Genomic DNA, 52,339 nt, shown 5'->3' on the forward strand with positions numbered 1-52,339 from the left:
GACAGGGTCGGCCTGATGGCCCGGCCGCGCACCATCGACGAAGCGCGCGTGCTCCGCGCCGCGCGCGAGGTGTTCGTCGCCCGCGGAGCGGAGGCAACGACGCGCGAGGTCGCCGAAGCGGCCGGGATCAGCCAAGCGGTGCTTTTCCAGCGCTACGGCACGAAGAAGCGGCTCTTCTTCGCCGCCATGCTGCCGAAGCCGCCGGCGCTCGACGAACTGATCGGCGACATGCCGCCCGCCGGGGTGAAGAGCGCGCGAACCTATCTCCTCGGCCTGGTGGAACGCCTGCTGGCCTGGATCGAGCCTGCGATGCCGGGCGCGCTGCGCGCCGCGCTCCACCCGGACTTTCCCGCCGCGGTGGCCGAGGTGCACGCGCCGGGCGGCCCCGACGCCGTCAGAGCGGCGATCGCAGATCGATTATCCCTGCTTCAGGACCGGGGCGACCTCGCCCGCTGCATCGAGGCCGGGCGACTTGCGGCCGTGTTGCTCGAGCTTGTTCACGGCCAAGCGCTCACGGCCTTGCTGGCGGGCACGGCCGAGACACGAGCCGACCGGGCCGAGCGTGCCGGCTCTTTGCTGTGGTCCGGCCTCGATCCGAAGGAGAAGCGAGCGTGATTTATCTGGTCGTAAAGGCGGTGATCTCGGCGGTCATCATCGTCGCGGCGTCGGAGCTTGCGAAGCGCAGCCCGGCGTTCGGCGCCCTGGTGGCGTCCCTGCCTCTGGTCTCGGTGCTGGGCATGATCTGGCTGTGGCGCGACACGGGCGACCGACTACGGCTCGCCGCCCACGCGGAGGCGACCTTCTGGTACGTGCTTCCGAGCCTGCCGATGTTCCTGGCCATACCCGCGATGCTGCGGGCAGGGCTGAGCTTCTGGCTCGCGCTGGTGATCGGCGTGGTTCTCACCGCCGTGCTCTATGTCGTGACCGCGACCGTGCTGGCCCGCTTCGGCGTCGATCTCTGAAACGTCGTTCAGGGCGGCACTTACGCGCCGCCCTTTCGGAAGTCGAACAGTGGGATGCCGAGCTTGCGGGCCTTGTCGGCAAGGTTGTCCTGGATGCCCGTGCCCGGGAACACCACGACGCCGATCGGCAGGACATCCAACATCTGGTCGTTGCGCTTGAACGGTGCGGCCTTGCCGTGCTTGGCCCAGTCGGGCTTGAAGGCGACCTGCGGCACCTTGCGGTGATCGGCCCAGCGGGACGCGATCTTCTCGGCATCCTTCGGGTTGCCGCCGTGCAGGAGCACCATGCCGGGGTGCTTGGCGCGGACCCGGTCGAGTGCCGACCAGATGGCGGTCACATCCTGGAACTCGCCTCCGGTGAAGGCGACCTTCGGACCCGCCGGCAGCATCACCTCGGTTTCGGCGCGCCGACGGGCGGCGATGAAGTCGCGGCTGTCGATCATTGCGGCGGTCAGCGCCTTGCGGTTCACGAGGCTGCCGTGCCGCGGCAGCCAGACCGTGCCGGTGTGGGTGCGATAGAGGTCGGCAGCGGTGTCACGCATTAGCTCGAAGCTGTTGCGGCGCTCGATCAGCGTCAGACCCTCGGCCGTGAGGCGCTCCAGCTCGACCGACCGGACCTCCGAGCCATCCTGCTCGCGTTGCGACCGGCGCTGCGCCTGCTCGTTGTCGTCGAGCTCGCGCTCGATCCGCTCGGCGGCGCGGTGCAAGAGGTTCACCTGGCCCCAGAGCAGGTCTTCGAGATCGGGCTCGAGGCGGGTGTCCTGGAGCGTCGAGGCCAGCGCGTCGAAGATGTCGGCGAGGGCTCCGGTGACGAGGCGACCCTCAGGCAACGGTCGCGGGTCGGGCTCGTCCTGGAAGGGGCGGAAGCCGTAGAGCTGGAGTTCGTGGAGGACTTCGGCGGTAGGGCTCGACTGATGTAGCTCGTCGTGGTCGGTCATGGTCGCCTCCGGTTCGGGGCCGCGCCTCTCGCGGCCTTCGATGGGCGACGAAGAGCGGGGGCGGACCGGGCCTGCACCGACGCGCACTCGCGGCGGCCGAAGCGGAGCGGAGGACGGCGAGCACGGCTTTCTTGTCTCGCGAGGAAGGCCGAAGGCCGGGGAAGAAAGTCGCGCGCAGCCGTTGCCGGCCCGGCCCGGCTCCGGTCCGATCGCCCCTCTCGGAAGGCCGAAGCCGCGGCTCTCCCCGAGGGGGACGGTGACATGGCAACGAGCGATTCCCGTCAGGCGACGTTACGGGACGGTCCATTCACGGCGAGGAAGCGTCCGATGTCCTCCGGGGCGAGCTGCAGCCTGATGCTTGCCGCAAGCATATCGCGGCCGAGCAGCCGGAGATCATCGTTCAAATCGCCCAGGCTGGCGTCCAGCATCAGCGCCTCGATCCCGGCAGCCGTCGCTCTGTCGGACAGTGCGTCCACCGCACCATGTCCGGCAGAGTCGTCGTCCCGCACGAGATAAAGCCGGCGCAGGCCGACCGGCAGTTCTAGGGCCGCGAGGTGGTTGGCGGAGAGCGCGGCGACCATCGGCAGTGCCGGCGTGACCTGTCGGAGCGACAGCATCGTCTCGATGCCCTCACCGGCGGCCATCACATCGTCAGCCACGCCGAAGCGGACGCCATGCCCGAGCAGATGGCCCATGGCGCGGCGCGGGGTCGACACGGGCGCTTTGCCGGAGCCGTCCGGCGCGAGCCAGGTGCGGTGGGCTCCGGTGAGCTTGCCGGAACCGTCGCGAACGGAGGCGATGAGCGCTGGCCAGGCGTCCCGAACGCGGTCGACCGGGTCGTCGGGATCGCCGCGATACCAGCAGCGCGGGTTAAAGCGGAGCGAGCCGCAATTCCGTAGATCCGTGATGCCGCGAATGCGCAAATACGTTTCTGCGACCGTGCCGTGGATCGGCTGCGAAATGGCCCAGAGCCGTCGCGCCGCCTCGGGCGAACCCTGCGGGGCTGGGTTAGGCTTGCTCCATGCCTGCGGCTCGGGCCGTGGCAGGCGCAGGAAGGTGCGGGCCTCGTCGAGTGCGGCGCCGAGCGTGTCGAGCTTGCGGGCGGCCGCGATCAGGTCGAGCAGGTCGCCGTGCTCGCCCGTGGCGGCGTCGGTCCACTTGCCGGCGGCGCCCTTGCCAGACTCGGGCCCGGTCAGTCGCACGAAGAGCGAGCGCCCTGGTGTGTTCTCGACGTCGCCGACGAGCCAGTAGCGGCCCTCGCGCCAGCCGTTGGAAAGATAGTGCCGGCAGACCGCCTCGGCCTCGCGGGCGAGCCGGCGGGCGATCTCGGCTGCGGTGTCGGGCATGTTCACGCTCCCGGACGAAGAAGGGCCCGCCGCTTTCGCGACGGGCCCAGGCGGACGGGCTTGGTTCTCCTACTCGGCCGCGACGGCGTGGGGGGCTTCCGCCTCAGCCCATGCATCCTCGCCCGAGGGCTCGTTATCGCCCATGGCCGTTTCGCCGCCGTCCTCCGCCATTTCTTCGACGGTCTCGACCGGATCGGCCGAGATCGGATCGGCCTGGTCGACGTTGGCCGCGTCACCGCTTTCGCGCCGCTCGAAGGTGAGCAGCCGGCCGGGCGTGCGCAGCGGCTCAGGGATCCAGCCGGTGCCGCCGAGCAGCTCGGACGCGTGCTCGACCATCTCACCCTTCTTGAGGTGCTCGATACGGTCGGCGGCGCGCTGACCCTTCGCCTCGGCGACTGCGGCGAGGATGCGCGCCTTGGTGACCCGGCCGAGGAAGGTGTCGGCGGTCGGAGTCCAGCCGGTCGCCGCCACGTCGAGGTCGACCGCCTGCGCCAACTTGTCGGCATGGGCGATGGCGCGCGGACGCCGGCTGTAGGGCTCGACGACCGCGTTGACGCCGTGGCTGACGACATAGGCGAACAGCGCGTCCCGGCTGTCCTGGTCCCAGCCGGCGAGCGTGTCCAAAAGCGCCTCCGGCTCGCCCGGAAGCTGGTGGTCCCAGTTCTCGTGCGTTTGGCGGAGCGCCCGGGCCGGCGTGCTGTCGGTCAGGCCCGGCGTCTGGGCCGGGAAGCTAACCGCTCGCAGGTCGAGCTCGAGGCAGCTGTCCTGGGCGTAGGAGTAGAACACCTTCAGCGTCAGCGCGTGCAGGACGGCGAGGTACGCCACGTCCGGCCGTTCGCTGACCGCCTGGCGGAGCGCGACCGTGCGATACGCGGTCAGCTCCGAGACGAGACGGTCGGACAGGGGCTTCATGCCCTCGTCTTCCTCCGGCTCGGGCGCGGGCGGCTGATCGTCGGCCGTGATGCTCTCGCCGCCATCGTAGCTCGCAGCCAAGGCGCGGGTCTCGTCGGCGACCTCCGCATCGGGCTCCGGTTCGATGGGCAGCTCGTCCTCGGGGCGGACGTAACCGCGCTCTACGAGCAGCGCGCCGTTCCGATCGATGCTGACGAAGGCGCCGGCACGCGCGACCTCGGCCGGATCGTAGGCGAGCGGACGGGTGTCGATCGCCTCGATCGCGGTCTCCAGCTCGCCGAGCCGCGCGTCGATGTCCTCGGGGAGCTCGGGCGCGTCCTCGTATTCGGCGACCAAGCCGTCATACTCGGCCTGGAGCGCATCGCGAGTCGCCTGCTCCTCCGCCATGATCGCGATCGGCACGCCGCGGAGATGCCGCAGGCCGAAGCTGTGACCATAGGGAAAATCGGGGGCGGCTTCGACCCACTTCCAACCCTCGGCCTCGACCTTGGCCGCTTCCTCGCGGAGCTTCTCGGCCGTCATCAGGTTGACGAGCGCCACGTCCTGCAGCCAGCCGCCGTCGTCGCCCTGGAACAGGTCGCGCAGCACGCAGCCGCCGGCCTCAACATAGGCGTCGACGCCGATGAATTGCGCCCGCTTGTCGGCGGCGCGCACCGCGCCCTCGGTCAGCCAGCGCCGGATCATGTAGGGCTGCTTGTCGTAGGACTGGGCCAGCCGCTCGAACACCTGCTCCTGACGCGCATGGTCGCCCGAGACGGTGAAGGCCATCAGCTGGTCCAAGGTCATATCGTCCTCGGCATAGACGTCGAGGAGCTTGGGGCTGACCGAGGCGAGCTTCAGGCGCTGCTTCACCACCTGGACCGAGACGAAGAAGGTGGCGGCGATCTCCTCCTCGGACTGGCCCTTCTCTCGCAGCGCGAGGAAGGCGCGGAACTGGTCGAGCGGGTGCAGTGGCGCGCGCTGGACGTTCTCGGCGAGGCTGTCCTCCTCGGCGACGCCGCCCTCGCGCACGATGCAGGGCACGGGCGCGGTCTTGGCGAGGCGCTTCTGCTTCACCAAGAGTTCGAGCGCCCGGTAGCGGCGGCCGCCGGCCGGGATCTCGAACATGCCGGTCTCGCCGCCCGCCTCGTTGGTGACGGCGCGGACCGACAGGCCCTGGAGCAGGCCACGCCGGGCGATGTCCTCGGCGAGCTCCTCGATCGACACGCCGGCCTTCACGCGCCGGACGTTCGACTGGGAGAGCAGGAGCTTGTTGAAGGGGATGTCGCGGGAGGCCGCGAGGGTGATCTTCTGAACGGTAGTCGCCATGGTCTTCACTCCGCGACGGGCGGCCGGGAGCCTCTCTCTCGACCCTCAACCCGTCACGAAGCGCAGCGCCGACCTCTCACTCTGAAAGGGCGACGCCGCGAAGACGTGGATCAGGAGAGACGCAGAGCCGGAAAGTCGCAAACCCGTAAGCCCGCGGACCCGGCTCGGCGGTAGTCAGGCTGCTTGATCGAGCAGCTTCTTCGCGCGGGCTTCGAGATCGAGCCGTGCGTCTTGGTGCGGCTTGTCGCGCGCGACCGCCGTGATGCCCTGGACGAAGTCGAAGACGGACTCAGGCTTGCGGCCCTCCTCGGCGAGCACCGTCTCGATGATCTTCGCCGTCTCGGCCTTGCCAAAGCCGCGCTTCCGCAGGAACTCGGTCCGGTCCTCGTCGGTGCGCGCCACGATGCGCTCGCGCGCCTGACGGATGCCGTTGATGAAGGGCTGGGGCGAGGAGTTGGCAAAGCGGGTGAGCGCCGGCGCCGCTTCGTGCGCGAAGCGGGAGGCGGCGTACTTCGAGTGCCGGATGGTGATCTCCTCGAAGTCCTCGACGCCCCACAGATTGCGGTTCTGGCAGACCGCGCGGAGATAGAAGCTCGCGATGCCGAGCGTCTTCGCGCCCACCTCCGAGTTCCAGCAATAGAAGCCGCGGAAGTAGAGGTCGGGCGAGCCGTCGGGCAGGCGGCCCGCCTCGATCGGGTTCAGGTCGTCGACCAGGAACAGGAAGACGTCACGGTCGGACGCATAGAGCGTGGTCGTGTCCTGCGTGATGTCGACCAGCGGATTGTAGACGCCCGTCGACCAGTCGAGCACGCCCGGCACCTTCCAGCGCGTGTCGCCGGTGCCGTTGCCGGCGATCCGCTGGACGGCGGCGACCAGCTCGTGATCGTAGATCCGGCCATAATCCGGCCCGGTGACCGCGCGCAGCTCGACCCGGCCATCGTCGGTCTCGAGCGTCTTCACCTGCTCGGCCCGGTGCGAGGTGAGCCCGTACTGGAGATTGATGCCGGCGAGCGGCGCCGGGAGTTGCCGGAGGTAGGCCGCCGGCGCGCCGACGAGCGCGGCGAGTTGGCCGAAGCTCCAGTGGGTGGGCGCGATCGGCTGATCCGAGCCCGGTAGCACCAGGGCGAGCCGCTCGGCGTCGCCGCGATCGGCTTCGACGCGAACGCCCGCGCTCTCGACCGTGCGGGTACGGCTGCGCTCGGCGCGGCCCTTCACCGCCGCCATCAGCTCGGACAGGGACAGGTAACGCTCGTCCGCCGGGCGGCTGAACCATTCGGACGACACGCGCCCGATACGCTCGCCGCGACCGACATCGACGCGGTAGCCGCCCCGCGGATCGGGGCGGGCGTCCAGAACTTCCACGTTGGTCATCGCAGGTCTCCCGCGACGGGCCGGCCGGGAGCCTCTCTCTCGACCCTCAACCCGTCACGGCGACAGCCGCCGTCCTCTTCCTCTCGGGGCGTTGCGGGGTGTCCCCGCAGAACGGGTCGGCCGAGACGTCGGACTCGGCCGTGGGGAAAAGCCTTCCCCAGCACCCCTCCTGGTCAGTCTGGACCAGTTGTTGGGTGCTCACCCTTTTGCGGCATCTGCCTGTTCCGCTTGCCCAGGGTCTAGCGCCGGGGCCGCAGCCGCAACCGGTTCATCAGCCACGGTGAACAACGGGTCCGCAGCAAGGAGCTCCTCCATTCCTGCATCGTCCACGGAAAGAACGAATTGCAGCCACGCGCTGTCAGCCTTCTTTTCAGGCGCGACTGCGATAAGGAAGCGGGTGCCGAGCGGGCCCGCCTCTTTCACAAGTGCGCCCTTCGTCAAGAAGCCACGCGCGCGTTCCGACTCTTTGCTTCCAAGGAGGAAGGTCTTCAATCGCGCGGCATCCGGCTCATCAAGATCTTCGGTTTTGATTTTGGTGAGAGCGTCTGTAAGCTCGTGAAGATACCGGCGTCGCAACAGAACGAGATGTCCTTGAGGGGCATCTCAAGGCGCGGGCGCAGCTCGTCATAGCCTTGCAGATGGCGATGATGCAGAAAGCCATGACGCAGGTCCAGGCCGCACGATTACTGGGCACGGATCAGCCGACGCTGTCGAAAGTTTTGCGCGGTCGAACGGCAAGCGTCAGCTTGGAAAAGCTCGTTTCCTGGTTGGTCATGCTGGGCCGATCGGTCGAGATCCGCGTGTACGAACCAGCTGATCCCGCTCTTGCCAGCCTCACCGCCGAGATTTCGGGTCTGAGCGATGCCTGAAGTCCAAAACTCTACGGACGGTGGGCGTCCGATCTATCTTGATCATCAATCGACTACGCCCGTGGACTCGCGGGTCGCGGCGCTGATGGTCGACGTCATGACGACGCGGTTCGGAAACGCTGCGAGTGCTGATCACTTCTACGGAGAAGAGGCTTCGGCGCTTGTGGCTGGTGCCGCGACGGAGGTTGCCGCGCTGGTGGGCGCATCGCCCAATCAGGTCCGCTTTACCTCTGGCGCGACCGAGGCGATCCGACTCGCGTTCCAGATCGCACGTTCTCAAGCCGATAGGCCGCTGCGGGTCGCTGCGTCCCGTGCCGAGCATCGAGCGGTGTTGGATCAGTTGGAGCGAATGGAGCGCGCCGGCACCGCAGCAGTCGAGTGGCTGTCTGTCGATTATGCCGGGAAGGTGGCGCTACCGGAGATCGCTCGCGTCCTAACTGATGGCGTCGACCTTCTCTGCCTAATGGCTGCGAATAATGAGGTCGGGACGCTACACTCCGTCCAAGAGGCGGCCGAGCGAGCCCGCGACGCGGGTGCCGAGATCCTTGTGGATGCGACGCAAGCGGCAGGCCTTGTGGAGCTCGACGCGGAGTCGTGGGGGATCGACTACCTCGTCCTCAGTGGACACAAGCTCTACGGACCGAAGGGCGTGGGCGCGCTTATCGGTCCGCTGGCGCGAACAGACGCGGCCGATGCGGCGGCAGGTCATGCCGGCACAACGAATGTCCCGGCGGTGGCGGGGCTTGGCCTAGCATGCCGGATAGCTCGCGAAGGGATGCCGGAGTTCGCCTACCATCTCAGAGGCATTCGCGATCGGCTGGAAACGGCTCTGAAGAGCGAAATTCCCGGTCTCGTCGTGAACGGCGATCGCCTCCACCGCTTGCCGCACAACCTCCACGTCAGCGTGCCCGGCGCGCCGAATCACGCCGTCGTTGCAAGGTTGCGGCGCGAGGTTGCGATCTCGACCGGAGCAGCCTGCTCCTCCGGTGCGCAGGAGCCTTCGCATGTGCTCCGAGCCATGGGGCTGTCGGACGAGCTGCAGGAGACGGCGCTTCGCATTTCACCAGGCCGAGGGACGAGCCTGCAGGACGCGGATCAGGCCGCCGAGGCGATCATCCGGGCGGCGCTGGCCGTCCGGTCAGAAGTGAGGGAGTGTGCGTGATGGCCGCCGCTGAACTGAGCGGGCCTCGGGCTGGTACGATGAGGTTCTCCGGACATGAGACCTTCGCCTGCCGCTATGCCTGGCTGCCGAAGGCGTATCGAGGCCTCGCAGTCAACCCGGCCCTTTTCGCCGACGAGGACGCGGCGATCACGGAGCTGGGCTTAGGCAAGAACATGGTGCGAGCGCTCCGGTTCTGGGCCGAGGTTATGGGCGTCGCCAGACCTGAGGGCCGAGCCTTGCAGCTAACTGAGTTCGCCCACGAAGTCTTCGGCCCGAAAGGCCACGACCGTTTCATCGAGGATGTCCGAACGCTCTGGCTGCTGCATTGGAAGCTTGCCTCGAGGCACGACAATGCTCTGTTTGCCTGGCGTTTCCTGCTCAACCACTGGGCTTACCCGGAGCTTACGCGCACCGAAGCGCTTGCGGCGTTCACCCGAGAGTCGCTCCGGCTGGGGCATTCGCACAGCGAGGTGACCTTGTCGCAGCATCTCGACGTTTTTCTGCACACCTATCATCCGGCGCGGGGAAGCGGCGTCGGCCTTGAAGACTCACTCGACGGCCCTCTGGTAGAGCTTTCGCTCCTGCAGGCGATCGGTGAACGTAGAAGCGAGAGTGGACGCTTCGAAACAGTGTTTGCCTTTCGTCGCGAACCCAAGCGCGAGATCAGCGCGGCTCTGTTTGGCTATTGCTTGGCAGACTACTGGGCGCGGTTTAGGCCGAACGAGGAGACGCTGACGCTGCGAGAGGTGACTGTCGGTGTCTGCTCACCGGGACAAATCTTCAAGCTGCCCGAAGACGATGTGCGCACGCGATTGGAGGCCTACGGCGCCGACCCGAGAAGCCCGTTCAGCTACCAGCCGTCTGCCGTGCAAGGCTTGTTGTCGCGCCGCAAGGGCGTTTCCACACCGACCCTTGCTGAAGTGTACGAAGAGGAGATGGCATATGCCTGACGCAGGGGCGGCCATCGTCGACCTTTTCCGGATCCCCAATCGCTTTCTGCGGTCGGTGCAGCTTGAGCGCGACTTTGTCGATGAGGCGGCGCTGGAGAACTACATCCTCACGCCGTCGATGGCGGAGGCGGTCGCGCGTGTGGCAGACGGCCTTCGTGCAGCGTCTGGGCGACGTGCTTGGCGTGTCACCGGCGACTATGGCGTCGGCAAGTCTTCGTTCGCGTTGCTGTTGGCCCAAATATTGAGTGGTCGAGGCGGCGCCGCGCTCGACCGGGTCGCTGCGGCCCTCGGATGGGCCGCGCGGTTCACGGATGGCGCTCCGAAACTGTGGCCGATCTTAGTGACAGGATCGCGTGAAAGCCTCGTGCCAGCGCTGGCGCGCGGCGTCGGCGAAGCGCTGGCGCATCACGCATCGCTCGCGAAGCGAAAGAGCCGCGCGATCGAGTCACTGCGAGCGCGCGCAGAGGAAATTGCAGCGAACGGCGGGCCAGGCGACGTTGAAGTCTTGATCGGGCAGGTCCGAGAGCTGGCGGGCAGCGACGGTGCCGGCGTTCTTCTGATCATCGATGAATTGGGCAAGTTCCTCGAGCATGCCGCCCAGCATCCGGATCGTGAGGACGTGTTCGTGCTCCAGCGGCTCGCCGAGCTGGCAGCTCGCAGCGGCGCTCAGCCGTTTGTATTCCTCGGGCTGCTGCACCAAGGCTTCCAAGCCTACGCAGATCGTCTGCCGGCGGTTGCCAAGCATGAATGGGATAAGGTCGCGGGTCGCTTCGAGGAGATCGTCTTCGATCAGCCTCTCGCGCATACCGCCGCGCTCGTCGCCGGCGCGCTTGACGTTCAGACCAAGCGCTTGCCCACCGCCGTCCGCGACGCGGCGCGAGCGGCGGCAACGGCGACTTCGGCGACCGGATGGCTCGGCGGCGGCACCACGGGAGCCGCGACGCTCGATGCAGCGCGGCTGTACCCGCTCCATCCGACGCTGCTGCCGGTTCTGGTCCGCTTCTTCGCCCGCTTCGGTCAGCATGAGCGATCGCTGTTCGGTTTCCTCCTGTCGTCTGAGCCTTTTGGGCTGCAGGCGTTTGCCAGTCGGAAGCCGGCCGCTGAAGTCTGGTACGGGCTGGCGGAATTTTATGACTATGTCCGGGCTTCGTTCGGGCATCGCTTGGCCGGTGCCAGCTATCGCAGCCACTGGGTTCGGATTGCCGAGACGATCGACAGCATCATTGAGGCCAACGCGCTCGAGATGCAGCTCCTCAAGTCCGTTGCGATCCTTAATCTAGTCGACGCGGACGACCTTCTTCCGACGACCGCGGCACTGGTCGCCGCCTTCTCACACTGTACGGCCGATCAGGTGCGGGCCGCTTTGGTCCAACTGTGCGATCGAGGCTTATTGTTCCAGCGTGGACTCGCAGGGGCGTTGCGGCTCTGGCCGAACTCCAGCGTCAGCCTGGATGCAGCGCTCGAGAAGGCTGCTCGTGCACTCGGGCCGGTCGAAACCGTTGCGGGCGCGATAGAGCCGTTCCTGGATAAGGAGCCGGTGCTCGCTCGCCGCCACTACGTCGAGAAGGGGACGCTCCGGTATTTCGAATTACGCTATACAGCGGCTGCAGCCCTCAAGGACGGGCTGAAGAAGGCCTTCGAGGGAGATGGCGCGATCGTCATCGCGCTCGCGGACACCCTGCAGGAGCGCGAACTCGCGCTCAAGGCGGCGGGCGATGCTCCGTACAATGAGCGGAAGGATGTGATCGTCGGCATCCCCCAGCCGCTCCTCGGGCTGGCCCCAGAGCTTCAGGACTTGAGATGCTGGCAGTGGGTCGCTGACAACACGCCGCAGCTCGCGGATGATGCCTATGCGGCCGCAGAAGTCGCCCGGCAGCTGGCCAGTGCCCGCCGCGCCTTGTTCAGCCGCTTGGAAGCGCTCCTCGGCTTGCGCAGCGGAGTTGCTACCGATGTTTGCTGGTACCGCGCGGGCGAGACCGTCCGCTCGCCGAAACGCGGTGGGCTGACGGCGCTCCTCTCGGACGTCTGCGATGATCTTTATCCGAAGGCCCCAAAAATCTCGAACGAGCTGCTCAACCGAAACACGTTGAGCAGCGCGGCAGCCGGCGCGCGGATGCGCCTCATCGAAGGGCTGTTCAATGCACCCGACGATCCTTTGCTCGGGATCGACCCCGTCAAGGCGCCGCCAGAGAAGTCGATGTATCTCTCCGTCATCCGGAAGGGCGGCGTCCACGTTCAGGTCGACGAACGCTACCGGATTGAGGAGCCAACAAAGCACGATCCGCTGCGGCTACGGCCGGCGTTCGATCGCATCATCGACATGATCGAAGACGCGCGAGGCGACCGCGTCTCCGTCCTGACAATCCTTGAGGGACTGCGAGTAAGTCCTTGGGGCGTACGTGCCGGTGTCGCACCGCTCCTGCTGGCAATCATCCTCCGAACCCGCTCTCACGAACTGGCCGTCTATGAGCACGGCACGTTCCTGCACCGTTTCGGGCCCACCGACTTCCTTCGGCTCACAAAGGCGCCAGCGACATTCGAGGTGCAGCATTGTCGGATCGCTGGGGTGCGCTCGGAGGTCTTCAGCGAACTCGCGCAAGCCTTCTCGAAGCCGTCCGAGGGCCGAGCCCCGGACATCCTTGACGTCGTTCGGCCGCTTTGTCAGTTCGCGGCCCAGCTCCCCGACTACACCCGGCGCTGTACATCGCTTAGCCGTGAAGCGCTCAACGTGCGCGACGCTTTGCTGTCGGCGCGCGAGCCGGCCACAATGCTCTTCACAGACCTCCCGAAGGCATGCGGGGTTGAGGCGTTCTCGCCCGATGAGGAGAGCGACGGCGAACGCGTGCGGTGTTTCGTGTCAGCGCTACATGACGCTGTCGGGGAGCTCCGTGGCGCATACCCCGAGCTTCTCGCGCGCATTATCGCTCAGGTCGCCCAGGCAAGCGGTTCGGACGCGGCCACCTTCGATCGCGCTCGCCTGGCTTCGCGTGCGGCTCGCGTGTCGCTCGCGGCGCGCGAGCCGCGGCTACGGACCTTCGCACTGCGGTTGCGCGACCCGGGCCTGTCCGATGAGGCTTGGGCGGAGGCGCTGGCGAGCTTCGTCGTCGCCAAACCGCCGGCCCGGTGGGCGCCGGGCGACGAGGCCCGGTTCGGAGAGGAGATCGGCGCGCTCGCTGAGCTTTTCCACAAAGTGGAGGGAACAGCCTTTCTCGGCGAAGGCGGCACACCCGTCGCTGAGGCAATACGGCTTAACCTTACCCGCGGTGACGGTGAGGATCGCCTGCGCGTCATCGAGCCGCGTCCCGACGATCGTGATCTGGCCGCTGAAGCCGAGCTGATCCGTGGCCGGCTTCCGCAGGATCGACTCATGCGGCTTCAGCTGCTCGCCCACTTGATGTGGGCGGATCTCGACGCCGCTTCTCAGCCGGAGGCGGTCGCCCAGCCTGCTAAGAGAACGCGCAAGTGACCGCTGCCTCGAGTTCGTCCGTGCGACACGTGCTCAGCCTGTCCGGGGGCAAGGATAGCGCGGCGCTGGCGATCTACCTGCGCGACCGCGTGGCAGAGATGGAATACATTTTCCACGACACCGACAAGGAGCTGCCCGAGACGTACGACTACCTGGCGCGCCTGGAAGCGATCCTGGGCAAGCCTATCGTCAGGACCTCGCCCGTCGACACCTTTGACCACTGGCTGACGGTATATCGGGGGATGCTGCCGTCGAACCACCGTAGGTGGTGCACGAAGGTGCTGAAGCTCAAGCCGTTCGAAAACTATATCGGCGACGGTCCTGTCGTGAACTACGTAGGCTTGCGGGCCGACGAGAACCGGGTCGGCTACATCAGCACCAAGCCGAATATCACAGCCGTTTATCCCTTCCGGGAGGATGGTTTGGTGCGTGCAGACATCATCCGCATCCTTGAAGACTCAGGGCTAGGTCTGCCGCCGTACATGGACTGGGGCCGGTCGCGGTCTGGCTGCTTCTTCTGCTTCTACCAGCAGAAGATCGAGTGGGTTCGGCTGCGCGAGACGCACCCCGACCTGTTCGACCGCGCGAAGGAGTATGAGGAGCGCGCCGTGCAGTTCGGCGAGCAATTCTACTGGTGTCAGAACGAGAGCTTAGCCGAATTGGAGCGGCCGGAGAGGATGCAGCAGATCAAGGAGAACTGGGAAGCCTCGCAGGCCCGGGCCCGCGCGAAACGCCGCAACGTTCCGCTGGTGGAGTCGCTTGGTGGCTTGGAGCCGCAGGATGATCCGGCGCTGCGCGACGGCTGCCTGATCTGCTCTTTGTGAAGTTCGAAGAGGGCTGGGGGTGGGGGCACCCTCGATGGCGAAGCTCGCGGATGGGCCTGGCTGGGTCCTAAGTCTCTGCACGGCTCGTACTCATCAGAGTTCGTCACCCGCGCGCTTAAAATGCCGCTTTTGAAGGACTACCTGCTCATCCACGTCGACTGCTCGCGTCTCGACCTCGAGGTCCGCAACGAACTGTTCATGGCGTCGCGCGATCGGCTCAAGGCCGGCGACAAGGCGGATGCGATCCGAAAGCATCTCCGCGCAATCCTTGCGGACAGCGACCTCAAGGAGATCGCGAAGCGGAGAAAGTCGAGTCTTAACGTCGACAACGCTGACGCAGGCAAAATGCTGCGCGACCTGACCCGCAACATGCCGATGAACGATGCCCTGACCAAGATCCTGCGTCAGACATTCGACCTTCCCGGCCAAAAGCCGGGCACAGCTCAGAAAGAGGAGCGCGAGGAGCGGCAGAAGCCGAAACGCGAGCCTCGCGAGGTGCCCCCGTTCCACCCACAGCGTTACCCGTCCGCCTTTCGCGTCAAGGGCGGCGACGCGGCAGAGAAGGGGCTCAAGCTTTTCAAGCTGCCGCAGAGCGGGAATCGGACAATCTCCTTCGCGACCGACGTTGAGAACGAGTACTTCGATCGGACTGATGATCCTGGCGACATGAAGCTCGCGGTCATGCGCCCCTCTAGTGCGGGCCAAGGCGGTGGTGGCACACCCGACCCCTCGAGCGAGGGCGACCTCCTGGATCTCGTTCGTGCGAGCCCTGTCGATGGCACGATCAGGGTGGGTGTGCGCGCGACGGCCGAGATGAAGGTCGGCGATGCAGTCGAGCTGCACGCGACGCTCACAAGTCCGCAAGGCGACCTGACTGAGACGATCCTGGTCCGGATTACTGATCCAGAGCACAAACCGCCGCGCAAGGAGCCGGATGTCGAGCCGCCGCTCGGCATCCCTGAGCTGGTGCTCTGCTCGCGGGAGGGCGGCCCGGGCCTCAAGTCGTGGGAAGAGATCGCAGAGGCAGGCGTCGAGATGGACTACGAGACTGTCGTCTATCCCTTCGTCGAGGAGGACAAGCTGTCGCGCATATGCGTCAATGTCGACAGCAAGGTGTTGAAAGACTTCAACTCAAGCGTAAAATCGTCGGAAGCCGTCGAGCTTGCCGAGCGACGCTACATCAGCTCCGTCTACTTCCACACTTTGTTTCTTTTCGCGACGACTAAGTCACGGAAGTATGATCTGCAGCGCAGGGACGGGGATACGAGCCGGGATGTTGACGTCTCAGAGTATATCTCGGATCTGTTCAGCGCCTCCTATGCGCAGTTCCTGCTGAATTTCGAGACTGCCGATCTGATAGAGGCGATCGGGTAAGTCTCTGGACGAAAGGTAAGGAGCAGAGTAGGCGGCCCTAAGCGGCCTGCTTCAGCTTCTTACGGGCGAGCAGGCTGCGAACGTACCGGTCCCACTTGGCCATAGCTGCGCGCTTCTCGGGCATGTAGTTCCAGCGGTCGTAGTTCTTGGAGCTGACGTCCTGAAGCGCGTGGTTCTGGATGCGGTCGCGGATCTCCTTCGCGATCCCTGCCTTGCCGGCCAGCGTCTTCCAGGTACGCCGTAGGTCTCGGTTCGTCGCGAACGGGATCACGCCGCGGTCCCGCTGCCGCCAGACGAAGCTGTAGAGCGTGCCGTGGGTGACGGGGCGGCTCGGATCCTTGGCTGACGGGAAGAACCAGCCCGCCTCGCTCGGCGTGATCGACTCGATGAGTTCGGCCGCGAGCGAGGGCAGCGGGATGGCGTGCGGCTGCATGTTCTTCGTCTTCGACCAGTCGATGATCCGCTCCTTGGCGTCCCACTGGTCGACATGGAGGCTCGCGATCTCCTCCACCCGCTGGCCCGTCAGCATGATGAGCTGGACGGCGCGAGGGTAGGAGGGGTGCACCGGCACGTCCGGGCAGTCGAGCCAGCGGTAAAGCTTCACGAACTCGTCCTCATCGAGCCAGCGCGTGCCCTGCGCCTTGGGCTCGGTCGGGATGCCTGAGGCCGGGTTGAACGGGATGCGGAAGCGTCGCGGCGAGGTGCTGCGGTAGTCATGCTCCGACTTCATGCCCCAGCTGTAGGCGGCATGAAGATAGCCCCGGACGTGGTCGGCCATGGAGCGGGCGCCACGCTCGTAGATGGGCCGGATTAGCTCCACCAGCTCCTCGGGCTCGATCTCGCGGGCGAGACGATTGCGGCCGAGCGTGTCGGCGATCTTGTTCAGGCCCTTCTCCGTTTCCTTCCAGGATGGCTTGCCGGCTGCCTTTAGCGAGGCGACATAACCTTCGAACAGGTCACCCACCGTGCCGGGCCTCGTGTCGCCGCTGATCTTGATGCTGCGACCCTTCTGGATGGCGTCCGAGTAGTCGCGCTTGAACACCTCGCGGGCCTGGGCCAGCGACATGGACGGATAGGCGCCGAGCTTCTTCTTGACCCGCTTCCCATCCCGCCACTGCTGGGCCATCCAGTCCGCAATGACGCGCTTGGGCATGGCGCGGACGATCAGCACCAAGCGGCCAGTGCCGCGGCCTTCGCCGTCGGTTAGGTTCTCCTGCTTGCCCGTCAGCTCCACACGCTTCAGGGCCTGGCGGATCGCGCCGTCGGTCAGAGCACCCATCGCCGCACCTCACGAGCCGTTGAGAACACCAGGCTGCGTTGGGGTCAGTAGGCGAGTGCTGTACCGCTCCCGATCCCCTTACAACCGCCCCCAGTTTGCCAATGTCGCACGGGCTACGCAAGGGAGGAAAACTGCTGTGTTTCAGCGGTCTCAGGCGTGAGCGTGCGTGATCGAAGCGGGGTAATCAGGGTGGTTGTGCGCCAGGATCAGCGCCGCGGCGTCGAGCGCCAGCGCGCGGCCGATCACGTCGCGCGGCCGCGCCTCCACCTCGCCCGCCGTCCCGGACGCGATCAGCGCCTCCGCGATCAGCCGGCCGTGCCCGTCGAGATAGAAGACGCGGAACTGCTCGGCCGCGAGCCAGCCGATCGCCGCCTGGAGATAGTCGCGGAAGGCCGGCGCGTCCGGATCGATCGGCGCCGCCGCCGCCTCGGCCTTCAGCGCCGCGCGCATCATCGCCGCGGCGGCGGCCACCTGCTCGGCCGCGCGCGCGCAGCCCGCCGCCTCGGCCAGCGCCTCGGCCGGCGCCGCCGCCACCGCGCCGAGCGATCCGTAGCGGCGCAGCAGCGCCCGCGCCGCGTCGCGCCCCCGGCCGGGGCGGGCGGAATCGATCAGGCGGGTCAAGGCGCGCTCGGCCGCGGCGTCGGCCCCCGCCTCGTCGAAGGCGGCGGGGAGGGCGGCGGCGGGCGCAGCAGGCTGGTGCCGATCGCGATGGCGAACAACATCGGATAGGCCCAGAAGCCCTGGGCCAGCGCATAGGCCCGCGGCACCACCCCCGGGCTCACCATCATCGCCCCATGCGTCACCACCGCGACCAGATGGAAACCGGTTGCCCATAACGGCCAGAACCTTTCGGAGCGAAGCGCGAGCGCGAGGAAGGCGGCGAGCACGGCGAGGTCGACGATCAGGATCCCGGTCTCGGCGGCCTGGAAGCGGCCGTTGGGCGCCGCCGCCGCCCCCACGCTCAGCAGCGAGCCGACGGCGATGACGGCGGCGCCGATCCGCTCGTCCGCCCCGCCGCGCTTCAGCGCGAACAGCAGGCAGGCGGCGAGCGTCGTCCAATAGAGGATCTGCAGCATCATCGCCCGACCGGACCAGCCGAAGCCGGTCCGGTCAACCTTTTCGCCGCGGCGGTCAGGCGGCGGCGCCGTCGACGATCGACAAATGGGCGGCGCGGCCCATCGGCGGCTTCTCCATCCCGCCGCCGATCGCGACCGTGCGCAGGCCGATCTGGGTCTTGGCCGCGTCGAGCCGGCGGTGCGCCTCCACGATCTGGTGCCGGGCGCGGACCAGGGCGGCGAAGCTTTCCGCCGCCGCCTCGAGCGCGTCCTGGCCGACCTGCGCGGCGAGGTTCGCCCGGCTGCGGGCGGCCGGCATGGCGGCGTTGAGCTCGGCGGCGCGGGCGAGCGCCTCGTCGATCGCCTGTTCGGCGGCGAACAGCCGGTCGGCGACCTGCTGTGCGGCTTCTTTCCTTTGCTTGAGCATGATCCATCTCCCCCCGGGCGACGCATCGGGTCGCCCGCGGCCTGGTGTTGGCTGACGGCGGTGAAGCCTTGCGGCGTGGCTAAGCGGTTACGATGGCGCCGGTCAGATCAGCCGCGACAAAGCGTCGAGCCCGGCCAGAACGGCGCCGAACGACAGCGCGGAACCGATGGCGATCGCCACGATCCAGCCCAGCCGGGCGGGGATGCTGAGCGTGTTGCGCTCCCCCCGTCCGGTCGGGAAAGGCAGAGGTACGGTCCGGCCGTTCGGGCGTCCCGCCGCATCCGCGGCGGATTGCCCCCATCGGCCCTCATGGCCGGCCCGGTCCTCCGCGCCTTCGTCGTCGAACGAGACGGGGATTGCCGCGCCGTCCCCCGGTTCGGCAACGTCCGGCGCTTGGTATACCAACGGCTGGTACCCATGTCCGTCCTCGTGCGCGGCCAGCATTCGCGCCGCGTCGACCCGGCTTTCGGCGCCGAGCGTCTGCATCGCCGTCTTGATCCTCTTGTCGACGGTGTGGTGGGAAATGCCCAGTTCCCGGGCGATGTCCTTGGACGACATATGCGCCAGCACCATGCGCAGGCACGTGCGCTGCCCTTCGTTGAGCTTGGCGATGCGCTCTGGACCCATGGACCAAGCTTTAGTCAGACGGGCGTGCGCGAACAACCATTTGAGCGCGGCCCGCATGAGGCGTACAAGCCGAATCGCGGGGGCGCAAAAGGTTGCGGGAAGGGCCCGAGTGGACAAGTTCAACGATTCGTCGCCGCCGCGCGGCCAGTTCGCTCAGGCGGGGGACCGGGCCGCCGCGATCGCGCGCCTGCTGGCCCGGCTCCGGGATTGCCTGGAGGATCTGGACCGGCTGGAACTGTGGTCGCCCGCGGCCCATGTCAGCCACGGCATCGCCTTGCTGCAGGAAGAGCTGAACCGGCTGGAGCGCGGCCCCGCGCCCGGCGGCCATCGCTGACGCCGTCCCGCGGGAACCGCGCGCGCTTTGGCGCGCTCTGGCCTTTCGGAGGTGAAATGAACATGCGCACTACCGGGCTTGCCCTGATCCTCGCCGCGTCGGCCACCACCCTGGCCGGCTGCGCCACCGTGATGCCGCCGTCCCAGCCGGGCGCGGAACTCGCCGGCCGCACGCTCCGGATGGAGACCGCGCGCGGCCCCGTCACCATGCTGTCCTTCCAGCGCGGCGGCGTCGTCCGCGCCGCGTTCGGCAACAATGTCGTCCAGGGCCGCTACGAGGTCGTGAACCGGAACCTGTGCTTCCACTGGGCGGGCGCGCCGCGCGAATGCTGGCCTTATGCCGCGCCCTTCCGCCGCGGCGAAACCCGCGCCATCACCAGCGACCGCGGCAACGCGATCCGGGTGACGATGCAGTAAGCGGCGGGGCGGGAGGCGCCCGCCTCAGCCCGCCTCGGCCACGATCCGCAGCCATTCCGCCTCGTCGATCACCTCGATCCCGAGCTCGCTCGCTTTCTTGAGCTTCGATCCGGCGCCGGGGCCGGCGACCACCAGGTCCGTCTTGGCGGACACCGATCCCGCCACCTTGGCGCCCAGCCGCTCGGCCTGCGCCTTGGCCTCGTCGCGCGACAGCGCCTCCAGGCTGCCGGTGAAGACCAGCGTCTTGCCGGTCACCGGCGACTGCAGCGTCTCGACGGCATAAGGCGGCGGGCTCACTTCCCGCAGCAGGTCGTCCACCACGTCGATATTGTGCGGCTCGGCGAAAAAATCCGCCACCGCCTGCGCGACCACCGGCCCGATCCCCTCCACCGCCACCAGCTCGGCCAGCGCCGCTTCGTCGCCGCCGGCGCGGGCGGCGGTGTCGCGCAGCGCCTCCATCGATCCGAACGCCCGCGCCAGGTCGCGCGCCGTCACCTGCCCGACGTGGCGGATGCCGAGCGCGAACAGCAGCCGGTCGAGCGGCGGCCGGCGCTTGGCCTCGATCGCCGCGAGCAGGTTGCGGATCGACGTGCCGCCCCAGCCCTCGCGCCTGGCGAGCAGGTCGATCTTGTCCTTCAGGCGGAAGATGTCGGCGGGGGAACGGATCAGCCCGTCGTCGAAGAAGGCGGTGATCGATTTCTCGCCCAGCCCCTCGATGTCCAGCGCCTGGCGGGAGACGAAGTGGCGCAGCCGCTCCACCCGCTGGGCCGGGCAGATGAGGCCGCCGGAACAGCGCCGCACCACCTCGCCGTCCTCGCGCTCGGCATGGGATCCGCAGCGCGGGCAGACGGTCGGAAACAGGAAAGGCGGCCGCGGCTCCTCCTTGCTGAGGTTGCCGACGATCTGGGGGATGACGTCGCCGGCCCGCTGCACCACCACCCGGTCGCCCGGCCGCACGCCCAGCCGGGCGATCTCGTCCTCGTTGTGGAGCGTCGCGTTGGTGACGACGACGCCGCCCACCGTCACCGGCTCCAGCCGCGCCACCGGCGTCAGCGCGCCGGTGCGGCCGACCTGGATATCGATCGCGTTCAGCACCGTCTCCGCTTGCTCCGCCGGGAATTTGTGGGCCAGCGCCCAGCGCGGCGCCTTGGCGACCTGGCCGAGCCTTTTCTGCCAGTCCAGCCGGTCGACCTTGTAGACGACGCCGTCGATGTCGAACGGCAGGTCGGCGCGCTTCGCCTCGATCCGGCGGTAGAAGGCGATCAGCGGCTCGAGCTGCGTGAAGCGGGCGAAATCCTCGGCGATCGGAAGGCCCCATTCGCGGATCGCCGCCATCACGCCCGCCTGCGTGTCGGCCGGCAGCGCGGACGCCTCGCCCCAGCCATGGGCGTAGAATCGCAACGGGCGGGCGGCGGTGACCGCCGCGTCCTTCTGGCGCAGCGATCCGGCGGCGGCGTTGCGCGGGTTGGCGAAGATCTTGCCGCCGTCCTCCGCCTGGCGGGCGTTCAGCGCGGCGAAGTCCGCCTTGGACATATAGACCTCGCCGCGTATCTCGAACACGTCCGGCGCCCCGCCCGCCAGCCGCTCCGGTATGTCGGCGATGGTGCGGACATTGTCGGTGACGACCTCGCCCACCGTGCCGTCGCCGCGGGTGGCGGCCAGCGTCAGCGCGCCGCGCTCGTAGCGCAGCGAGCAAGACAGGCCGTCGATCTTCGGCTCGGCGGTGAGCGCCACCTCCGTGTCCGGCGTCAGGCTGAGGAAACGCCGCACCCGGCCGACGAAGTCCGCCACCTCCTCCTCGGAAAAACCGTTCTCCAGGCTCAGCATCGGCAGCGCGTGCGGGACCTTGGACAGGTGCGCCGCCGGCGCCGCCCCGACTTGGCGGGACGGGCTGTCCTCGCGCACCAGCTGCGGGAAGCGCGCCTCGATCTCCGCGTTGCGGCGGACCAGGGCGTCGAAGTCCGCGTCGCTGATCTCGGGCGCGTCCTCGCCATGATAAAGGCGATTGTGGCGGGCAATCTCGCGGGCGAGACGCTCCAGTTCGGCGGCGGCTTCCTGTTCGGTCATCGGGCTACGAAAAGGCTTGGCGGGCCGCCCTCGTCAAGCGCTATGATGCGGCCCGACAACAGGGGGACCGCCGATGCGCCACGTCTCGATCGCCGCCGCCGCGGCCTTGCTGCTCGCGCTCTCGCCCGCGCCCGCCGCCGCCCAATTCCCGATCCCGCCGGTCCAGGCGGCGGAGCCGGGTCCAGAGGGGCGGCGCGTGACCGACGACGGGCTGATCGCCAATTATTTCCCCGCCGACGCGCCCGGACCCGCCATCCTGCTGCTCGGCGGCTCGGAAGGCGGGCTCACCGAAGGCGGGGTGCGAACCGCCGAGGCGCTGCGCGCGGAAGGCTTTTCGGTGCTCCAGCTTTCCTATTTCCGCGCGCCCGGCCAGTCGTCGCGGCTCGAACATGTGCCGCTCGAATATTTCGGCACGGCGCTCGCCTGGCTGGCACGCCAGCCGGAGGTGGACGGCGGCCGGATCGGCATCCTCGGCGGATCGAAGGGCGCGGAAGCGGCCTTGCTGGTCGCCGTGCGCCATCCGGTGAAGGCGGTGGTCGCCGGCATGCCGTCGAGCGTCGCCTGGCCGGGCATCGTCTGGGAAGGGATGGACGGGGCGATCGGCAGCTCCTGGTCGGAGGGCGGCCGGCCGCTGCCGCACCTGCCCTACGGCCGGCCGGAAGCCGCGACCACGATCGGCGCGGTGTACGAAGCGGGGCTGGCGCGGCTCGGCGATCATCCCGACGCCGCCATTCCGGTGGAGCGGATCGCCGCGCCGGTGCTGCTCGTCTGCGGCGAAGCGGACACGCTGTGGCCGGCCTGCCCGATGGCGCGGCAGCTCGTCGATCGCGCCCGGGCCCATGGCCGCCCCGACGTCCGGCTGCTCGCCTATGAAAATGCCGGCCATGCCGTCTACGGCCGCCCGGTCCCGGAAGACGACCCGCGCCTCCCCGGCCTCGCCGCGCTGGGCGGCACCCCCGAAGGCAACAACGCCGCCCGCGCCGACGGCTGGCCCCGCATCCTGGCCTTCCTCAAGGAAGCGCTGGGGAAATAGGCGCTTCGCCCCCGGCCAGTCTCCTCAGCTGTCGTTGAACCTCGGCAGGTCGGCCTCGTCCTTTTTGTCGGAATCGCGGGCGCGGGTGACGCCGCCTTCGCCGACCGCCTGCTTCAGCTCGTCCTGGGTGCCGATATCGTGGCCGATGCGGTGGCCGGACCGGTTGCCGTGGGAGGGGGCGTCCTCCATGCTTTCGATCAGGTCGCTGTCGTCATGGTCGCGGGCCGTCTCGGCGCGTCTGTTCTCGGTCATGTCTGTCCTCCTTGCCAGGGAGAATGACGCAGCGCCGGGGGCGTTCCCTCGTCGAGCGTTCGTCCCGACAAAGCGAACAGCAGGAACGTCCAGAAGAGGCCGAAGGCCCAGCCGGCGATCACGTCGCTCGGCCAATGCACGCCGAGCAGCACCCGGCTCGCGCCGATCAGCAAAGCGAGCCAAGCCGCGATCCACAGGGCCAAGGCGCGGCCGCGGCCTGGGAACAGGAGCAGGGCGAGCGACACATAGACCATGGTCGCATTGGCGGCATGGGCGGACGGAAAGGAGAGCGACTGGACGGCGACGAGATGCTCATGCTCTTCCGGCCGGATCCGCGCGGTCCACACCTTCTGCAGGTCGACGAGGAAGCGGCCCGAGAGGGTGAGGACGAGCAGGAGGAAGGCGCCGCGCGTGTCGCCGCGCGCCAGCAGCAGGATGGCGCCCGCGATGGTGAGCGGCACCAGCGCCAGCCACCCGCCCAGTTCCGTGACGATCCGCGCCAGCTGCAGGATGTCCGGCCGGTCGCCCGCATAAGCGAGCATCAGGATGGCGCTGTCCATCTCCAGCCCGCCGAACAGGAGCATCACGCCCCAGGCGACGATCAGGCTGAACAGGACGAACGGCATCGGGCGGTCTTTCAGGCGAAGCGCATGTGCGCTCCCGCGCGGCGGCGCTTATTGGGGAACGCGCACCGCCGCTTCCTGGCCGTCGCCTTCGGGCATCTGCAGGATGGTGAGGCTGAGCGTGCCGCGATCGATTACCCGGGTGTCGGGATCGCCGGCCACCGACCGGGCGCCGGCCGCGGCGCGGTCCGCCTCGGCGCGCTGGAGCAGGGAACGCTCCACGTCGCTGCGCGGCGCGGCGCCGCCGAACGCGCTCTGCAGCGGCTGGGTGCGGGCCTCGGCCGCGGAGCCGGGCTCGCCCGGACGCGGCGGAGCGGCGGCGAAATCGGGCGGGATCACCAGCGGCGCGGTGCGGGTCACGGCGAAGCGATCGGTCTGCGCGTCGGCGAAGGCGCCGCCGCGGCTGGTGCAGGCCGAAAGGGCGAGGATGGCCGCGGAGGCGGCGAGGAGGTGGGGGAGGCTACGCATATCAGGCTTCTTTCTTGTTGGGCGACTTGCCCTCGCGGGTAAGAAGCGCCCGCACGAGCAACAGCAGGACGCCGATGGTAATCGCGGCGTCGGCGACGTTAAAGACCAAAAAGGGCCGCCACTCGCCGATATGGAGGTCCGCGAAATCAACCACATAGCCGTAGCGGGTGCGATCGACGATGTTGCCGAGCGCGCCGCCGAGCACCATCGCGAGCGCGATCGCGTCGTCGCGGCGCTTCTCCTTCCAGGCCCAGATGCCCACGAACAAGGCGATGCCGGCGGTGAGCGCGACCAGCAGCCAGCGGCCGAGATCGGTACCGGCGGTGAGGAAGCCCATCGACACCCCGTAATTGCGCACCCAGCGCAGGTCGAAGAAGGGGAGCAGCTCGATCACCCCCACATCCTCCAGCCGCAACGGATGGATCACGATCCATTTGGTGATCTGATCGAACAGGAAGATGGCGAGCGCGATGGCGAACACCATCACCCGGTTGCGCCGCTGCCGGTCGATCGGCGGGAGCTTGGCTTTGCCCGGCGCCACGTCAGCCATTCACCACCTCCTCGCAGCGCCCGCACAAGGCGGTCTCCGGAACCACGTCCGGCAGATGACGCCAGCAGCGCTCGCATTTGTCATGTTCGGTGCGGGCGACGCTCAGTTCGGCGCCTTCACGCACGTCGGAAACGATGAAGATCTCGGGCAGGTCGCGCGCGTCCGGAAGGACGGGAAGGGTCACCACCGCCTCGTTGCTGGAGCGGATGATCTTCTCGCGCCGCAGCGGTTCGATCGCCTCCGTCACCTTCTCGCGCGCCGCGATCACCTCGGTCCATCTCGCGCTGAGCGCATCGTCGCGCCATGCGGGGTCGATCTCCGGCCATTCGAGCAGGTGGACCGAACCGGCGTCGGGATAGCGGGTGCCCCACGCTTCCTCGGCGGTGAAGCAGAGGATCGGGCTCGCCCAGCGCACCAGCGCGTGGAAGACTTGGTCGAGCACCGTGCGGTAGGCGCGGCGCTTCGCCGTTCCTTCGGGAAGCTGCGGCCCCACGTCGCAATAGAGCGCGTCCTTCCTGATGTCGAAGAAGAAGGCCGACAGATCGTCGTTCGCGAACGCGGTGAGCAGGCGGGTGTAGCGGTTGAACTCGAAATCCTCCGCCGCCTGCCGCAGCTCCCGGTCGAGCGTGGCGAGGCGGTGGAGCACCCAGCGCTCGAGTTCGGGCATGTCCTCCGGCGCCACCCGCTCGGCATCGGTGAAGCCGTCGAGCGCGCCGAGCAGGTAGCGGAAGGTGTTGCGGAGCTTGCGATAGGCGTCGGACGTGGTGGCGAGCACCTCCTTGCCGATCCGCACGTCCTCGAAATAGTCGGTCGAGGCGACCCACAGGCGCAGGATGTCGGCGCCGTTGTCGCGGATGATGGCGAGCGGATCGATCACGTTGCCGATCGATTTCGACATCTTGCGCCCGTTCTGGTCGAGCGCGAAGCCGTGGGTCAGCACCGCCTCGTAGGGCGCGCGGCCGCGCGTGCCGGAGCTTTCGAGCAGCGAGGATTGGAACCAGCCGCGATGCTGGTCCGATCCTTCGACATAGAGGTCGGCGCGCACGCCCTCGCCGTAGCGGGCCTCGACCACATAGGCATGGGTCGATCCGCTGTCGAACCAGACGTCGAGGATGTCGGTGACCGGTTCCCATTCGTCGAGGCTGTAGGCGTTGCCCAGCATCTGCTGGTGGTCGGCCCCGAACCAGGCGTCGGCGCCGCCCTGGTGAAAGGCGTGGATGATGCGCGCGTTGACCGCGGCGTCGACCAGATAGTCGCCGGTCCTGCGGTTGACGTAGAGCGCGATCGGCACGCCCCAGGCGCGCTGCCGACTGATCACCCAGTCGGGCCGGCCTTCGACCATCGACCGGATGCGATTCTTCGCCTTCTCCGGCACCCAGCGCGTCTCGTCGATGGCCTGAAGAGCGGTGGCTCTAAGCCCCCTCTCCCCTTCAGGGGAGAGGGTCGGGGAGAGGGGCTGTGCCGCTTCACCCGACTCCCCCTCTCCCTCGCCTTGCTGCGCAAGGCTCTCCCTCTCCCCTGAAGGGGAGAGGGGCTTGCCCATCGCGATGAACCATTGCGGGGTGCAGCGGAAGATGATCTTGGCCTTGGAGCGCCAGCTGTGCGGATAGGAATGCTTGAAGTCCGCCGAGGCCGCGAGCAGGGCGCCGGCCGCGCGCAGGTCCGAGCAGATCGGCCCTTCGGGCGCGTTGAATTTGGGGTTGATCACCGAGCCCTGCCCGCCGAGCCATCCCCAATCCTCGCGGTAGCGGCCGTCGTCGGTGACGGCGAAGACCGGGTCGATGCCGTGCGCCTTGCACAGTTCGAAATCGTCCTCGCCATGGTCCGGCGACATGTGGACGAGCCCTGTGCCCTGGTCGGTGGTGACGAAATCGCCGGGGAGGAACGGGCGCGGTTTCGCGTAGAAGCCGCCGAGCCGGTGCATCGGGTGGCGCGCGACGGTGCCGGCGAGGTCCGAGCCCTTGCCGCGCCACAACTCGTCATTCCGGCGGAGGCCGGAATCTCCATTCGCTTCCCCGTCGGAAGAGGGATTCCGGCTTTCGCCGGAATGACGGGAGAGGGTTTGCTCGACCAGGGCCGACGCGATCAGCAGCTTCCTGCCGCCGGCCTCTAAGAGAACGTACTCGACATCCTCCCCATAAGCGATCGCCTGGTTGACCGGGATGGTCCACGGCGTCGTCGTCCACACCACCGCATGGGCGCCGACCAGCTCCGGGATCGGGCTCTCCACAATCTCGAACGCCACGTCGATCTGCGTTGACGTGATGTCCTCATATTCGACCTCGGCCTCGGCCAAGGCGGTCTTCTCCACCGGGCTCCACATCACCGGCTTGGCGCCGCGGTAGAGCTGGCCGCTGGTCGCGAACTTCAGGAGCTCGGCGACGATCGAGGCCTCGGCCTCATATTTCATGGTGAGGTAGGGATCGTCCCATTCGCCCATCACGCCGAGCCGCTGGAACTGCTCGGACTGTATATTTACCCACTTTTCCGCATAGGCCCGGCATTCCGCGCGGAACTCGCGCGGTGGGACCTGGTCCTTGTCCTGCTTCTTCTTGCGATATTGCTCCTCGATCTTCCATTCGATCGGAAGGCCGTGACAGTCCCAGCCGGGCACGTAGGGCGCGTCCTTGCCGAGCAGCGACTGCGAGCGCACGACGATGTCCTTCAGGATCTTGTTCATCGCGTGGCCCATATGGATGTCGCCATTGGCGTAGGGCGGGCCGTCATGGAGGATGAAGCGTTCGCGGTCCTTCCGGGCGTCGCGCAGCTGGCGGTAGAGGCCGGTCTCCGCCCAGCGCGCGAGGATCGCCGGCTCCTTCTGGGCGAGGCCGGCCTTCATCGGGAAATCGGTCTTCGGCAGGAAGACCGTGTCTTTATAGTCGGGTTTTTCGGACATGTCGGCGCCGGCCTTAGCTTAGGAGCACGGGAGTGGGAACACCCGTCAGCGGATGGCGCGGCCGACGTCGTGCATGTCCTCGATCCACAACATGCCGTTGAACTGGCGTGGGACGAGCGGGAGCTGGGCCACATCGGTCAGGCCGACGGGGCTGCCGTTCGCGTCGAAGCCCTGGACCAGCATCACGCGGGTGCCGGCGTCCGCCATCCGCTTCAGGTAGCGGTTGGGCCACCCCCAATTGCGCCAGCGCTGCTCGAGATCGAGGGCGACGGTGATGCCGCGGCACTGGTCCGGCACGATGCCGGTCCAGCCGGTCGCGAAATAGGCGTCGCGGCAGGCCTCGCTCGCCGCCCGGTCGAACGCCCAGGCCTCCGGCGCCAGCGTCTGCATCCGCGCCACCACGGCGGGATCGCCGACAAAGCCGATCCGGCCGTCCGGTTCCACGCCCGCATTGCGGAAGGCGGCCATCAGGAGATCGGCGTCGCCGGGCTCTGCCCGCACGAAGTTGAACACGATGTTGGAGCTGCCGAGCTCCTGCAGCACTTCCTCCACGGTCGGGATCGCGCCGATGCCGCGGCCGCGCAGCGGGAAGTTCTCGCCGTCCGGCGTGTAGCCCCAGCCGGCGTCGAGCGCCTTCAGCTGCGCCAGCGTCCGCTCCGCCACCGGCCCGGTGCCGTTGGTGCGGCAGTCGAGCGTCGGATCGCGGAACGCCACCATCCGGCCGTCGGCGGTCGGCTGCACGTCCACCGCCACGCCGCGCGCGCCGAGGCTGGCCGCGCGGCGCAGGCCCGCGAGGGCGTTTTCGATATAGGGATGGTCGCTCTCCCCCAGCCGGGCGGCGTCGCAGCCCTCGCCCGGCCGCACCGGTTGGGCGATGCCGCGATTGGCGATACGGGTCATCGCGCCCTGGGGCTCGGGCGCGATCCAGCTCGCGTTCATCAGCGAGAGGATGACGGCGACGGCGGCGAGCGCCAGCAACAGCAGCTTGCCCTTCTTCATGCCCGCAGGATCTCCCGCGCCCGCGCGCAATCCGCTTCCATCTGCGCCATCAACGCCCCCATATCCTCGAATCTCTCCTCCGGCCGGAGGAAGGAGATCAGCTGAACCTCGATGGTCTTACCGTAAAGATCACCCGCAAAGTCAAAGAAATAAGGCTCGAGCAGCTCGCGCGGCGGATCGAAGCTGGGGCGGATGCCCAGATTGGCGGCTCCGTCCAGCACGGTCCCGTCCGCCAGCCGGCCGCGCACCGCATAGATGCCGAATCGCGCCCGCAAATAGGTGCCGAGCGACAGGTTGGCGGTCGGATAGCCGAGCGTACGCCCTCGCTTGTCGCCATGTTCGACCACCCCCTCGATGGCGAAGGGGCGGGTGAGGAGCCGCGTCGCGGTGTCGCAATCCCCGTCGCGAAGCGCCTCGCGGATGCGGCTGGAGGAGACCGGCTCTTCCCCGTCGCCGACCGGCGCCACCGCGTCCACCGACAGCCGATTGACCCGGCCAAGCAGCTTCAGGAGATCGACGTCGCCGCCGCGCGCCTTGCCGAAGGTGAAATCCTCCCCCGTCACCACGCCCGCCGCGCCGATCCGCCGGACCAGCCAGTCGGTCACGAAGTCGGTGGCGGTGACGCCGGCGAGCTCCGCGTCGAAGCGGAACACGATCATCGCGTCGGCGCCGGCCTCGGCGAACAGGCGCTCGCGCTGGTCGAGGCTGGTGAGGCGGAAGGGCGGCACGTCCGGCTTGAAGAAGCGCACCGGGTGGGGATCGAAGGTGGCGACCAGCGCCGGCTTGCCCTCGAGCCTGGCGCGAGTCACCGCCCGGCCCACCACCGCCTGGTGGCCGATGTGAAAGCCGTCGAAATTGCCGAGCGCGACGATGCCGCCACGCAGATGGCCGGGAACCGCCGAGCCGCCGTCAAGCCGCTCCATCGCCGCGCCTATAAGGGAGCGGGGACACAGGGACAATCAGCGCCGTTCCAGCCGCACGAAGCTGAAGGCGGGACGGCCGCCCTCGGCCGGCCGGTCGACCCGAAGCGCCTCGTGCCACCGCGCCGGATCGAAGGGCGGCATCACCGTGTCCCCTTCGATCCGGGCGTGCACCTCGGTCAGCTCGACCGCCGCGGCGTGCGGCTCGAACAGCGCGAATATCTCCGCGCCGCCGATCACCGACACATAATCCGCCGCGGCGCGCGCGAGCGCTTCGTCGGGCGTGGCCGCGACGACCGCGCCGTCGGCCTGCCACTCCGCATCGCGGGTCAGGACCACGTGGCGGCGGCCGGGGAGGAGGCCCGGCAGGCTTTCGAAGGTCTTGCGGCCCATGATCATCGGCGTGCCCATCGTCACTTCCTTGAAGTGCCGCAGATCCTCCGGGATGTGCCAGGGCAGCTTGCCCCCGCGCCCGATGACGCCGTTGGCGGCGCGGGCGACGACCAGGGTGATCTCCGGCCGGCTCACACCGCGACTTCCGCCTTGATGTGCGGATGGGGATCGTAACCGCTGATCTCGAAATCCTCGTAGCGATATTGGTCGATCGCGTCGGGCTTGCGGGTGATGGCGAGGGTAGGGAGCGGGCGCGGTTCGCGGGTGAGCTGCAGCCGGGCTTGGTCGAGATGGTTGAGGTAGAGGTGGCAGTCGCCGCCCGTCCAGACGAAGGTGCCGGGCCTGAGGCCGCATTGCTGCGCCAGCATGTGGGTGAGGAGCGCGTAGCTGGCGATGTTGAACGGGACGCCCAGGAACACGTCCGCGCTTCTTTGGTAAAGCTGCAGGTTCAGCCTGCCGCCCGCGACCTGGGTCTGGAACAGGCAGTGGCAGGGGGCGAGCGCCATCCTGTGCAGCTCCGCCGGGTTCCAGGCGGACACGATCTGGCGGCGCGAGGCCGGGTCGCGGCGGATGAGTTCGACGAGATTGGCGATCTGGTCGATATGCTCGCCGCCGGGGCCCTCCCAGTCGCGCCATTGCTTGCCGTAGACGGGGCCGAGATCGCCCTTCTCGTCGGCCCATTCGTCCCAGATGCTGACGCGATTCTCCTGCAGCCAGCGCACGTTGGTGTCGCCGCGCAGGAACCACAGCAGCTCGATCAGAATCGAGCGGATGTGGAGCTTCTTGGTGGTGACGAGCGGGAAGCCCTGCTCGAGATCGAAGCGCATCTGGTGGCCGAAGACGGAAAGGGTGCCGACGCCGGTTCGGTCCTTCTGCTCGACGCCTTGGTCGAGGATCAGACGGAGGAGATCGTGATAGGCCTGCATCGGGCCTTCTATGGCGCGGGCGGCGGCGCATTCCAAGGCCGCGCCGCGCTTCTCCATTTCGGTATCCAATCCGGACCAATCTGTTGCCCCGGCGGCGGCGCGGCATGGCAGATGGACGGGCGTGGTCACCGTCCGGCACGCAGCTCAGGCCGCCGATCTCATCGCGCACGCCTTCGAAGGCGCGGCCGGTCCGCGCGCCGCGATCCTGCATCTCGACCAGGAGCGGCACCCGATTCACGTCAGCCTCCACGCCGCCGACGCGGCGCACGGCTTGCCCGTGCGAGAGATGGTTGAACGGGCGCTGGAACTCGGATCGCGCGGCATCGTCGCGGGGCTGCGCGGCGCGCCGGACGCAGCGGCGCGCGCCGACCTGCGCCGGCTGGCCGCCATCTGCCGCGACCTCGCGATCCGGCTGGAGGACGTGCTGATCTTCGAAGCCGAGGACGCGACCAGCCTCAGAGCGATCAACCTGCTGTGAGCCGCCCCGTCAGAGCGGGCAGACCGGGATGTCGCGAGGGTTAGGCTTAGGCCCGCGGGCTTCGAACTGGGCGAAATAGCTTTCGGTGTCGGCCAGCCGCTCGAAGCGGGTGAGTTCGTAGCCGACGGCGCTGAATTCGCAGACGAGAAGGCGGGGCGGGGTGCCGTGACGGTCGGTCGGCCGGTCGGCGTCCACCACCACCACCCGGCCGTCCCGCTTCAGGGCGCTGCGCACGTGCCAGATGAACTCGTAGGGCTGCTGGATCTCGTGATACATGTGGATCATCAGCACCCGGTCGAACGAGGCTTCGGGGAGCAGCGGATTGTTGGGCTCGCCGAGCTTCAGCGCGACATTGTCGAGCCGCTCGCGCTGGACGCGGTTGCCGAGGTCCTCGAGCGTCGCGGGAACGATGTCCTGCGCGAGCACCCGACCCTCCTCGCCGACCAGCGGCGCCAGGCGGACGGTATAATAGCCCTCGCCGGCGCCGATGTCGGCGATGAACATGCCTTCGCGGATTTCGGCGAGCTGCACCACCGTCTCGAACTCGCCGACGCTGTCGCGGGCGTCCTCGTTGAGGTAGCGGGAGGAGACGATCGGCGCGACCGGCCGCTGCGGCGCGGGGAAGGCCATCGGGTCCTCCGCGTCGCGGCAGGACGTGAGGAGGAGGGGGACGAGGAGGAGACTCCTAGTCCACATCTTCGACTTCGACCTTCTCGCCGGTCACCCGCTGCGACAGGGCGGCGGCCATGAAGCGGTCGAGATCGCCGTCCAGCACGTCGGACGGGGCGGTGGAGGTGACGCCCGTGCGCAGGTCCTTCACCAGCTGATAGGGCTGCAGCACGTAGGACCGGATCTGGTGGCCCCAGCCGATGTCGGTCTTGGTGGCCTCGGTGGCGTTGGCCTCGGCCTCGCGCTTCTGGAGTTCGAGTTCGTAGAGCCGGGCGCGCAGCTGATTGTAGGCCTCGGCCCGATTCTTGTGCTGCGAACGCTGGTTCTGGCACTGGACGACGATGCCGGTCGGCAGATGGGTGATGCGGACCGCCGAATCGGTGGTGTTGATATGCTGCCCGCCGGCGCCCGAGGCGCGGTAGGTGTCGATCCTGAGGTCGCCTTCGTTGATGTCGATCTCGATATTGTCGTCGATCACCGGATAGACCCAGACGCTCGAGAAGCTGGTGTGGCGGCGGGCGTTGGAATCATAGGGGCTGATTCGCACCAGCCGGTGCACCCCGCTCTCGGTCTTGGCATAGCCGTAGGCGTTTTCGCCCTTGACCAGCAGGGTGGCCGATTTGATGCCGGCCTGCTCGCCGGCATGATAGTCGACCAGCTCCACCTTCATGCCGTGGCGCTCGGCCCAGCGCGTATACATGCGCTGCAGCATCTCGGCCCAATCCTGGCTTTCGGTGCCGCCGGCGCCGGCATTGATCTCGATATAGGTGTCGTTGGCGTCGGCCTCGCCGGCGAGCAGCGCCTTCACCTTGTCCTGCTCGGCCCGGTCCGCGAGCGCGGCGAGGGCGGCCACCGCCTCGTCCACCATCGCGGCGTCGCCTTCGGCCTCGGCCATTTCGATGAGCTCGGCCGTGTCCTCCAGCTCGCGCTCGATCGCCTTGGTGGCGCCGATCGCCTCGTCGAGCCGGCGGCGCTCGCGCATCACGTCCTGCGCCTGCTTGGCGTCGTTCCACAGGTTCGGGTCCTCGACCCGGTTGTTGAGCTCGTCGAGCCGCCGCAGCGCGCGGTCCCAGTCGAGGAAGCGGCGCAGGAGATCGAGGGCGGACCTGATCTGATCGGCATAGGCTTGCGCTTCGGCGCGCATGAACTCACTCTCCACTGTGCGTCATGCCAGCGCTGTCCGGCGGAAGGCGGCCGGAGGCGCGGGACACGAAAAAGGCGGGCTCCGGCGGATGCCGGGGCGACTTAGGAACCGCGCCTAGTAAATCCCACCCTCGCTTTGCAAGAAATCGCTGTCGTCGGGCTGTTCCTGGCGTGGAGCCTGCGCCGCCGCGGGACGCGGGGCGGGGCGGGCTTCACGGGCGATCTCGTCGCGGCGGATGGTGCGGCGCGGCTCGCTCTCGGGCTTGAAGGCTTCCCAGATCACGGCGGCGCGGGGCTCGTCGTTGGGCCAGGCGCCGAACACCTTCCGGCCCGACCGACGGTCGATCCGCACCATGCGGATGCCCTGCGGCGCGCGGAAGGGGACCACCGGCATGTCGGCGAACGCCTTTTGCGCGAACTGCTTGAAGATCGGGGCGGCGAGCGTGCCGCCCTGCGCCCATCCGCCCATCGGCCGCGGCTGATCGAAGCCCATATAGACGCCCGCCACGATGTCGGCCGATCCGCCGACGAACCAGACGTTGGTCGGGCCGGTCGAGGTGCCGGTCTTGCCGAACAGCGGCCGGTTGAGGTCGCGCAGGGTGGTCGCCGTGCCGCGTTCGACGACGCCGGTCAGGATGTGGACCATCTGGTAGGCGGTCATCGGATCGATCACCTGCTTGGTGCGCAGCGGCGGCCGCGGCATCGGCCGGCCGTCCCAATCGGGCGCGTTGCAATTCTCCATCGCCGCGCAGCGGGTGTCGGCGCGCAGGATGACCTTGCCGTTCCGGTCCTGCACATAATCGATCAGGGTCGGGGTCAACTCGCGGCCGTGATTGGCCAGCATCGCGAAGGCGTTGGTCATCTTCATGACGGTGGTGTCGCCGGCGCCCAGAGAAACGGAGAGATAGGCGGGGTAGGGCGTGCCGTCGGCCTGGGTGAGCCCGGCGCGCGCGGCGAGCCGCACCACCTTGTCCATGCCGACCTGGTTGGCGGCGCGCACCGTCATCAGGTTGCGCGACTGTTCGAGGCCCCAGCGCATCGTCTGTGGGCCGGCATTGCCGCCCGAGAAGTTGCGGAAGCACTTCTGGCCGAGCGCGGCGCCCTGCCAGACGCAGAAGGGTCCGTCGACGATGATCGAGGCGGGCGTCATGCCGTTGTCGAGCGCGGCCGAATAGACGAACGGCTTGAAGGTGGAGCCCGGCTGGCGCTGCGCCTGGGTGGCGCGGTTGAACCATTCGCCGCCCCGCACGTCCCAGCCGCCCTGCATGGCGAGCACGCGGCCGGTGGCGACTTCCTGAGCGACGAAGCCGCCGGAGATTTCGGGAACGGAGCGCAGGCCCCAGGCACCGCCCTGTTCGGCGACCGCGATCACCATGCCCGGGCGCAGCGCCTGGAACGCGCTCTGACCGGTGCCGCGCTTGGGCATGGCGGCGTTGCCGGCGGGCAGTTGGCCGGTGGTGCCGTCGGTGAAGCCGATCGTCGCCGATCCGCTTTCCTTCGACAGGACGACGGCCGCGCGCCATTCGTCATAGCCGACGCCGTAATCGGCGGCGCTCAGCTGCCGCTGCCAATCCCCGTCGATCGGGATGGTGAGGCCCGGGTCGCGCCAGCCGCGTCCGCGGTCGTAGCGCAGCAGCCCGTCGCGAAGCGCCGTCTGGGCGGCGTCCTGCATGTCGAGATCGAGCGAGGTCCGCACCCACAGGCCGCCGGCATAGACGCTGGACGGGCCGTCGTCGGCATCCTCGCCATATTGCTGGACGAGGGTGCGGCGCACCTCCTCGACGAAATAGCCGCCGACGTTGCGGATGCTCTCGCGCGGGCCGCGCACGGTGCCGAGCGGCATCGCGTCGGCGGCGGCGCGCTCCTGCGCGGAGATGAAGCCGTTCCGCTCCATCTGCGCGAGGACGTAGTTGCGGCGGGCGAGCGCGCGCTCCGTATGGCGTTCGGGATGGTAGTTGCTCGGCGCCTTGGGGAGGATGGCGAGATAGGCCATTTCGTGCAGCGCGAGCTGATCGACGTCCTTGTCGTAATAAGCGCGCGAGGCGGACTGCACGCCATAGGCGTTCCGGCCGAGGAAGATCTGGTTGAGATAGAGTTCGAGGATCTGCTCCTTGCTGAGCACATTCTCGATCCGGCGGGCGAGGAACGCCTCGCGGATCTTGCGGGTGATCGAATATTCGTCGCCCAGCAGCAGGTTCTTCGCCACCTGCTGGGTGATGGTCGATCCGCCGCGGGCGCGCTCGCCGGAGCCGACCTTGGAGACATAGTCGACCACCGCGCCGGCGAGGCCCGCATAATCGAGGCCGCCATGGCTGAAGAAGTTGCGGTCCTCGGCCGAAATGAAGGCGTTGATGAGCTGCGGCGGATATTCGGCGAAGTCGAGCTCCACCCGGCGCTCGCGGGCGAACTGGTGGACCGGTTCGCCGTCGATGTCGCGCACCGTGGTGGGCAAGGCCGGCTCGTAGGTGAGCAGGGTCTCGGCCGACGGCAGGCCGCGCGCGAACAGCAGCCACAGGATGAAGTATGCGAGGATCGGCAGCGCGATCAGCACGGCGAGGATCTTCGCCCAGCGCCTGCCCATCAGGCGCCGGAACGCGCGCCAGCCGCGCCCCAAGGCGCTACCGGCGTCGTGATGAAGGGTGAAACGTTCCGGCTGTCCCGGATCTGCGGTGTCGGCACTCATTGCATCAAGGCTCTAGCCCATCGGTCCGCGCGGGTGAAGCATGGCGTGGATGTACCGAAGCTTAGCGGCACCAATCCTCCCTGTCGCCGCAGGCGATGGGGAGGATTTTCGATCAGCGGGCCTGCTGCGCGAGGAAGCGGCGGGCGAAATGGGCCTCGATCGCCTGGCGCATGCCGGTCGCGATCTGCCGCTGCCCGTCCGGCGAGCTGATATAGGCGACGTCCACCGGATTGGTGAGATAGCCCGATTCGAACAGGATCGAGGGGATGTCCGGCGCCTTCAGCACGACGAGCGCGGCGAAGCGGTGCCATTCGGGCCGGAACGGGAAGATCGGCGCCGCCTCGCGGTGGAGAAGGCGCGCGAACTCGGCCGACACGTTCATGCTCTCGCGCTGGGCGAGGTCGATGAGGATCATGTTGACGTTGGGATCGGGGCTGAGCCGCGCGCCGCCGATCAGGTCGGCGGCATTTTCCCGCTGGGCGAGCAGCGCCGCCTGCCGGTCGGACGCGACTTCGGACAAGGTGTAGATGGTGGCGCCGCGCGCGCCGTCATTGTGGGGCGCGGCGTCGGCATGGATCGAGATGAACAGGTCCGCCCCCAGGCGGCGCGCGATCTCATAGCGTTCCTGGAGGACGAGGTAGCGGTCGTCGTCGCGGGTGAGCGCCGCCCGCACCCGCCCGGATGCGGCCAGCTCGTCCCGGATCTGGCGGGCGATCGCCAGCGTCACATGCTTTTCCAGAAGGCCGCCGAAGGGGGAGGTGGCGCCCGGATCCTTGCCGCCATGGCCGGGATCGATCACCACCAGCGGCGGATTCTCGCCACGCGCGGGCGTCACCGGCGGCAGGTCCGCCGTGTCGCCGGGTAGCGGCTCAAGCTCGACGGTGAAGGCCGGCTCCTCTCCCGCGGGCGCGGGCTGGCCGAAGCCGAGCAGGGCCGCGAGATAGGCGAAAAGGAACGTCATGCCGCCGTTTTGGCGCCCCCGGCCCCCGCTGGTCCAGTGAAATGCGCATATATACGGCCGGCGCGGCCCTTTGCAGTTGCCGCTCGGCAACAGCGGTGCTAGCACGGGGCCACGGTACGAAAGATCGATACGACTGCGGTCAACTTCGGCGATCGGCCGTGCGATTTCGCGCCGGCTCCCTGACAGCCGGCATTCTAGGTTGACGCTGCATGAGGCATTTTTCCCCCGCTCAGCTACGCCCCCTCACGGGTATCGGCGTGGACGGCGGGGCTACGCGGCCGGCACATCTGGCCGGCCCGCCGCGAGCAGCAGAGGCAAACCAATTCGTTTCAACCCGGACAATTTTCGCGCGTGCGCACCGCGCCGCGCGGCGGTCCATATTCGAACGCGCGCCTCGCGCGGCACTGAGCGGCACTTCATCCATGTATCTTTTCGGTGAGGCCACCCAGGCGGCGACGCGCGCGTGGAGTGATGTAAATGACGATGCGCATGTTGATCGACGCGCGCCACCAGGAAGAAACCCGGGTGGCCGTGGTCAAGGGAAGCCGGATCGAGGAATTTGATTTCGAATCCGCCGAGCACAAGCAGCTCAAAGGGAATATCTATCTCGCAAAGGTAACCAGGGTGGAGCCGTCGCTGCAGGCGGCCTTCGTCGATTATGGCGGCAACCGCCACGGCTTCCTGGCCTTTTCGGAAATCCACCCGGACTACTACCAGATCCCGAAGGAGGACCGCGAGGCGCTGCTCCGCGAGGAGGCCGAGCACGCGGCCGAGGAAGCGCGGCTGCGCGCCGCCGAGATCGAGGCCGAGGAAGCGGAAGAAGCCGCCGACGGCGTGATCGAGGTCGACAATGGCGGCGGCGAATCCGGCGAGGATGAGGAGGGCGACGAACACGCCCCCGCCGCGCCCGAGGAAGCCGAAAGCGCCAGCGAGGAGAGCGCGGCCGAGACGCTGCGCCGCAAGCGCCAGAATCTGCGCCGCCGCTACAAGATCCAGGACGTGATCCGCCGCCGTCAGGTGCTGCTCGTCCAGGTCGTGAAGGAAGAGCGCGGCAACAAGGGCGCCGCCCTCACCACCTATCTCTCGCTCGCCGGCCGCTATTGCGTGCTGATGCCCAACACCAGCCATGGCGGCGGGATCAGCCGCAAGATCTCGAACGGCGCCGACCGCAAGCGCCTGAAGCAGATCATGGGCGAACTGAACCTGCCGGCGACGATGGGCTGCATCGTCCGCACCGCCGGCCTCAGCCGCACCAAGACCGAGATCAAGCGCGATTTCGACTATCTCGCCCGGCTGTGGGACGAGATCCGCGAGCGGACGCTGCAAAGCTCCGCGCCGGCGCTGATCTACGGCGACAGCGATCTCATCAAGCGGGCGATCCGCGACATCTACAACCGCGACATCGACGAGGTGATGGTGGAAGGCGAGGAGGGCTATCGCGCCGCCCGCGCCTTCATGAAGCTGTTGATGCCGAGCCATGTGCGGCGGGTGAAGCAATATGCCGACCCGGTGCCGCTGTTCCAGCGCTTCGGGGTCGAGGACCAATTGTCCGGCATGTACCAGCCGGTCGTGCAGCTGAAATCGGGCGGCTATCTGGTCATCAACCCGACCGAGGCCCTGGTGTCGATCGACATCAACTCCGGCCGGTCGACGCGCGAGCACAATATCGAGCAGACCGCCTACGCGACCAATATCGAGGCCGCGCACGAGATCGCGCGCCAGCTTCGCCTCCGCGACATGGCGGGCCTCGTCGTCATCGACTTCATCGACATGGAATCGAACGGCCATGTCCGCAAAGTCGAAAAGGCGATGAAGGAGGCGCTGAAGAACGACCGCGCCCGCATCCAGGTCGGCCGCATCTCCTCCTTCGGCCTGATGGAGATGAGCCGCCAGCGGCTGCGTACCGGCGTGCTCGAAGCCTCGACCAAGCCTTGCCCGCATTGCGAGGGCAGCGGCCTGATGCGCACCGCCGCCTCGGCGGGCCTGTCGGCCCTGCGCATGCTGGAGGACGAAGCGGCGCGCGGCCGCGGCAGCCGGATCATCCTGCGCGCCGGGCGCGAGGCGGCGATCTACGTCCTCAACAAGAAGCGCGGCGAAATCGGCGAGATCGAGGCGCGCTACGGCGTCGTCGTCGAAGTGCTGATCGACGAAGGCTTCGAGGGCGCGAAGATGAGCGTCGAATCGGTCGGACCGCGGCCCGAGCGTCCGCGCCTTCCGCCGGTCCAGACGCCGCTGGTCGAGGAAGAGGACCTCGCGGACGACATCGTCGAGGACGAGGAGGAAGAAGAGGAAGAGGACGAGGCGCCCGCCGAAGCGGCGCCGCGCGAGGAGCGCTCCAGCGAGCGCCGCGAGCGGGAGGAGAGCGAGGCCGAAAGCCGCCGCCGCCGTCGCCGTCGCGGCCGCCGCGGCGGACGCCGTCGGGGCCGCGAGGAGGGCGATCGCGACGAAAACGGCCGCTCCGACGAGGGCCGGGATCAGGAGGAGCGGCAGGACGCCGCCGATGCGCCGGCCGAAGAGGGCGGTGAAGCGCCCGCCGAGACGGCCGTGGACGCGGCCGAGCAGGCTCCGGCCGACGAGGAGCAGCCGCGCAAGGGCCGCCGCCGCCCCCGTGCCCGGAAGCGGGACGCCGAGGCGGAGGCTGCCGAAGCTCCCGCCGAAGCGCCGGCTGCCGAGCCGGTGACGTCCGAAGCCGAAGCCCAGGCCGAAGCGCCGGCCGCCGAGGAAGCGCCCGCCAAGCCCAAGCGCAGCCGCCGCCGCAAGGCGGACGCCGAGCCGGCACCGGAAGCGGCGTCCGAAGCTCCGGCGGAAGCCGCGCCGGAAGCCGCTCCTGAAGCTCCGGCGGAAACGGCCGAAGCCGAGGAGAAGCCGGCACGCCGCCGCCGTAGCCGCCGCAAGGCGGAACCGGAGACGGCCGATGCCGACGCCCCCACGGCCGAAGCACCCGCCGCCGAGGCCGAAGCGCCGCGTCCGCCGGAGGCTCCGGTGCTGGAGCGTCAGGCCGACGAGCCGGCCGGGACCGAGGCCGCCAACGATGCCGAAGCGGCGCCCGCCGGCCCGCCGCGGCGCGGCTGGTGGCAGCGCACCTTCGGCGGCTGATCGCCTTGTTTTTCAAACGGGATCGCGCCTCCGCCGGCCGCTTCGGCAGCCGTGCGGAGGCGCCTTTTTAATCCGCGGTTCAGGCATTCGGGGGGATAGGCGGGACCATGGCTCACGCATCGACACGGCGCCTTCCAGCGGCCAATTTCCTCGCCCGCCTGACGATGCTCATCGCGCTGAGCTTCGCCACCCTCGCTCAACCCGCCATGGCGCAGTCGATCCTGCGCGATGCCGAGACGGAGGCGGTGCTGCGCGACATGTCGAAGCCGCTGATCGAGGCGGCGAATTTGAGGCCGGAGGACGTCAACCTCGTCCTCATCCATGATCCGTCGATCAACGCCTTCGTCGCCACCGGCCAGAACGTCTACATCCATTCCGGCCTCATCACCTCGGCGGACAACGCCAACGAGGTGCAGGGGGTCATCGCCCACGAAATCGGCCATATCGCCGGCGGCCACTCGATCCGCATCGGCGAAGGCATCCGCGTCGCGACCGGCATCACCTTGCTGTCGCTGCTGCTCGGCGCGGCGGCGATGGCGGCGGGCGCCGGCGAGGCGGGCGCCGGAATCATGGCGGCGGGCCAGCAGATGGCGGTCCACCGCTTCCTCGCTTTCTCGCGCGAGCAGGAATCGCGCACCGACCAGGCCGGCGCCTCCTATCTCAGCAAGGCCGGCGTCAGCGGCCGCGGGTCGCTCGCTTTCTTCGAACGGCTGCAGAACCAGGAATATCGCCTCGCGATCCCGCAGGACAACGGCTATGCCCGCACCCACCCGCTGAACCGCGAGCGGCTGGCGGCGCTGGAACATCTCTACAAGAACGATCCCGCCTGGGACACGCCCACCGATCCGCTGCTCGAAGCCCGGTTCCAGCGCGTGAAGGCGAAGCTGTCCGGCTATGTCGACGAGCCGCGGCATACGATGATCCGCTATCCGGAGACCGACCGCTCGATCCCGGCGCGCTATGCCCGCGCTTATGCATGGCACAAGAGCGCGCACCCGCAGAAGGCGCTGGCGGAGGTCGAGAGCCTGCTCGCCGAAGCGCCGGACGATCCCTATTTCCTGGAGCTCAAGGGCCAGGTCCTGCTCGAATCGGGCAAGCCGCGCGAGGCGCTCGCGTCGTTGCGCGAAGCGGTGCGGCTGGCGCCCGACCAGCCGCTCATCGCCTCGATGTTCGGCCATGCGCTGATCGCGACCGAGGACCCGCAATATTTCGAGGAGGCCAAGCGCATCCTCCGAAACGCGGTGGTGCGCGACAATTCCAATCCCTTCGCCTGGTACCAGCTCGGCATCATCTACGATCGCGAAGGCGACGCCTCCCGCGCCGCGCTGGCAACGGCGGAGCGCTACAGCCTGCAGGGACAGAACCGCCTCGCGCTCGCCAATGCCGAACATGCGCTGCGCGGTCTTCCCACCGGCACCGCCGACTGGCTGCGCGCGCAGGACATCGCCATGGTCGCCCGTACCGAGGTCGAGCGCGAGAGAAGGCGCCGTTGATGGCCGACGGGCGCCCGGCCGCGGCCGGATGGTGGATGGCGGCGCTGGCCGGCCTCGTCGGCGTGCTGATCGGCGCCGTCGCGATGGCGGCCGCGTCCGGCTATTTCGTCCGCTCCTACCTCCTCGAACATCCCGAAGTGCTGCCCGAGGCGATGGAGCGGCTGCAGCAGCGCGAGACGGCGCAGGCGGTCGAGCAGAACCGCGCCGCGCTCGAGACGCCGTTCCACGGCGCCTGGGCGGGGGCGGCGGACGCCGATGTCGTGCTCGTCGAATTCTACGATTATGCCTGCGGCTTCTGCCGGCAGATGAACCCGGTGGTCGAGCGGCTGATCGCCGAGGATCCGAAGCTCAAGGTGGTGTGGCGCGAATTCCCGGTGCTGGGCCCCGCCAGCGAGGAAGCGGCGGTGGCGAGTCTCGCGGCCGCCGAGGCGGGCCGCTTCAAGGCTTTCCACGAGCGGCTGTTCGAGCTCGGCCGGCCGAGCGCCGAGACGATCGCCGCCGCCCGCGCGGCCGTCAACCTGCCCGAGCCGACGCTCACGCCGGCCTATGAGCAGGAGCTGCGCCGCAACTACCAGCTCGCCGAGGCGCTGCGCGCCAACGGCACCCCGACCTTCGTGGTGGGCGACCAGGTGTTTCGCGGCGCGGTGGGCTACGAGGTGCTGAAAGAGGCGATCGGCGCCGCGCGGCGGAATTGACGCCGTAAAGCCCCTTGAGCAGCTTCATCTGCTCTGTACAGTGGCCGCAAACCACTTCGTTCAGGGGGAAATCGCGTGAAAAGCTGGGTCAAGCTCCTGCTCATCTTCGGCGGGATCGGCGTCGTGATCGCCATCGCCATCCATTTCGAGAACCAGCGCCGGGCGAGCATGACGGCGGAGGGCGTGGCGACCGTCACCAACGTCACGCTGGTGCGCGACCGCGAGGACAATAGCGAAGAGACGACCGTCGAGTTCAGCTTCGAAGCGGGCGGCGCTCCGGTGGCGGCGCAGGCCAGCCTCTATGGCGACCAGCGCGAAAGCTACCGCCAGGGGCAGCAGGTGCGCATCTGCTTCAATCCCGAAGACCCGGTCGTCGCCGACATCCGCGAGCAGGAGCCCTGCGGCGGCTGAGGCGCGCCTTCAGCCTTTGAAGCCTTGCGCCACCACATACCATTCGGACGAGCCCTTGCGGCTCGCCGGGGGCTTGGCGTGCTTGACGGTGGTGAAGCGGCGCTTGAGCTCGGCGACGAGGCCGCTGTCGGCGCCGCCCGCCAGAACCTTGGCGACGAAGGCGCCGCCGGGCTCCAGCACCTCGGTGGCGAACAGCAGGCCGGCCTCCACCAGGCCCATCGTGCGCAGATGGTCGGTCTGCGGATGGCCGACCGTGTTCGCCGCCATGTCGGACAGGACGAGGTCGGCCGTGCCGCCCAGCGCCGCCTTCAGCCGGTCGGGCGCCTGTTCGTCCATGAAGTCCATCTGCAGGATTTCCGCCCCCTCGATCGGATCGGTGGGCAAGAGGTCGATGCCGACGACGCTCGCCTGCGGCGCCTTCTGCCGCACCACCTGCGTCCAGCCGCCGGGCGCGATGCCGAGATCGACGACACGGCGCACGCCCTTCAGGAAGTGGAAGCGCTCGTCGAGTTCGATCAGCTTGTAGGCGGCGCGCGAGCGATAGCCCTCCGCCTTGGCGCGCTTCACATAAGGGTCGTTGAGCTGCCGCTCCAGCCAGCGGGTCGAGCCGATCTTCCGCCCCTTGGCGGTGCGGACCCGTTGCTTCAGGCCCTTGTCCCCGGCGCGGCTCATATCGCGTGGCCGTCCCGCGCCATCAGCGAGCGCAGGATGCCTTCGCGGATGCCGCGGTCGGCGATACCGAGCGTCGGGGCGGGCCAGATGTCCATGATCGCTTCCAGAATGGCGCAGCCGGCGACCACCAGGTCGGCCCGCTCCGATCCGATGCAGGGGAGGGCGGAGCGCGCCTCATGATCCATGCGCGACAGCATCTCGCTGATCCCGCGCATCGCGCTTGCCGGCACCATCAGCCCGTCGATCTGCCGCCGGTCGTAGCTCGGCAAGGCCAGATGGACGCTGGCCAGCGTGGTGACGGTGCCGCTGGTGCCCATCAGCCTGATGTCGTTCTTCTCCGCCGGCAGGAGTTCGGCGAAGCGGCGGAAGGAATGGCGCACCTTTTCGCGCATGCGCACGAAGGCGGCGAGCCTTTCGTCGGGATCGGCGAAGCGCGTGCCTTCGCTCTCGGTCAGCGAGACGACGCCCCATGGCGCCGACCACCAGCATTTGATGCGCGGCGTGTCGCCGCCGTCGGTGTCGACCAGCACGAGCTCGGTCGATCCGCCGCCGATGTCGAAGATGAGCGCGGGACCGTCGCCGGGCTCGAGCAGGCGGTGGCAGCCGAGCATGGCGAGCCGCGCCTCTTCCTCCGGCGAGATGATGTCGAGCGCGATGCCGGTCTCCCGCTTCACCCGCTCGACGAAGTGGCGGCCGTTGACGGCGCGGCGGCAGGCTTCGGTCGCGACCGAGCGGGCGAGGCTGACGCGGCGGCGGCGCAATTTGTCGGCGCAGACCTGGAGGGCGGCGACCGCGCGGTCCTGCGCCTCCTCGCTGATCCGGCCGCTGGCGGCCAGCCCTTCGCCGAGCCGCACCACCCGCGAAAAGGCGTCGACGACGACGAATCCTTCCTCGGCCGGACGCGCGATCAGAAGCCGGCAATTGTTGGTGCCGAGATCGAGCGCGCCATAGGTGTGTCGGGGTGCCCTCGGCCGGAAGGAGGGCGGGGCGTGGGCCGCAGGAACCGGGCCTTGTCCCGGCGCTTGCGGAGCCGTCGCGGCTTGCTGCGCCATTGGCAAATACTCTTATGTTCTCGTTTCAGGCGGCGCGGGGCCGCCCATTGACTTGCCGCCAATGTACATAAGCCCGGCTCCCCCGGCAAGAACGCCGCCGAAAGGCGGTATCGGCAAGGTCGCGAGGAGCGGCGCGGAAGCCCTTGACCGCGCTGGCGCCCCTGCCTATGTCGCGGCCTCACCGCTGCCCCGTCGTCTAATGGTAAGACTACGGACTCTGACTCCGTCAATCGAGGTTCGAATCCTCGCGGGGCATCCACCTCCCGACAGACCCGCTCGCCGGTCCAAGGCTGTCCAGGCCTAGCGCTCGTCCTTGATGATGCGCGAGGCTTCGGGGTTGAGCGGCTCGGCTTCGCGCGGGGGCGTCGTCAGCGGCGCGGGTTCGGGCGTCTGCATGTTGCCGCGCAGCAGCCACCGTCCGGCCGTCAGCCCGCCGGCAAGCTGCAGTTCCAGCCGTTCGGTATCGCGGCGCCGCACGTCGGCGATCGCCTCGTCGGCGACTTCCTCGTCATGGCCGAGGCCGAGGAGGACGGAGCGGCCGAACACCAGAGCCGATTCGAAGGTTTCCCTCACCTGATAGTCGACGCCCGCCTGGATGAGCCGCAGCGCATGGCCGCGGTCGAAGGCGCGGACGTAGAGTTTGGCGAGCGGGAATTCGGACTTGCAGAGCTCGACGATCCGGTCCGCCACCTCGGGCTTGTCCACGCAGACGAGGATCGCCTCGGCCCGCTCGGCGCCCGAGGCCCTCAACACGTCGAGCCGGGTGCCGTCGCCATAATAGACCTTGAAGCCGAAATTGCCGGCCGCGCGGATCATCTCCACGTCCACCTCGATCAGCGACAGTTCGACGCAGCGGGCGAGCAGGGGCTGGCTCACCACCTGCGCGAACCGGCCGAAGCCGATGAAGAGGACGTTGCCTTTGAGTCCCTCCGGCCGATCCACCCCGGCGAGCGACGGCTCGGCCGGTCTGCGCAGCCGCGCGATCAGCGGCAGGAGGAGCGGGGTGAGCGCCATCGACAGGATCACGATCGCCGTCATCAAGGCGGCGGTGGCGGCATCGAAGATGCCCGCGCCGAGCGCCGCCGCGTAGAGGACGAAGGCGAATTCGCCGCCCTGGGCGAACAGGGCCGCCCGCTGCACCGCCTCGTCGCCGCTCGCGCCGAACAGGCGCGCGGTGGCGTAGATGCCGGCCGCCTTGACGATCATCGCCAGGACCACGCCGACCATCACCAGCCGCCATTCGGCCGTGACGACGTCGAGATCGAGCGCCATGCCGACGCTGAGGAAGAAGAGGCCGAGCAGGATGCCGCGGAACGGCTCGATGTCCGCTTCCAGCTGGTGGCGGAAGGTCGATTCGGACAGCAGGACGCCGGCGAGGAAGGCGCCCATCGCCATCGACAGGCCCGCATATTCCATCGCCAGCGCGGTCCCCAGCACCACCAGCAGCGCCGCGGCGGTCAGCACTTCGCGGGCGCCGCTGCGCGCCAGGATGGCGAACAGCGGATTGAGCAGCCACAGCCCCGCCGCGACCAAAGCGGCCACCGCACCGATGGCGATGCCGATGCTCATCAGCATCGGCTGGTCCCCGGCCGCCGCGCCGCCGACGAAAGCGGCGAACAAAGCCACCATGGCGAGCAGCGGAACGATGGCGAGATCCTCCAGCAGCAGGATCGAGATCGCCCGCTGGCCGGCCGGCGTCGGCGTCTCGCCGCGTTCCTCCAGCATTCGCATGATCACCGCGGTGGAGGAGAGGACGAAGCCCATCGCGCCGACGATCGCGACGGGCGCGGAAAAGCCGCCCAGCATCGCCAGCACCGACAGCAGCGCGCCGCACACCAGCACCTGGGCGGCGCCGAGACCGAAAATGTCGCGCCTGAGCGCCCACAGCTTGGCCGGACGCATTTCGAGGCCGATGATGAACAGGAACATGACGACGCCGAGCTCGGCGACGTGGAGCAGGGTGATCGGGTCGGTGATCAACTGCAGCCCGAACGGGCCGATGACGAGACCGGCGGCCAGATAGCCGAGCACCGATCCGAGGCCGAGCCGGCGGAACAGCGGCACCGCCGCCACGGCCGCGCCGAGCAGGATCACCGCAGTGCCCAAGCCGATGCCCGCTTCGCCGGCCATCCCGATCCCCCGTCCGGTCCCTGTGCCCCACCTGACCGCAAAACCCCCGCAACCGCAAGGGACCTTGTGGGCGGCGTGAAACCGGCCGGGGGCTAGTTCAGATCGGCGAGAGCCGAGGCGAGTTCGGCCTGGCGGAACGGCTTGGTGAGGCGCGGCAGGTCCGGATCGATGCCGCCGTCTTCGGCATAACCGGACACGATGAGGGCCTTGGTGCCGGGTCGCAGCGTGTCGAGCGTCCGCACCAGTTCGGCCCCGCTCATGCCGGGCATCAGATGGTCGGTCACCAGAACGTCCGGCTTCAGCCCGTCGCGGATCAGCTTCAGCGCCTCCTCGGCCGAACTCGACTCGATCACTTCGAAGCCGAGCTCGGTCAGCATGTCGGCGGTGCTCGCCCGCACCAGCTCCTCGTCTTCCACGAGCAGCGCCTTGCCGGCGCCGGTCCGCACCGGCTCCTCGGGCGCGGCTTCGGCGGGGCGCGCTTCGCCGGACGCGACCGGCAGCCAAAGCTCGACGCAGGTGCCGACGCCTGGCCGGCTGCGGATGGAGAGCGCCCCGCCGAGCTGCGAGGCAAGGCCGTGGACCATCGACAGGCCGAGGCCAGTGCCGCGGCCGATTCCCTTGGTGGAGAAGAAGGGCTCGATCGCCCGCGCGAGCGTTTCCTCGTCCATGCCGGTGCCGGTGTCCGCCACCGACAGGAGCGCATAGGCGCCAGGCGGCAGCTTGCGCGCCGCGACGCTCTCGGCCTCGGCGATCCGGGCGGCGATGGTGAGGGAACCGCCCTCCGGCATCGCGTCGCGCGCGTTCACGCTGAGGTTGAGGATCGCCATTTCAAGCTGGTTCTGGTCGCCGCGGACCGGCGGCAGCCCCGGCGCGATCTCGGTCGCGACCCGGACGCGCGGGCCGGACGTGCTGGCGACGAGGTCCGCCATGCCCTCCACCAGCGCCCCCAGATCGACGGCGGTCGGCTGGAGCGGCTGGCGCCGCGCGAAGGCGAGCAGGCGCTGGACAAGCGTCTTGGCGCGTTCGGCTGATTGCAGCGCGCCGTCGACGAGCCGGGCGACGCGCGGATCCTCGAACCCCCGGCGCTGCAGCATGTCGAGCCCGCCGAGGATCGGCGTCAGCAGGTTGTTGAAATCATGCGCCACGCCGCCGGTGAGCGTGCCCATCGCCTCCAGCTTCTGGGCCTGGCGCAGCGCCTCCTGCGCCTTTTCGAGTTCGGCCTGCCGTTCCTTCTCGGCGGTCACGTCCCGGCCCACGGCGTAGATGAGGTCGCGCTCGGGCGCGGAGGCAGACCAGGAGATCCAGCGCCAGCTGCCGTCCTTGTGGCAGTAGCGGTCCTCGAAGCCGGCGATCGCGGCACCTTCGGCCAGCCGGGCGAGCGCCTCCTCGCCCCTGGCCCGGTCATCGGGATGCTTGAGTTCGCTGTGGTGGCGGCCTTCCACTTCTTCCGGGCGGAAGCCGAGGATCGAGGTCCATGCCGGATTGGCTCGCTGCAGCACGCCGTCCATGCCCCAGATGGCGAACATGTCCTTGCTGAGCCGCCAGGTCCGGTCCCGTTCAGCGGTCCGCTCCGCCACCTGCGCTTCCAGCGTCTCGTTGAACTTGCGAAGCGCGGCCTCGCTCTCCGCGAGCGCCGCCTCGGCGCGCTTGCGGGCGGTGATGTCGATCGAGGAACCGATCAGGCCGATCACTTTGCCTGCATCGTCGAGAAGCGGCGCCTTGGTGGACAGCCAGACGGCGGGGGTACCGTCGGCAAGGCGGACCTCCTCCTCGAGCTGCTGCAATTTCCCCGATTCCATGATGCGCCGGTCGTTGGCCATGATGGCCCGCGCCTGCTCCTTGTCGTCGAGCACTTCTAGGTCGGTGCGGCCGATGAACTCCTCGGGATCCTTGCCGATCAATTCGGCCGTGCCGCGATTGGCGACCAGCATCCGCCCTTCACGGTCCTTGGCATAGACGACGCCCGGGACGGCGGCGGTGAAGGTGCGCAGCAGCGCCATGGCGCGGTCGCGCTCCGCCTCGACGGCGCGGCGCTGCTCGATGTCGAGCAGCACGCCGGGGAAGCGCAGCGGCTTGCCGTCCGCGCCGTGCTCGACATGGCCATTGGCTTCGACCCAGCGATAGTCGCCGTTGCGGTGGCGGACCCGATATTGGCAGCGATACGGCCCGCCGCGCTCCAGCGACTCCTCGATCGCCGCCACCACGCTTGCCCGGTCCTCCTCGTGAATGGAGTCCATCACGTCGCCGAGCGGGAGGCCGGTCCGGCAGCGCTCGGGATCGAGGTTGAAGGAGTCGGCGAAGCGGCCGTCGGCGGTGAGGTGGTCGACCGGCACGTCCCACACCCAGGTGCCGATGATGGCGCCGGCGTCGAGCGCCAGCTGGACCCGCTCCGCCGCCTCGCGCACCCGCTCCTCGACGCGGCGGCTCTCCGACACGTCGGCGAAGGACACGGCGAAACCGTCGCCGACCTTGGCCGCCGCGATCCGGACGAAGATGTCGAGCCCCTCATGCTGGTAGCGCAACTCGCCGGTCCAGGGTTCTCCCGTCTGGACCACGCGGCAATAAGCGTCGAACAGGCCGGTCTCGCGATTGCCGGGTCCTTCCTCCAGCAGCAGCTTGCCGATCAGCTCGGCGGAGTTCCGCTGCGCGATCCTTCCCGCCGCCTCGTTGGCGAAGAGGATGCGGAAATCCTCGATGTCTCCGTTCGCCGCCCGTACCGATTCGAGCACCATCATGCCGTCGATGGCGGTTTCGAGCACGCCGCGGAATCGCTCTTCGCTGGCCCGCAGATCCTGCTCGCCCCGGACCCGGTCGGTGACGTCGTAGCCGCCGGCGAAGATGCCGATCACCGATCCGTCGTCGCCCTTGATCGGATGATAGAGCAGGTCGAGGAAGCGCGGCTCGCCGCGGTTGGCGAGGCGGATCGGCACCGCCCGTCCGGTAAAGGCTTCGCCGCTTCGATAGACCTTGTCGAGCAGGTCGAAAAAGCCCTGGTCCACCACGTCCGGGAACACCTCGCGCGCGGTTCGGCCGACGATGTCGCGCGCGCCGACGAGCTCCACATAAGCGTCGTTCACATAATCGAAGCAATGCTCGGGCCCGGCGAGCAGGGCGGCGAAGCCGGGCATCTGCTGCAGCATAAGCCTCAGCCGCTCCCGCTCGGCTCCCGCCCGGCGCTCGGCCAGCACCTGGCCGGTGATCTCGGTGCAGGCGCAGAACAGGCCCCGCACCTCGCCCGCCTCGTCGCGCACGGGCGAATAGAAGAAGGAGAAGTGGGTCTCCTCCGGATAGCCACGGCGGTGCATGATGAGCTGGATGTCGTCCATCTGCACCGGCTCGCCGCGATAGGCCTGCTCGACGATCGGCACCAGGTCGTCCCTGATCTCGTGCCACACGTCGAGGAAGTCGCGCCCGATCGCCGGGTGCTTGCCGGCGAGGATCTCGGCATAGGGATCGTTGTAAAGGAAGGTCCGCTGCTCGCCCCAGGCGACGAACATGGGCTGGTTGGAGCCGAGCATGATCGCAACCAGGGTCTTGAGCGGCTGCGGCCAGTCCGCCGGCGGACCGAGCGGCGTCGCCGCCCAGTCGTGCGCCCGGATCAGCTTGCCGGCCTCTCCGCCGCCGGCGAGGTGGATGGTTCCACCCTTGTCGTTCGATGCGAGGCTGCCGGAGTGAACGTGATCGTCGGCCATGCCGGTCCCGAGGTTCCTCTTTCGTGAAGCCACGCCGCCTAACTTCCCGCACGGACTGGAGCAAGTTCCCCGCCGCGCGGCCGCCGCCGCGGGCGTGTAGGTAACCGAGAGACCGCGCGCGGGTTCCTTTGCCAGCGCGCCGCATTCCGTCACTGATTTCGATCAGGACGAATCCGAGGAACGTAGATCATCCTAGGCGGTTGATACTGTTGACGAAGCGGCGCCGCCCGGGTGCCGCCCGGATGCAGGAGCTTCTCCCGTGGCGACCCGTTTCCACCCCTCCCGTTCCTTCCCGCGCCACCCGATCGCGCTGGAGGACGCCGCTCGCGATCCCCGGTTCGAAGCGGCGTTCAAGGCGGCGGTGAAGGCGGAGCGCGCCGCGCATCCCGGCGCCTGCCCGCCGCGGCGCCGGATCGCCTTTCTGCTGTGCGAACTCGGCACGCGGCTCGGCCCGGATGCGAGCTTCCGCGTCGACCGCGCACGCCTGGCCGACGCGCTCGGCATCGGGCTCGGCAAGGTGAAGCGGGTGCTGGCGCTGTTCGCCTTATCGCGCGACATCGCGCCCGATCTCCACCGCATCCGCGTGATCGACTGGCGCCGGCTCTGCTCGGCCGCGGGTTACGAGGGCACCGGCCTCGCCCCTTCGGAAGAGGAGGACGAGATCGTCGCGATTCCGCGCCGCGAGGAAGAGGCGGAGCCGCAGCTCACCACGATGAGCGGGGAACCGGCCTTTTTCGGCTGATCCGCCTCAGCGCGCGAACAGCCGCCGCTCGACATCCCCCGAAAGACCGCCGTCCAGCACCGTCCTCTTCGCCCAGGCGAGATCGCCGGCGAGGTAGCGGTCCCTGTCGTGGCGCGGCACGTCGGCGCGGATCGCGGTCCAGGTGGCGTGGAGCGGAGGCGACGACGTGAGCGGCGCGTGGAAATCGATCCCCTGCGCGGCCGCGAGCAGCTCCACGCCGATCACGCCCGCCGCATTGGCGGCGATCCGCCGCGCCTTCATCGCGCCATGGGTCGCCATCGACACATGGTCTTCCTGGCCGGCCGACGTGGGAATGGAATCGACGCTGGCCGGGAAGGCGAGGGTGCGGTTCTCCGACACCAGGGCTGCCGCGGTCACCTGCGCGATCATGAAGCCGGAATTGACCCCGCTGTCCTCGATCAGGAAAGGCGGGAGCCCGCTCATCTTCGGATCGACCAGGACGGCGGTGCGCCGCTCCGAAATCGATCCCACCTCGCACAGCGCCATGGCGAGCATGTCGGCCGCGAAGGCGACCGGTTGGGCATGGAAATTGCCGCCCGACAAACTGTCGTCCGCGTCCGGGAACAGGACGGGATTGTCGGTGACGGCATTCGCCTCGATCTCCAGCGTGCGGGCGGCGGCGCGGATGAGGTCAAGGCTCGCGCCCATCACCTGCGGCTGGCAGCGGAAGCTGTAGGGGTCCTGCACCCGCTCGCAGCTGTCGTGGCTGCGGCGGATCTCACTTCCCTCCAGCAGGCCGCGCAGCACTTCGGCCACGTCGATCTGGCCCGGCTGCCCGCGCGCCGCATGGATGCGGGGGTCGAAGGCGGCGTCGGTGCCCTTCAGGGCGTCGGTCGACAGCGCTCCGGCCAGCAGGGCGGAGGCGAACACGCGCTCGCCCGCGAAGAGGGCGTCGAGCGCGAGCGCGGTCGAGACCTGGGTGCCGTTGATGAGCGCCAGCCCCTCCTTGGGGCCGAGCTGCAGCGGCTCGAGGCCGAGACGGGCGAGCGCTTGCCCGGCCGGGAGCAACTCGTCGCCGAGCTGGATCAGCCCTTCGCCCAGCATGGCGGCGGCGAGATGGGCGAGCGGCGCGAGATCGCCCGACGCGCCGACCGATCCCTGCGCCGGGATGACGGGCAGCGCATCGGCCTCGAGCAGCGCCAGCAGCCGTTCGACCACGATCCTGCGCACGCCGCTATGGCCGCGGCCCAGGCCGATCGCCTTCAGCGCGATGATCAACCGCACGACGCGCGGCTCCAGCGCCTCGCCGAGGCCGCAGCTGTGCGAGAGGATAAGGTTGGTCTGGAGCTCCGCCAGCCGGTCGGCCGGAATGCGGGTCTGGGCGAGCAGGCCGAAGCCGGTGTTGACGCCGTAGACGGTGCGGCCGGACGCGACGATCCGAGCGATCGCCTCCGAAGCCGCGTCGATCGCCTGCCAGGCGGCGGGGGCGAGTTCGATGGGCGCTCCGGCCCAGACGTCGCGGAGGTCGGCGAGGGTGACGGTGCCGGGGGTGAGGGATAGCTGCTTCATCGCCCCTCCCCCCTTGCGGACGAGGGGTTGGGGTGGGGGGTGCGCGCCGCAGGCGCGCGGGGGGGGGGGGGGGGAGAACCCCCCCCCCCCCCCCCCCCCCCTCCCTTCCCCCCCCCCCCCCCATCTCCCTTTTCCTCCACGAGGG

At 68.7% G+C, this 52,339-nt stretch carries 46 protein-coding genes, 1 tRNA gene and 1 pseudogene (1 of these 48 only partly in view); 19 read left to right on the forward strand and 29 right to left on the reverse strand.

Going from position 1 to position 52,339, the window contains the following annotated elements:
* The 3 genes in view from ACK4K7_RS10225 to ACK4K7_RS10235 are tightly spaced (each overlapping or abutting the next) and all read left to right on the forward strand, a layout consistent with a single transcriptional unit that may run on beyond the window.
* A protein-coding gene (locus ACK4K7_RS10225; protein WP_431865736.1) for a hypothetical protein crosses the window boundary here: on the forward strand, positions 1-16 show its 3' portion. Its footprint begins 458 nt before the window's first position; only the last 16 of its 474 coding nucleotides appear in the window; its start codon lies beyond the left edge, outside the window; its stop codon occupies positions 14-16.
* On the forward strand, positions 16-615 hold the full coding sequence (locus tag ACK4K7_RS10230; RefSeq protein WP_431865738.1) for a TetR/AcrR family transcriptional regulator: 600 nt from the start codon (positions 16-18) through the stop codon (positions 613-615). Before ACK4K7_RS10225 ends, ACK4K7_RS10230 begins: the two co-directional genes overlap by 1 nt.
* Positions 612-962, forward strand: coding sequence for a DUF3147 family protein (locus tag ACK4K7_RS10235; protein WP_431865740.1), 351 nt, complete (start codon positions 612-614; stop codon positions 960-962). The genes ACK4K7_RS10230 and ACK4K7_RS10235 overlap by 4 nt, the downstream gene beginning before the upstream one ends.
* A gap of 20 nt (positions 963-982) precedes the next feature.
* Here ACK4K7_RS10235 and ACK4K7_RS10240 read toward each other — a convergent pair whose 3' ends face one another.
* The 5 genes from ACK4K7_RS10240 to ACK4K7_RS10260 form a co-directional block, all read right to left on the reverse strand.
* On the reverse strand, positions 983-1,900 hold the full coding sequence (locus tag ACK4K7_RS10240; protein WP_431865742.1) for a DUF2493 domain-containing protein: 918 nt from the start codon (positions 1,898-1,900) through the stop codon (positions 983-985).
* A 281-nt stretch (positions 1,901-2,181) separates the two neighbouring features.
* A complete protein-coding gene (locus tag ACK4K7_RS10245; RefSeq protein ID WP_431865744.1) occupies positions 2,182-3,246 on the reverse strand; it encodes a DUF7146 domain-containing protein in 1,065 nt (354 codons plus the stop codon).
* Between the two features lie 69 nt (positions 3,247-3,315).
* Positions 3,316-5,466, reverse strand: coding sequence for a ParB/RepB/Spo0J family partition protein (locus tag ACK4K7_RS10250; RefSeq protein ID WP_431865746.1), 2,151 nt, complete (start codon positions 5,464-5,466; stop codon positions 3,316-3,318).
* A 174-nt stretch (positions 5,467-5,640) separates the two neighbouring features.
* Positions 5,641-6,837 (reverse strand): DUF932 domain-containing protein, encoded by a 1,197-nt coding sequence (locus ACK4K7_RS10255; protein ID WP_431865747.1) that lies wholly within the window; start codon positions 6,835-6,837, stop codon positions 5,641-5,643.
* A 198-nt stretch (positions 6,838-7,035) separates the two neighbouring features.
* A complete protein-coding gene (locus ACK4K7_RS10260; RefSeq protein WP_431865749.1) occupies positions 7,036-7,413 on the reverse strand; it encodes a hypothetical protein in 378 nt (125 codons plus the stop codon).
* 35 nt (positions 7,414-7,448) lie between these two features.
* Here ACK4K7_RS10260 and ACK4K7_RS10265 point away from each other — a divergent pair.
* The 6 genes and pseudogenes from ACK4K7_RS10265 to ACK4K7_RS10290 form a co-directional block, all read left to right on the forward strand.
* A pseudogene (locus ACK4K7_RS10265) lies at positions 7,449-7,706 on the forward strand (helix-turn-helix domain-containing protein); the annotation flags it as partial.
* Positions 7,699-8,868: a cysteine desulfurase family protein gene (locus ACK4K7_RS10270; protein ID WP_431865751.1), complete on the forward strand. Its 1,170-nt coding sequence runs from the start codon at positions 7,699-7,701 to the stop codon at positions 8,866-8,868. The pseudogene ACK4K7_RS10265 and the gene ACK4K7_RS10270, both read left to right, overlap by 8 nt.
* Positions 8,868-9,818 (forward strand): DUF4007 family protein, encoded by a 951-nt coding sequence (locus ACK4K7_RS10275; protein ID WP_431865752.1) that lies wholly within the window; start codon positions 8,868-8,870, stop codon positions 9,816-9,818. Before ACK4K7_RS10270 ends, ACK4K7_RS10275 begins: the two co-directional genes overlap by 1 nt.
* Positions 9,811-13,284 (forward strand): hypothetical protein, encoded by a 3,474-nt coding sequence (locus ACK4K7_RS10280; RefSeq protein ID WP_431865754.1) that lies wholly within the window; start codon positions 9,811-9,813, stop codon positions 13,282-13,284. The genes ACK4K7_RS10275 and ACK4K7_RS10280 overlap by 8 nt, the downstream gene beginning before the upstream one ends.
* 29 nt (positions 13,285-13,313) lie before the next feature.
* Positions 13,314-14,108: a phosphoadenosine phosphosulfate reductase family protein gene (locus ACK4K7_RS10285; protein WP_431865756.1), complete on the forward strand. Its 795-nt coding sequence runs from the start codon at positions 13,314-13,316 to the stop codon at positions 14,106-14,108.
* 129 nt (positions 14,109-14,237) lie between these two features.
* The gene (locus ACK4K7_RS10290; protein WP_431865758.1) at positions 14,238-15,482 is read left to right on the forward strand and encodes a hypothetical protein; all 1,245 of its coding nucleotides are present in this window, start codon (positions 14,238-14,240) and stop codon (positions 15,480-15,482) included.
* A 37-nt stretch (positions 15,483-15,519) separates the two neighbouring features.
* On the opposite strand, the gene ACK4K7_RS10295 is transcribed toward ACK4K7_RS10290, so the two are convergent.
* The 5 genes from ACK4K7_RS10295 to ACK4K7_RS10315 form a co-directional block, all read right to left on the reverse strand.
* Positions 15,520-16,761, reverse strand: a complete 1,242-nt coding sequence (locus tag ACK4K7_RS10295) for a tyrosine-type recombinase/integrase (protein WP_431865760.1) — start codon at positions 16,759-16,761, stop codon at positions 15,520-15,522.
* A 150-nt stretch (positions 16,762-16,911) separates the two neighbouring features.
* A complete protein-coding gene (locus ACK4K7_RS10300; protein WP_431865761.1) occupies positions 16,912-17,382 on the reverse strand; it encodes a JAB domain-containing protein in 471 nt (156 codons plus the stop codon).
* Positions 17,379-17,840 (reverse strand): hypothetical protein, encoded by a 462-nt coding sequence (locus tag ACK4K7_RS10305; RefSeq protein ID WP_431865762.1) that lies wholly within the window; start codon positions 17,838-17,840, stop codon positions 17,379-17,381. Before ACK4K7_RS10305 ends, ACK4K7_RS10300 begins: the two co-directional genes overlap by 4 nt.
* Positions 17,841-17,892: 52 nt before the next feature.
* Positions 17,893-18,243: a hypothetical protein gene (locus ACK4K7_RS10310; protein WP_431865763.1), complete on the reverse strand. Its 351-nt coding sequence runs from the start codon at positions 18,241-18,243 to the stop codon at positions 17,893-17,895.
* A 102-nt stretch (positions 18,244-18,345) separates the two neighbouring features.
* Complete coding sequence (locus tag ACK4K7_RS10315; protein ID WP_431865764.1) at positions 18,346-18,870, reverse strand: helix-turn-helix domain-containing protein; 525 nt, start codon at positions 18,868-18,870, stop codon at positions 18,346-18,348.
* A gap of 109 nt (positions 18,871-18,979) precedes the next feature.
* Between ACK4K7_RS10315 and ACK4K7_RS10320 the strand changes: the two genes are divergently transcribed.
* Entirely contained in the window at positions 18,980-19,204 is a 225-nt protein-coding gene (locus ACK4K7_RS10320) for a hypothetical protein (protein WP_431865765.1), read from the forward strand.
* Positions 19,205-19,260: 56 nt separating this feature from the next.
* A complete protein-coding gene (locus ACK4K7_RS10325) occupies positions 19,261-19,620 on the forward strand; it encodes a hypothetical protein (protein WP_431865766.1) in 360 nt (119 codons plus the stop codon).
* 24 nt (positions 19,621-19,644) lie between these two features.
* Here ACK4K7_RS10325 and ligA read toward each other — a convergent pair whose 3' ends face one another.
* Positions 19,645-21,687, reverse strand: coding sequence for an NAD-dependent DNA ligase LigA (gene ligA / locus ACK4K7_RS10330; RefSeq protein ID WP_431865768.1), 2,043 nt, complete (start codon positions 21,685-21,687; stop codon positions 19,645-19,647).
* 73 nt (positions 21,688-21,760) lie between these two features.
* Between ligA and ACK4K7_RS10335 the strand changes: the two genes are divergently transcribed.
* Entirely contained in the window at positions 21,761-22,720 is a 960-nt protein-coding gene (locus ACK4K7_RS10335; RefSeq protein ID WP_431865769.1) for an acyl-CoA thioester hydrolase/BAAT C-terminal domain-containing protein, read from the forward strand.
* A gap of 24 nt (positions 22,721-22,744) precedes the next feature.
* Here ACK4K7_RS10335 and ACK4K7_RS10340 read toward each other — a convergent pair whose 3' ends face one another.
* Genes ACK4K7_RS10340 through ACK4K7_RS10380 form a run of 9 tightly spaced genes read right to left on the reverse strand, consistent with a single transcriptional unit; the run spans position 22,745 to position 30,747 of the window.
* Positions 22,745-22,972 carry a hypothetical protein gene (locus ACK4K7_RS10340; protein WP_431865770.1) on the reverse strand — a complete coding sequence of 76 codons (228 nt, stop codon included), beginning with the start codon at positions 22,970-22,972 and terminating at the stop codon, positions 22,745-22,747.
* Positions 22,969-23,598 carry a phosphatase PAP2 family protein gene (locus ACK4K7_RS10345; RefSeq protein ID WP_431865771.1) on the reverse strand — a complete coding sequence of 210 codons (630 nt, stop codon included), beginning with the start codon at positions 23,596-23,598 and terminating at the stop codon, positions 22,969-22,971. The genes ACK4K7_RS10340 and ACK4K7_RS10345 overlap by 4 nt, the downstream gene beginning before the upstream one ends.
* 48 nt (positions 23,599-23,646) lie before the next feature.
* A complete protein-coding gene (locus ACK4K7_RS10350) occupies positions 23,647-24,063 on the reverse strand; it encodes a DUF3035 domain-containing protein (protein WP_431865772.1) in 417 nt (138 codons plus the stop codon).
* Between the two features lies 1 nt (position 24,064).
* Positions 24,065-24,547, reverse strand: a complete 483-nt coding sequence (gene lspA, locus ACK4K7_RS10355; RefSeq protein ID WP_431865813.1) for a signal peptidase II — start codon at positions 24,545-24,547, stop codon at positions 24,065-24,067.
* A 58-nt stretch (positions 24,548-24,605) separates the two neighbouring features.
* A complete protein-coding gene (ileS, locus tag ACK4K7_RS10360) occupies positions 24,606-27,509 on the reverse strand; it encodes an isoleucine--tRNA ligase (protein ID WP_431865773.1) in 2,904 nt (967 codons plus the stop codon).
* A 45-nt stretch (positions 27,510-27,554) separates the two neighbouring features.
* Positions 27,555-28,508 (reverse strand): glycerophosphodiester phosphodiesterase family protein, encoded by a 954-nt coding sequence (locus ACK4K7_RS10365; RefSeq protein ID WP_431865774.1) that lies wholly within the window; start codon positions 28,506-28,508, stop codon positions 27,555-27,557.
* The gene (locus ACK4K7_RS10370; RefSeq protein WP_431865776.1) at positions 28,505-29,431 is read right to left on the reverse strand and encodes a bifunctional riboflavin kinase/FAD synthetase; all 927 of its coding nucleotides are present in this window, start codon (positions 29,429-29,431) and stop codon (positions 28,505-28,507) included. Before ACK4K7_RS10370 ends, ACK4K7_RS10365 begins: the two co-directional genes overlap by 4 nt.
* Before the next feature lie 36 nt (positions 29,432-29,467).
* A complete protein-coding gene (locus ACK4K7_RS10375) occupies positions 29,468-29,956 on the reverse strand; it encodes a dihydrofolate reductase (protein WP_431865778.1) in 489 nt (162 codons plus the stop codon).
* The gene (locus ACK4K7_RS10380; RefSeq protein ID WP_431865814.1) at positions 29,953-30,747 is read right to left on the reverse strand and encodes a thymidylate synthase; all 795 of its coding nucleotides are present in this window, start codon (positions 30,745-30,747) and stop codon (positions 29,953-29,955) included. The genes ACK4K7_RS10375 and ACK4K7_RS10380 overlap by 4 nt, the downstream gene beginning before the upstream one ends.
* A gap of 121 nt (positions 30,748-30,868) precedes the next feature.
* Between ACK4K7_RS10380 and ACK4K7_RS10385 the strand changes: the two genes are divergently transcribed.
* Positions 30,869-31,225, forward strand: coding sequence for a hypothetical protein (locus ACK4K7_RS10385; protein WP_431865780.1), 357 nt, complete (start codon positions 30,869-30,871; stop codon positions 31,223-31,225).
* A gap of 9 nt (positions 31,226-31,234) precedes the next feature.
* Here ACK4K7_RS10385 and ACK4K7_RS10390 read toward each other — a convergent pair whose 3' ends face one another.
* From ACK4K7_RS10390 to ACK4K7_RS10405, 4 genes are all read right to left on the reverse strand, one after another.
* A complete protein-coding gene (locus ACK4K7_RS10390) occupies positions 31,235-31,855 on the reverse strand; it encodes a class I SAM-dependent methyltransferase (RefSeq protein WP_431865782.1) in 621 nt (206 codons plus the stop codon).
* 55 nt (positions 31,856-31,910) lie between these two features.
* Complete coding sequence (gene prfB / locus ACK4K7_RS10395; RefSeq protein ID WP_431865783.1) at positions 31,911-33,038, reverse strand: peptide chain release factor 2; 1,128 nt, start codon at positions 33,036-33,038, stop codon at positions 31,911-31,913.
* Between the two features lie 114 nt (positions 33,039-33,152).
* The gene (locus ACK4K7_RS10400; RefSeq protein ID WP_431865785.1) at positions 33,153-35,720 is read right to left on the reverse strand and encodes a penicillin-binding protein 1A; all 2,568 of its coding nucleotides are present in this window, start codon (positions 35,718-35,720) and stop codon (positions 33,153-33,155) included.
* 112 nt (positions 35,721-35,832) lie between these two features.
* Positions 35,833-36,681, reverse strand: a complete 849-nt coding sequence (locus ACK4K7_RS10405) for an N-acetylmuramoyl-L-alanine amidase family protein (protein WP_431865787.1) — start codon at positions 36,679-36,681, stop codon at positions 35,833-35,835.
* 477 nt (positions 36,682-37,158) lie between these two features.
* Between ACK4K7_RS10405 and ACK4K7_RS10410 the strand changes: the two genes are divergently transcribed.
* The 4 genes from ACK4K7_RS10410 (at position 37,159) to ACK4K7_RS10425 (ending at position 42,376) form a co-directional block, all read left to right on the forward strand.
* On the forward strand, positions 37,159-39,777 hold the full coding sequence (locus ACK4K7_RS10410; protein WP_431865789.1) for an Rne/Rng family ribonuclease: 2,619 nt from the start codon (positions 37,159-37,161) through the stop codon (positions 39,775-39,777).
* A gap of 107 nt (positions 39,778-39,884) precedes the next feature.
* Positions 39,885-41,270, forward strand: a complete 1,386-nt coding sequence (locus ACK4K7_RS10415) for a M48 family metalloprotease (RefSeq protein WP_431865791.1) — start codon at positions 39,885-39,887, stop codon at positions 41,268-41,270.
* Complete coding sequence (locus tag ACK4K7_RS10420) at positions 41,270-41,965, forward strand: DsbA family protein (protein ID WP_431865793.1); 696 nt, start codon at positions 41,270-41,272, stop codon at positions 41,963-41,965. The genes ACK4K7_RS10415 and ACK4K7_RS10420 overlap by 1 nt, the downstream gene beginning before the upstream one ends.
* Before the next feature lie 75 nt (positions 41,966-42,040).
* A complete protein-coding gene (locus tag ACK4K7_RS10425) occupies positions 42,041-42,376 on the forward strand; it encodes a DUF3592 domain-containing protein (RefSeq protein ID WP_431865794.1) in 336 nt (111 codons plus the stop codon).
* A gap of 9 nt (positions 42,377-42,385) precedes the next feature.
* Here ACK4K7_RS10425 and ACK4K7_RS10430 read toward each other — a convergent pair whose 3' ends face one another.
* Positions 42,386-43,048, reverse strand: coding sequence for an RlmE family RNA methyltransferase (locus ACK4K7_RS10430; protein WP_431865795.1), 663 nt, complete (start codon positions 43,046-43,048; stop codon positions 42,386-42,388).
* Entirely contained in the window at positions 43,045-44,100 is a 1,056-nt protein-coding gene (locus tag ACK4K7_RS10435; RefSeq protein WP_431865796.1) for a Ppx/GppA phosphatase family protein, read from the reverse strand. Before ACK4K7_RS10435 ends, ACK4K7_RS10430 begins: the two co-directional genes overlap by 4 nt.
* Before the next feature lie 185 nt (positions 44,101-44,285).
* Here ACK4K7_RS10435 and ACK4K7_RS10440 point away from each other — a divergent pair.
* A tRNA-Gln gene (locus ACK4K7_RS10440) sits at positions 44,286-44,359 on the forward strand.
* 41 nt (positions 44,360-44,400) lie between these two features.
* Here the strand turns inward: ACK4K7_RS10440 and ACK4K7_RS10445 are convergent.
* Together ACK4K7_RS10445 and ACK4K7_RS10450 are read right to left on the reverse strand one after the other, a co-directional pair.
* Positions 44,401-46,230, reverse strand: coding sequence for a monovalent cation:proton antiporter-2 (CPA2) family protein (locus tag ACK4K7_RS10445; protein WP_431865798.1), 1,830 nt, complete (start codon positions 46,228-46,230; stop codon positions 44,401-44,403).
* A 92-nt stretch (positions 46,231-46,322) separates the two neighbouring features.
* A complete protein-coding gene (locus tag ACK4K7_RS10450; protein ID WP_431865800.1) occupies positions 46,323-49,922 on the reverse strand; it encodes a PAS domain-containing protein in 3,600 nt (1,199 codons plus the stop codon).
* Positions 49,923-50,181: 259 nt separating this feature from the next.
* Here ACK4K7_RS10450 and ACK4K7_RS10455 point away from each other — a divergent pair, with 259 nt between their 5' ends.
* Entirely contained in the window at positions 50,182-50,664 is a 483-nt protein-coding gene (locus ACK4K7_RS10455; protein ID WP_431865802.1) for a hypothetical protein, read from the forward strand.
* A gap of 6 nt (positions 50,665-50,670) precedes the next feature.
* Here the strand turns inward: ACK4K7_RS10455 and hutH are convergent, their stop codons facing one another.
* The gene (gene hutH, locus ACK4K7_RS10460) at positions 50,671-52,194 is read right to left on the reverse strand and encodes a histidine ammonia-lyase (RefSeq protein ID WP_431865803.1); all 1,524 of its coding nucleotides are present in this window, start codon (positions 52,192-52,194) and stop codon (positions 50,671-50,673) included.
* Positions 52,195-52,339: the final 145 nt, after the last annotated feature.

The organism is Allosphingosinicella sp., assembly GCF_046295735.1.
Lineage (GTDB): Bacteria > Pseudomonadota > Alphaproteobacteria > Sphingomonadales > Sphingomonadaceae > Allosphingosinicella.

What these genes read in the sequence shown, in the direction of transcription:
- ACK4K7_RS10405 (WP_431865787.1), bottom strand. Translation starts at nt 36,681, where the DNA reads ATGACGTTCCTTTTCGCCTATCTCGCGGCCCTGCTCGGCTTCGGCCAG.
- ACK4K7_RS10410 (WP_431865789.1), top strand. Translation starts at nt 37,159, where the DNA reads ATGACGATGCGCATGTTGATCGACGCGCGCCACCAGGAAGAAACCCGG.
- ACK4K7_RS10400 (WP_431865785.1), bottom strand. Translation starts at nt 35,720, where the DNA reads ATGAGTGCCGACACCGCAGATCCGGGACAGCCGGAACGTTTCACCCTT.
- ACK4K7_RS10420 (WP_431865793.1), top strand. Translation starts at nt 41,270, where the DNA reads ATGGCCGACGGGCGCCCGGCCGCGGCCGGATGGTGGATGGCGGCGCTG.
- ACK4K7_RS10350 (WP_431865772.1), bottom strand. Translation starts at nt 24,063, where the DNA reads ATGCGTAGCCTCCCCCACCTCCTCGCCGCCTCCGCGGCCATCCTCGCC.
- ileS (WP_431865773.1), bottom strand. Translation starts at nt 27,509, where the DNA reads ATGTCCGAAAAACCCGACTATAAAGACACGGTCTTCCTGCCGAAGACC.
- ACK4K7_RS10335 (WP_431865769.1), top strand. Translation starts at nt 21,761, where the DNA reads ATGCGCCACGTCTCGATCGCCGCCGCCGCGGCCTTGCTGCTCGCGCTC.
- ACK4K7_RS10430 (WP_431865795.1), bottom strand. Translation starts at nt 43,048, where the DNA reads ATGAGCCGCGCCGGGGACAAGGGCCTGAAGCAACGGGTCCGCACCGCC.
- lspA (WP_431865813.1), bottom strand. Translation starts at nt 24,547, where the DNA reads ATGGTGTTCGCCATCGCGCTCGCCATCTTCCTGTTCGATCAGATCACC.
- ACK4K7_RS10445 (WP_431865798.1), bottom strand. Translation starts at nt 46,230, where the DNA reads ATGGCCGGCGAAGCGGGCATCGGCTTGGGCACTGCGGTGATCCTGCTC.
- ACK4K7_RS10315 (WP_431865764.1), bottom strand. Translation starts at nt 18,870, where the DNA reads ATGGGTCCAGAGCGCATCGCCAAGCTCAACGAAGGGCAGCGCACGTGC.
- ACK4K7_RS10325 (WP_431865766.1), top strand. Translation starts at nt 19,261, where the DNA reads ATGAACATGCGCACTACCGGGCTTGCCCTGATCCTCGCCGCGTCGGCC.
- ACK4K7_RS10365 (WP_431865774.1), bottom strand. Translation starts at nt 28,508, where the DNA reads ATGAAGAAGGGCAAGCTGCTGTTGCTGGCGCTCGCCGCCGTCGCCGTC.
- ACK4K7_RS10275 (WP_431865752.1), top strand. Translation starts at nt 8,868, where the DNA reads ATGGCCGCCGCTGAACTGAGCGGGCCTCGGGCTGGTACGATGAGGTTC.
- ACK4K7_RS10340 (WP_431865770.1), bottom strand. Translation starts at nt 22,972, where the DNA reads ATGACCGAGAACAGACGCGCCGAGACGGCCCGCGACCATGACGACAGC.
- ACK4K7_RS10415 (WP_431865791.1), top strand. Translation starts at nt 39,885, where the DNA reads ATGGCTCACGCATCGACACGGCGCCTTCCAGCGGCCAATTTCCTCGCC.
- ACK4K7_RS10390 (WP_431865782.1), bottom strand. Translation starts at nt 31,855, where the DNA reads ATGGCCTTCCCCGCGCCGCAGCGGCCGGTCGCGCCGATCGTCTCCTCC.
- ACK4K7_RS10280 (WP_431865754.1), top strand. Translation starts at nt 9,811, where the DNA reads ATGCCTGACGCAGGGGCGGCCATCGTCGACCTTTTCCGGATCCCCAAT.
- ACK4K7_RS10270 (WP_431865751.1), top strand. Translation starts at nt 7,699, where the DNA reads ATGCCTGAAGTCCAAAACTCTACGGACGGTGGGCGTCCGATCTATCTT.
- hutH (WP_431865803.1), bottom strand. Translation starts at nt 52,194, where the DNA reads ATGAAGCAGCTATCCCTCACCCCCGGCACCGTCACCCTCGCCGACCTC.
- ACK4K7_RS10345 (WP_431865771.1), bottom strand. Translation starts at nt 23,598, where the DNA reads ATGCCGTTCGTCCTGTTCAGCCTGATCGTCGCCTGGGGCGTGATGCTC.
- ACK4K7_RS10240 (WP_431865742.1), bottom strand. Translation starts at nt 1,900, where the DNA reads ATGACCGACCACGACGAGCTACATCAGTCGAGCCCTACCGCCGAAGTC.
- ACK4K7_RS10245 (WP_431865744.1), bottom strand. Translation starts at nt 3,246, where the DNA reads ATGCCCGACACCGCAGCCGAGATCGCCCGCCGGCTCGCCCGCGAGGCC.
- ACK4K7_RS10295 (WP_431865760.1), bottom strand. Translation starts at nt 16,761, where the DNA reads ATGGGTGCTCTGACCGACGGCGCGATCCGCCAGGCCCTGAAGCGTGTG.
- ACK4K7_RS10435 (WP_431865796.1), bottom strand. Translation starts at nt 44,100, where the DNA reads ATGGCGCAGCAAGCCGCGACGGCTCCGCAAGCGCCGGGACAAGGCCCG.
- ACK4K7_RS10450 (WP_431865800.1), bottom strand. Translation starts at nt 49,922, where the DNA reads ATGGCCGACGATCACGTTCACTCCGGCAGCCTCGCATCGAACGACAAG.
- ACK4K7_RS10230 (WP_431865738.1), top strand. Translation starts at nt 16, where the DNA reads ATGGCCCGGCCGCGCACCATCGACGAAGCGCGCGTGCTCCGCGCCGCG.
- ACK4K7_RS10310 (WP_431865763.1), bottom strand. Translation starts at nt 18,243, where the DNA reads ATGCTCAAGCAAAGGAAAGAAGCCGCACAGCAGGTCGCCGACCGGCTG.
- ACK4K7_RS10250 (WP_431865746.1), bottom strand. Translation starts at nt 5,466, where the DNA reads ATGGCGACTACCGTTCAGAAGATCACCCTCGCGGCCTCCCGCGACATC.
- ligA (WP_431865768.1), bottom strand. Translation starts at nt 21,687, where the DNA reads ATGACCGAACAGGAAGCCGCCGCCGAACTGGAGCGTCTCGCCCGCGAG.
- ACK4K7_RS10305 (WP_431865762.1), bottom strand. Translation starts at nt 17,840, where the DNA reads ATGATGCTGCAGATCCTCTATTGGACGACGCTCGCCGCCTGCCTGCTG.
- ACK4K7_RS10380 (WP_431865814.1), bottom strand. Translation starts at nt 30,747, where the DNA reads ATGCAGGCCTATCACGATCTCCTCCGTCTGATCCTCGACCAAGGCGTC.
- ACK4K7_RS10370 (WP_431865776.1), bottom strand. Translation starts at nt 29,431, where the DNA reads ATGGAGCGGCTTGACGGCGGCTCGGCGGTTCCCGGCCATCTGCGTGGC.
- ACK4K7_RS10255 (WP_431865747.1), bottom strand. Translation starts at nt 6,837, where the DNA reads ATGACCAACGTGGAAGTTCTGGACGCCCGCCCCGATCCGCGGGGCGGC.
- prfB (WP_431865783.1), bottom strand. Translation starts at nt 33,038, where the DNA reads ATGCGCGCCGAAGCGCAAGCCTATGCCGATCAGATCAGGTCCGCCCTC.